The sequence below is a fragment of the Rhodococcus sp. JS3073 genome, from assembly GCF_026810085.1.
GTDB classification, from domain to species: domain Bacteria; phylum Actinomycetota; class Actinomycetes; order Mycobacteriales; family Mycobacteriaceae; genus Rhodococcus_F; species Rhodococcus_F wratislaviensis.
Map to the genome: position 1 here is coordinate 1,092,279 of NZ_CP113952.1, position 57,671 is coordinate 1,149,949.

47 protein-coding genes and 9 pseudogenes (2 of these 56 cut by a window edge) are annotated in these 57,671 nt (G+C 64.2%); 28 read left to right on the plus strand and 28 right to left on the minus strand.

Annotation, left to right across the window (positions count from 1 at the left end; translation table 11 throughout):
* Positions 1-414 carry the 5' portion of a maleate cis-trans isomerase family protein gene (locus OYT95_RS42885; protein ID WP_268793248.1) on the minus strand. The gene continues 291 nt to the left of window position 1, outside the view, so only the first 414 of its 705 coding nucleotides appear in the window; it begins with the start codon at positions 412-414; the stop codon falls past the left edge of the window.
* Positions 415-865: 451 nt separating this feature from the next.
* On the opposite strand from OYT95_RS42885, the gene OYT95_RS42890 reads away from it, so the two are divergent.
* Positions 866-1,432 carry an IclR family transcriptional regulator gene (locus tag OYT95_RS42890; protein ID WP_442972605.1) on the plus strand — a complete coding sequence of 189 codons (567 nt, stop codon included), beginning with the start codon at positions 866-868 and terminating at the stop codon, positions 1,430-1,432.
* Positions 1,433-1,572: 140 nt separating this feature from the next.
* Here OYT95_RS42890 and OYT95_RS42895 read toward each other — a convergent pair whose 3' ends face one another.
* On the minus strand, positions 1,573-2,778 hold the full coding sequence (locus OYT95_RS42895; RefSeq protein ID WP_268792581.1) for an acyl-CoA dehydrogenase family protein: 1,206 nt from the start codon (positions 2,776-2,778) through the stop codon (positions 1,573-1,575).
* Positions 2,779-3,187: 409 nt separating this feature from the next.
* Between OYT95_RS42895 and OYT95_RS42900 the strand changes: the two genes are divergently transcribed.
* From OYT95_RS42900 to OYT95_RS42915, 4 genes are all read left to right on the plus strand, one after another.
* Positions 3,188-4,231, plus strand: a complete 1,044-nt coding sequence (locus OYT95_RS42900; protein WP_268792582.1) for an LLM class flavin-dependent oxidoreductase — start codon at positions 3,188-3,190, stop codon at positions 4,229-4,231.
* Positions 4,228-5,319, plus strand: coding sequence for a flavin reductase (locus OYT95_RS42905; RefSeq protein WP_268792583.1), 1,092 nt, complete (start codon positions 4,228-4,230; stop codon positions 5,317-5,319). Before OYT95_RS42900 ends, OYT95_RS42905 begins: the two co-directional genes overlap by 4 nt.
* Positions 5,320-5,856: 537 nt before the next feature.
* The gene (locus tag OYT95_RS42910) at positions 5,857-7,086 is read left to right on the plus strand and encodes a homogentisate 1,2-dioxygenase (RefSeq protein ID WP_268792584.1); all 1,230 of its coding nucleotides are present in this window, start codon (positions 5,857-5,859) and stop codon (positions 7,084-7,086) included.
* Positions 7,087-8,229, plus strand: a complete 1,143-nt coding sequence (locus OYT95_RS42915; protein WP_268792585.1) for an alpha/beta hydrolase — start codon at positions 7,087-7,089, stop codon at positions 8,227-8,229.
* A 493-nt stretch (positions 8,230-8,722) separates the two neighbouring features.
* Here OYT95_RS42915 and OYT95_RS42920 read toward each other — a convergent pair whose 3' ends face one another.
* From OYT95_RS42920 to styA, 6 genes are all read right to left on the minus strand, one after another.
* Complete coding sequence (locus tag OYT95_RS42920; RefSeq protein WP_109335622.1) at positions 8,723-9,520, minus strand: ABC transporter permease; 798 nt, start codon at positions 9,518-9,520, stop codon at positions 8,723-8,725.
* Positions 9,517-10,461, minus strand: coding sequence for an ABC transporter ATP-binding protein (locus OYT95_RS42925; RefSeq protein WP_268792586.1), 945 nt, complete (start codon positions 10,459-10,461; stop codon positions 9,517-9,519). Before OYT95_RS42925 ends, OYT95_RS42920 begins: the two co-directional genes overlap by 4 nt.
* 87 nt (positions 10,462-10,548) lie before the next feature.
* Positions 10,549-12,039, minus strand: coding sequence for a phenylacetaldehyde dehydrogenase StyD (gene styD / locus OYT95_RS42930; RefSeq protein WP_268792587.1), 1,491 nt, complete (start codon positions 12,037-12,039; stop codon positions 10,549-10,551).
* A 75-nt stretch (positions 12,040-12,114) separates the two neighbouring features.
* Positions 12,115-12,621 carry a styrene-oxide isomerase StyC gene (gene styC / locus OYT95_RS42935; RefSeq protein WP_005562988.1) on the minus strand — a complete coding sequence of 169 codons (507 nt, stop codon included), beginning with the start codon at positions 12,619-12,621 and terminating at the stop codon, positions 12,115-12,117.
* A gap of 35 nt (positions 12,622-12,656) precedes the next feature.
* Entirely contained in the window at positions 12,657-13,193 is a 537-nt protein-coding gene (styB, locus tag OYT95_RS42940) for a styrene monooxygenase NADH-dependent flavin reductase subunit StyB (protein WP_268792588.1), read from the minus strand.
* Positions 13,190-14,473, minus strand: coding sequence for a styrene monooxygenase subunit StyA (gene styA / locus OYT95_RS42945; protein WP_268792589.1), 1,284 nt, complete (start codon positions 14,471-14,473; stop codon positions 13,190-13,192). Before styA ends, styB begins: the two co-directional genes overlap by 4 nt.
* 544 nt (positions 14,474-15,017) lie before the next feature.
* Here styA and OYT95_RS42950 point away from each other — a divergent pair.
* The 6 genes and pseudogenes from OYT95_RS42950 to OYT95_RS42975 form a co-directional block, all read left to right on the plus strand.
* Positions 15,018-15,983 carry an AraC family transcriptional regulator gene (locus tag OYT95_RS42950; protein ID WP_268792590.1) on the plus strand — a complete coding sequence of 322 codons (966 nt, stop codon included), beginning with the start codon at positions 15,018-15,020 and terminating at the stop codon, positions 15,981-15,983.
* 297 nt (positions 15,984-16,280) lie between these two features.
* A complete protein-coding gene (locus OYT95_RS42955; protein ID WP_268792591.1) occupies positions 16,281-17,291 on the plus strand; it encodes a helix-turn-helix domain-containing protein in 1,011 nt (336 codons plus the stop codon).
* 158 nt (positions 17,292-17,449) lie between these two features.
* Positions 17,450-17,998: a styrene-oxide isomerase StyC gene (gene styC / locus OYT95_RS42960; RefSeq protein ID WP_268793250.1), complete on the plus strand. Its 549-nt coding sequence runs from the start codon at positions 17,450-17,452 to the stop codon at positions 17,996-17,998.
* 262 nt (positions 17,999-18,260) lie between these two features.
* Complete coding sequence (locus OYT95_RS42965) at positions 18,261-19,061, plus strand: DUF427 domain-containing protein (RefSeq protein ID WP_268792592.1); 801 nt, start codon at positions 18,261-18,263, stop codon at positions 19,059-19,061.
* Between the two features lie 82 nt (positions 19,062-19,143).
* Positions 19,144-19,710 carry a ferredoxin reductase gene (locus OYT95_RS42970; RefSeq protein ID WP_268792593.1) on the plus strand — a complete coding sequence of 189 codons (567 nt, stop codon included), beginning with the start codon at positions 19,144-19,146 and terminating at the stop codon, positions 19,708-19,710.
* Between the two features lie 38 nt (positions 19,711-19,748).
* Positions 19,749-20,084, plus strand: a pseudogene (locus tag OYT95_RS42975) (alcohol dehydrogenase catalytic domain-containing protein); the annotation flags it as partial.
* Here the strand turns inward: OYT95_RS42975 and OYT95_RS42980 are convergent.
* A protein-coding gene (locus OYT95_RS42980; protein WP_370185358.1) for an IS5 family transposase occupies positions 20,082-20,991 on the minus strand; the annotation gives its coding sequence in 2 pieces (ribosomal slippage) (positions 20,082-20,597 and positions 20,599-20,991; 909 coding nt in all). The pseudogene OYT95_RS42975 and the gene OYT95_RS42980 overlap by 3 nt on opposite strands.
* 47 nt (positions 20,992-21,038) lie before the next feature.
* Here OYT95_RS42980 and OYT95_RS42985 point away from each other — a divergent pair.
* Positions 21,039-21,722, plus strand: a pseudogene (locus tag OYT95_RS42985) (zinc-binding dehydrogenase); the annotation flags it as partial.
* Between the two features lie 299 nt (positions 21,723-22,021).
* Positions 22,022-23,029 (plus strand): AraC family transcriptional regulator, encoded by a 1,008-nt coding sequence (locus OYT95_RS42990; protein WP_268792594.1) that lies wholly within the window; start codon positions 22,022-22,024, stop codon positions 23,027-23,029.
* A 442-nt stretch (positions 23,030-23,471) separates the two neighbouring features.
* Here OYT95_RS42990 and OYT95_RS42995 read toward each other — a convergent pair whose 3' ends face one another.
* On the minus strand, positions 23,472-23,885 hold the full coding sequence (locus tag OYT95_RS42995; protein WP_268792595.1) for a MarR family winged helix-turn-helix transcriptional regulator: 414 nt from the start codon (positions 23,883-23,885) through the stop codon (positions 23,472-23,474).
* 54 nt (positions 23,886-23,939) lie between these two features.
* Between OYT95_RS42995 and OYT95_RS43000 the strand changes: the two genes are divergently transcribed.
* The 9 genes and pseudogenes from OYT95_RS43000 to OYT95_RS43040 all read left to right on the plus strand — a co-directional run.
* Entirely contained in the window at positions 23,940-25,013 is a 1,074-nt protein-coding gene (locus tag OYT95_RS43000) for a substrate-binding domain-containing protein (protein WP_268792596.1), read from the plus strand.
* 383 nt (positions 25,014-25,396) lie between these two features.
* Positions 25,397-26,434, plus strand: a complete 1,038-nt coding sequence (locus OYT95_RS43005; RefSeq protein WP_268792597.1) for an aliphatic amidase — start codon at positions 25,397-25,399, stop codon at positions 26,432-26,434.
* A gap of 209 nt (positions 26,435-26,643) precedes the next feature.
* Positions 26,644-28,188 carry a tubulin-like doman-containing protein gene (locus OYT95_RS43010; RefSeq protein WP_268792598.1) on the plus strand — a complete coding sequence of 515 codons (1,545 nt, stop codon included), beginning with the start codon at positions 26,644-26,646 and terminating at the stop codon, positions 28,186-28,188.
* A gap of 18 nt (positions 28,189-28,206) precedes the next feature.
* Positions 28,207-28,506, plus strand: a complete 300-nt coding sequence (locus OYT95_RS43015; RefSeq protein ID WP_005573662.1) for a hypothetical protein — start codon at positions 28,207-28,209, stop codon at positions 28,504-28,506.
* 11 nt (positions 28,507-28,517) lie between these two features.
* Positions 28,518-30,224 (plus strand): hypothetical protein, encoded by a 1,707-nt coding sequence (locus tag OYT95_RS43020; protein WP_268792599.1) that lies wholly within the window; start codon positions 28,518-28,520, stop codon positions 30,222-30,224.
* A gap of 22 nt (positions 30,225-30,246) precedes the next feature.
* On the plus strand, positions 30,247-30,594 hold the full coding sequence (locus tag OYT95_RS43025) for a helix-turn-helix domain-containing protein (protein ID WP_268792600.1): 348 nt from the start codon (positions 30,247-30,249) through the stop codon (positions 30,592-30,594).
* 423 nt (positions 30,595-31,017) lie between these two features.
* Positions 31,018-32,112 carry a HoxN/HupN/NixA family nickel/cobalt transporter gene (locus tag OYT95_RS43030; protein WP_268792601.1) on the plus strand — a complete coding sequence of 365 codons (1,095 nt, stop codon included), beginning with the start codon at positions 31,018-31,020 and terminating at the stop codon, positions 32,110-32,112.
* Positions 32,113-32,981: 869 nt separating this feature from the next.
* Positions 32,982-34,498: pseudogene (locus OYT95_RS43035) on the plus strand (acetyl-CoA hydrolase/transferase family protein).
* Positions 34,499-34,669: 171 nt separating this feature from the next.
* Positions 34,670-35,642: pseudogene (locus tag OYT95_RS43040) on the plus strand (IS110 family transposase); the annotation flags it as partial.
* Between the two features lie 151 nt (positions 35,643-35,793).
* Here OYT95_RS43040 and OYT95_RS43045 read toward each other — a convergent pair.
* The 12 genes and pseudogenes from OYT95_RS43045 to OYT95_RS43105 form a co-directional block, all read right to left on the minus strand.
* Positions 35,794-36,000: pseudogene (locus OYT95_RS43045) on the minus strand (AMP-binding protein); the annotation flags it as partial.
* A 2-nt stretch (positions 36,001-36,002) separates the two neighbouring features.
* A pseudogene (locus tag OYT95_RS44965) lies at positions 36,003-36,799 on the minus strand (SDR family NAD(P)-dependent oxidoreductase).
* Between the two features lie 10 nt (positions 36,800-36,809).
* Entirely contained in the window at positions 36,810-37,607 is a 798-nt protein-coding gene (locus OYT95_RS43060; RefSeq protein WP_109335585.1) for an SDR family NAD(P)-dependent oxidoreductase, read from the minus strand.
* 36 nt (positions 37,608-37,643) lie between these two features.
* Positions 37,644-38,544 (minus strand): annotated as a pseudogene (locus tag OYT95_RS43065) (alpha/beta hydrolase).
* A gap of 51 nt (positions 38,545-38,595) precedes the next feature.
* A complete protein-coding gene (locus OYT95_RS43070; RefSeq protein WP_328286579.1) occupies positions 38,596-38,904 on the minus strand; it encodes a helix-turn-helix domain-containing protein in 309 nt (102 codons plus the stop codon).
* 29 nt (positions 38,905-38,933) lie between these two features.
* The gene (locus OYT95_RS43075; RefSeq protein WP_268792605.1) at positions 38,934-39,398 is read right to left on the minus strand and encodes a hypothetical protein; all 465 of its coding nucleotides are present in this window, start codon (positions 39,396-39,398) and stop codon (positions 38,934-38,936) included.
* 66 nt (positions 39,399-39,464) lie between these two features.
* Entirely contained in the window at positions 39,465-39,686 is a 222-nt protein-coding gene (locus OYT95_RS43080) for a hypothetical protein (RefSeq protein WP_148228534.1), read from the minus strand.
* A gap of 186 nt (positions 39,687-39,872) precedes the next feature.
* Positions 39,873-41,606: a sigma-54-dependent Fis family transcriptional regulator gene (locus OYT95_RS43085; RefSeq protein ID WP_230990389.1), complete on the minus strand. Its 1,734-nt coding sequence runs from the start codon at positions 41,604-41,606 to the stop codon at positions 39,873-39,875.
* A gap of 177 nt (positions 41,607-41,783) precedes the next feature.
* Positions 41,784-42,713 (minus strand): annotated as a pseudogene (locus OYT95_RS43090) (AMP-binding enzyme); the annotation flags it as partial.
* A gap of 93 nt (positions 42,714-42,806) precedes the next feature.
* Positions 42,807-43,118: an EthD family reductase gene (locus OYT95_RS43095; RefSeq protein WP_005564687.1), complete on the minus strand. Its 312-nt coding sequence runs from the start codon at positions 43,116-43,118 to the stop codon at positions 42,807-42,809.
* Positions 43,119-43,234: 116 nt separating this feature from the next.
* Positions 43,235-44,296 (minus strand): alpha/beta fold hydrolase, encoded by a 1,062-nt coding sequence (locus tag OYT95_RS43100; protein ID WP_268792606.1) that lies wholly within the window; start codon positions 44,294-44,296, stop codon positions 43,235-43,237.
* A 37-nt stretch (positions 44,297-44,333) separates the two neighbouring features.
* Positions 44,334-45,974, minus strand: a complete 1,641-nt coding sequence (locus OYT95_RS43105) for a flavin-containing monooxygenase (protein WP_268792607.1) — start codon at positions 45,972-45,974, stop codon at positions 44,334-44,336.
* 206 nt (positions 45,975-46,180) lie between these two features.
* Between OYT95_RS43105 and OYT95_RS43110 the strand changes: the two are divergent.
* Positions 46,181-47,332 (plus strand): annotated as a pseudogene (locus OYT95_RS43110) (IS30 family transposase); the annotation flags it as partial.
* 98 nt (positions 47,333-47,430) lie between these two features.
* Here OYT95_RS43110 and OYT95_RS43115 read toward each other — a convergent pair.
* Positions 47,431-47,775, minus strand: coding sequence for a pentapeptide repeat-containing protein (locus OYT95_RS43115; RefSeq protein WP_328286580.1), 345 nt, complete (start codon positions 47,773-47,775; stop codon positions 47,431-47,433).
* Positions 47,776-47,790: 15 nt separating this feature from the next.
* Here OYT95_RS43115 and OYT95_RS43120 point away from each other — a divergent pair, with 15 nt between their 5' ends.
* Positions 47,791-47,994 carry a hypothetical protein gene (locus OYT95_RS43120; RefSeq protein ID WP_007297316.1) on the plus strand — a complete coding sequence of 68 codons (204 nt, stop codon included), beginning with the start codon at positions 47,791-47,793 and terminating at the stop codon, positions 47,992-47,994.
* Between the two features lie 782 nt (positions 47,995-48,776).
* Here OYT95_RS43120 and OYT95_RS43125 read toward each other — a convergent pair.
* Genes OYT95_RS43125 through OYT95_RS43145 form a run of 5 tightly spaced genes read right to left on the minus strand, consistent with a single transcriptional unit; the run spans position 48,777 to position 53,966 of the window.
* Entirely contained in the window at positions 48,777-50,156 is a 1,380-nt protein-coding gene (locus tag OYT95_RS43125) for an MFS transporter (protein ID WP_268792610.1), read from the minus strand.
* Between the two features lie 57 nt (positions 50,157-50,213).
* On the minus strand, positions 50,214-51,224 hold the full coding sequence (locus OYT95_RS43130; RefSeq protein ID WP_268792611.1) for a 2Fe-2S iron-sulfur cluster-binding protein: 1,011 nt from the start codon (positions 51,222-51,224) through the stop codon (positions 50,214-50,216).
* A complete protein-coding gene (locus OYT95_RS43135) occupies positions 51,221-52,237 on the minus strand; it encodes a PdxA family dehydrogenase (RefSeq protein WP_109335577.1) in 1,017 nt (338 codons plus the stop codon). The genes OYT95_RS43130 and OYT95_RS43135 overlap by 4 nt, the downstream gene beginning before the upstream one ends.
* Positions 52,234-52,704, minus strand: a complete 471-nt coding sequence (locus tag OYT95_RS43140) for an aromatic-ring-hydroxylating dioxygenase subunit beta (protein ID WP_109335576.1) — start codon at positions 52,702-52,704, stop codon at positions 52,234-52,236. The genes OYT95_RS43135 and OYT95_RS43140 overlap by 4 nt, the downstream gene beginning before the upstream one ends.
* The gene (locus OYT95_RS43145; protein ID WP_268792612.1) at positions 52,701-53,966 is read right to left on the minus strand and encodes an aromatic ring-hydroxylating dioxygenase subunit alpha; all 1,266 of its coding nucleotides are present in this window, start codon (positions 53,964-53,966) and stop codon (positions 52,701-52,703) included. The genes OYT95_RS43140 and OYT95_RS43145 overlap by 4 nt, the downstream gene beginning before the upstream one ends.
* 164 nt (positions 53,967-54,130) lie before the next feature.
* Between OYT95_RS43145 and OYT95_RS43150 the strand changes: the two genes are divergently transcribed.
* The 4 genes from OYT95_RS43150 to OYT95_RS43165 form a co-directional block, all read left to right on the plus strand.
* Positions 54,131-54,865: an IclR family transcriptional regulator domain-containing protein gene (locus OYT95_RS43150; RefSeq protein WP_268793251.1), complete on the plus strand. Its 735-nt coding sequence runs from the start codon at positions 54,131-54,133 to the stop codon at positions 54,863-54,865.
* A 554-nt stretch (positions 54,866-55,419) separates the two neighbouring features.
* Positions 55,420-56,406 (plus strand): ABC transporter substrate-binding protein, encoded by a 987-nt coding sequence (locus OYT95_RS43155; RefSeq protein WP_157180217.1) that lies wholly within the window; start codon positions 55,420-55,422, stop codon positions 56,404-56,406.
* A gap of 14 nt (positions 56,407-56,420) precedes the next feature.
* Complete coding sequence (locus OYT95_RS43160; protein ID WP_016884999.1) at positions 56,421-57,233, plus strand: ABC transporter ATP-binding protein; 813 nt, start codon at positions 56,421-56,423, stop codon at positions 57,231-57,233.
* Positions 57,234-57,337: 104 nt separating this feature from the next.
* A protein-coding gene (locus tag OYT95_RS43165) for an ABC transporter permease (RefSeq protein ID WP_005256008.1) crosses the window boundary here: on the plus strand, positions 57,338-57,671 show its 5' end (the start). The gene runs 368 nt beyond the window's last position; 334 of the gene's 702 nt are visible here — the first part of the coding sequence; its start codon is at positions 57,338-57,340; its stop codon lies beyond the right edge, outside the window.

Genomic DNA, 57,671 nt, shown 5'->3' on the forward strand with positions numbered 1-57,671 from the left:
GCCCTCCTCCTGAAGGTAATCACAAACCATGGCGGTCAGCGGCTTCATGTACGGGGCAAGGATGGCCACTTTGCGCGCCTTCAGGTGACGCAGACCCTCGATCAGCGCGCCGGCTGACGACACCACAGGCAACCAATCGCCAGACTCCGCTGCTGCTGCTGCGCAAGCGAGCCGCTTCTGCGAGTCGTGGTGGTACCCCGGTCCCTGCGCCATGATCGCTACCAGGCAGGCGTACGCCATGATGTCGACCCGCGCGTCGGACAATTCCGCCGCACAACGCAGCGAGTCGTTATCCATAGCTTTGAGCTCTTCCGGCGTGACGTGCTTCATCCGCATGCGCGAGGAGTGCACGGTGAACGTCTCCGGCCGGATCGCCTGGCGGGCGCAGAGCAGCGCCGGGATCTCCGTCTCCATGGTGGTGTTGGAGCTGGGGACGATCAATCCGACGCGGTAGATGGACAACTCTCTTACCCTTCTGCCATAGCGAGTTTGATGCTGTAGATACGGGTGCGCCAAGGTTCGGCGGTCCGGTGCGCGTGCACGTCGGGGGCCACGGTCCGAGCAGTTCTCGTCGTTTGCGGAGTTTGACATCATCCAAATAGATGTGCGACTATCGCCTATCCTGTGCTTTTAACGCCTACTCTGCTGGAGGTGCGCCGCCATGTCAAGACCCCCCGAAACCTCTCAATCAGTCGACCGGGCAATGGAACTGGTCCACTTGCTGGCGCTCCGGGGGCCGCTCCGACTGGCGGATATTGACCGCGCCATGGGAGGCCCGCGACGCGGACTGCAGAGACTGCTCACCTCCCTTGAACATGCCGCAGTGGTCTGGCGAGATCCCGACACGAAGGCCTACGACCTGGGCATGGGACTAGCCGTACTTGGCTCGATCGCGGCGGAGCGCACTGCATTGCCGCGCCTTGCTCCGCCCCATCTGCGAGGAATCGCCGAAGCCACGGGGCGGACTGGAATGCTGTTGCTCCGACGCGATCATGATGTCGTCTGTGCCCATAGCGAGGTTCCGTCCGTCGGTGCGGCGCTTGTCCTCCCGGTCGGCCGTGCCATCCCACTGTGGAGCGGCGCGGCACGGGCGATCCTGGCGTATCTGGATCCCGAGGAGGTCGAGCGGGTGGTACCACGAGAGAAGATGCAAGCCGAACTGACTGACGAACTCGCGACGATTCGCCGCCAAGGTTGGGCGATGGCCCGCGGAGAGGTTCTGTCTGGAGCACTCGCAGTAACTGTTCCCGTGTTCGACGCAGCCGCCAGACCGATCGCATGCGTTGGTGCAATGGGTTACGACGTGCACGATGGTGGCGAGAACTGGCTGCCATCGGTGCGGTCCGCCGCTGAGGCGCTGAGCGATGCACTGGGCCGGCAGACCAACCGCGGGCCCCGGGACGACAGCCCGCCAGCACCAGTTCGGCGGTAAGGCGGAGGATCGCGGTCGCCGGAGCGGATACGCATCGGAACACGGCCACCCCGGCAGCGACGACTGCGTCGAGAAAGGGGCGAGGTCTGCTCACTGCGGAATTCAACAGCGTGCAGCGGGCAGATCTTGCGGGCCCTAGCTCACGCGAACGGTGTCATCTGCTGCTCATCGGCCTCAAGCAGAATGCGTCCGTACATCTCATGCTTCATCCCGACACTGTTGAAGCCATGCCGGGCCGCGGTGTTGAGATCCCGCCAGATGCGCTGCAGCGGGTTCACCTGCGCGAAGGAGCCCGCCCCCTGAGCATCGATCAGCAGATCGGTCGCTTCACGACAGAGTCGAATCACATTGGCGCCCCGCATGATGTTTCGACCGCGGTCCAGTCGCGCCATGAGTTCGCCGGTCCTTGACTGGGCATCGATCTCGTCGCAGGCGGCGCGTGCCTGCAGAGTTGCGGCGTCAATCATCGTCGCAGCCTGGGCGACAGCAAACTGCGTAGAGGGAGCTTTGCTCGAGTCCGTGTAGAAGGAGTAGCTAATTGGCTTCGGCTTGGTGGTCAGACGTTCCACCGTGAGCTCGAGTGCGAGCTGCGCAAGGCCAAGCACCGGCGGTGCCACGCACGTCCAGAAGGTGGCCCCGGGATCACTGAGGAACATGTGCTCCGACTTGTGCGGGGTCGGGTGGTTGTTGCTCAGTGGGCCGGACATCTTCATGATCATGGTGTTGGGCACGAACACGTCTTTCACGACCACGGTGTTACTACCGGTTCCCTGCATGCCGGCCACATACCATGTGTCCTTGATCGTCGTGTCCTTCATCGAAATGAGGGCCACGGCGCTGTCCACGGGATTGCCCGCGTCATCGAGGACAGGGAAACCCGCCAGGACCCAATCGGCATGTCCGCAGCCAGATGTGTAGGGCCATTCCCCGCTGAGCGTCACTCCGTCCTTCCCCCAACGAGCCTCCCAACCGGGAATCGGGTTCAGCGGGCAACAGGTGACGGCATTCGGCGAGTCTCCCCACACGGCGTCCTGGGCATCCTGGTGCATCTGGCCGACAATCCAGTCGGTCATGTTGAGGATGAAGCCATACCACGAGGCGGCCCCGCAACCCTTGGCGAGCTCGGCCACGACGTCGAGGTAGGTACGGTGCCCGGCCTCCAGGCCGCCGTAACGACGGGGCTTGCACAGCTTCAGCATCCCCGCCTCGATCAGCGCATTGAAGGTCTCGTCCGGCAGAGCGCGCGCACCCTCGGCGACGACCGCATTCTTCTCGAGCAGGGGGCGCAATGCCTGCGCCCTTGTGACGAGTTCCTTACGGAGATCCAATATCTCGACCGTGTCCATGCTTCCTACCAATCATGTAGGGACGGCCGCTCGTGTCCGAGCGGGCTCCTGTTCTTATGGCCCCAGCTGGTGCCGGTGCCGCTGACTCAACCGGTCCCGAGAGAGACCCGTCCTTCGAGATAAGTGCGATAATCGCTCATACGAGGCTTACTACCGCACACTCGGTGGAGTCAAAGTAGGTCAGGCGCCAGTGGTGTGTCAAGGATCACCTCGATTTGTTCGGAGCTGGCCGGCCGTCGGGCTCACCGCGAGGTGTTGATGGGCCTTGACAGGGCACTGGGGCGCACCTAGTTTGACATTCAACGTGCGGTGAAAAGCATGTCTGGGGCGATTAACGCACATCCTGTTGTACGACTTTCGCAGGATGGACCGCATTTCGAGGCGCCAAACTTATGAGAGAAGGTCACCAATGGATCACAACGGTTCGTCCAAGCAGTCAATGCTGTACTCGTACTTCTCGGTCAACGATCACTACCCAGGCCGTGATCGAAGTATCGATGCGCTATACCGGGAGGTGCTGGCGCAAGGCGAGTTGGCCGACGAGCTGGGCTACGACACCTTCTTTGTTGCCGAACACCATTTCCATGAGTACGGAGTGGTACCGAACCCGGCGATCATGCTGGCGGCACTCTCGCAGCGGACCAACAACATCCGCCTGGGGACCGCGATCTCAGTTCTCACCTTCCACAACCCCATCACGATCGCCGAGAACTACTCCATCGTGGATGTGCTCTCGGGCGGCCGACTGGTCATGGGCGTGGGTTCGGGATACCTCAAGCACGAGTACGAAGGCTTCGGCATTGATCCGGCCACCAAGCGAGAGCGTTTCGACGAGAACTTCGCACTCGTCCAGCGGGCCATGGCGGGGGAGAGGATCACCTTCGACGGGACCTACAACCACCTGAAGGATGTGGCTCTCAACACCCTGCCTACCCAGCGCCCGACCCCGCCCTTTTACGTTGCGGTTCTTCAACATCAGGCCGCGTACTATGTCGGCCGGCAGGGCCACAACATGATGTGTGTCCCCTACGCCTCCGTCGACAAACTCGAGGACGTCGCACTCATCATCGAGGAGTACCACCGCGGGCTGGCCGAGACGTCGACCGAGGCGACCGGCGACGCCATCGTCACCTTGCACACCCACGTCGCGGACACCGACGAGCAGGCGCGCCAGGTCGCCACCGAGCCATTCGACCTGTATGTCGCGACCAGGCTCTATGCAAAGAGCCAAACGTACGAGGACGTCATGGCTTCGCGTCTCGGGCTGTTCGGATCGGTTGACACAGTGGTCGAACGCCTCCTCGAGCTCTACGACATGGGTGTTCGGCACGTCTCGACGTTGCACAACTTCGGGCTGATGCCCTACGACCAGGCGAATCGATCGATGCGCATGCTGGCCGATGAAGTCATGCCGCGCGTGCACAAGGCTCTCGGAATCGACCCGATCCGATGACCACCACGAACGCCCTCCCCGTCATCGACCCGGGGCACCTGCGCAAGTGCCTCGGATCGTTTGTGACCGGTGTGACGGTGGTGACGACGGTTGATCGCGACGGTCAGCGGCATGGATGCACCGCCAACTCCTTCAGCTCGGTGTCGCTTGACCCGCCCTTGGTCCTGTGGAGCCAGCGGGTGGCGGCAGGTAGCTTTCCGGCCTTCAGCCAAGCCGAGCGTTTCGCGATCAACATCTTGTCTTCTGGGCAAAAGCAGGTTGCCGAGCACTTCGCTCGGCCGGCCGAAGACAAGTTCGCCGGGATCCCGGTACGAACGGGGCTCGGGGGCATCCCCCTAATCGACGACTGCGCCGCCTATGTCGAATGTCAAATGGAAGCCAGCTACCCCGGCGGTGACCATGCGATCTTCCTCGGCAGGGTCGAGCGCATCGAGCACACCCCCGACCGCAAGCCTCTGGCCTTCGGCAACGGGAAGTACCTCGTTACAGACGCCTATGACCTCGGGCCCTTCTCCCCCGACTTGGCCCTGGCCAGCCCGGCACGTCTCGCCGTAGTGCGAGAAGCCACACATCTGGCCGAGGAACTCGCTCGCGACCTCGACCGAACGGTGGGCCTGGCCGTCTGGGGCAACCACGGACCAACCATGATCCGGTGGGAGGAGTCCAGCTGTCCGGTCAGTATCAATCTGCGCACGGGATTGGTCTTGCCACTCCTGAGCTCAGCTACCGGGCTTGTCTTCGCGGCACACCTGCCGCCCGCCTGGACCGCCCAACTCACCGAGCAGGAGCTGCTCACGAGTCGTCGAGACCGTCAATTGACGGCGGCCCGGGAACGGGAAAACCTGGAGCAGACGCTCGCCGAGGTCCGGCAACACGGGATGAGCCGCGTGATCGGCAACGTGGTCCCCAACATCAACGAACGAGGGATCAACGCCTTCAGCGTGCCTGTGTTCGACCGGCAAGGATTCGTCGTGTGTGCACTCACGATCATGGGTCATGCCGACAGAATGCCGTCTGATTGGGACTCGGCCTCGGCGCTGAAGCTGCGCGTCGGCCTTTTGTCCCAACGAATTGGGTCCCAGCGATAGCGGTGCCGTCAAGGACCCAAACAGTTGTCAGTAAAGCCGGATAACAGGGCTAGTGGCCTGCTCTTGAAGTCTTCTGACGGTACGCCTCCTTCAGGGTGCTACTGCTGAGGCCATCACATCCCCCGGATAACGAAGCAGGGCCGAGTACCAGCGCCTCGCCGCAGGCCTAGGAGTCTTCAAATGCCAATGCTCATCCTTCACGCTGTAATTGCGGTCGCCAGTTTGCTTATACCCCGTCGGATACCGGTGTCTATTCAACGAATCATCACGGGTATCGCTGTTGCACAAGCTAATGCAAGATGGATAGCCATGGTCGGGAGTGCACAAGAAGAGTTATCGAATGCGACACCGATCGCTGACGGCGGATTTGCCGAGGCGAACCACGCGACCCAGTAGGCCAACTCTGCGCCGTGCCGCAGCCTCTGGTTCGCCTCCCGCCGATTTCCGTAGAAGCCATTTCGGCGGGCCGAGGAACACCTTCGGCCTCAGCAGCAACCGGCAAACCATTTAGCCCACGCCGCACTAAGGAGTCGATTCATGCCGTATTACCGCTCCGTGGGGGAGATCCCACGCAAGCGTCATACCCAGATGAGGTCAACCCACGGAACCCTCTACACCGAGGAGGGGATGGGGGTCGAGGGCTTCGGCTCCGACTGGTCCCTGCTTTATCACCGCCGGTTACCAACGGCCATCACCGCTGCGGTCGCCGTGGACTGCCCGCCCGAGAGGACCGTGCCCAACCACCCGCTGACGCCGCGCCATCTGAGGACGCATGACCTCGAGGTCGGCGGTGACCCGGTCTCGAGCCGCCACCTGCTTATGGCCAACGCCGATGTCCGACTGTCGGTCGTGGCGGCTAATCACTCCAGCCCCTTGTATCGAAACGCTGTCGGCGACGAGGTCTTCTACATCGAGGAAGGCTCCGCGTCTGTTGAGACAACGTTCGGCTCCCTCGATGTCGGCCGCGGCGACTACGTCGTCATCCCCACCTCGACGACGCACCGATGGGTCCTACGTGAGGACGAACCTTTGCGGGCGCTCGTCATCGAGGCAACCGGTCACGTCGGTCCGGCAGACCGCTACCTCACGCAGCGAGGCCAATTCACAGAGCAGGCGCCGTTCTGCGAACGTGACCTGCGCAGCCCGAGGGAGGTGCTCCTCGTGGAGGGCCGGGACGTCGACGTGCTCGTCAAGAACCGCAACGGACTGACAAAGCTCACCTACCAGTCGCACCCTTTCGACGTTGTGGGCTGGGACGGGTGCTTGTACCCCTACGCGTTCAATGTTGCTGACTTCGAGCCCATTACCGGGCGCCTCCACCAGCCCCCACCTGTCCATCAGACTTTCCAGGGCCCCAACTTTGTCATCTGCAGTTTCGTGCCCCGCAAGCTTGACTACCACCCGCTGTCGATCCCGCTTCCGTACAACCACTCCAACGTTGACAGCGACGAGGTCCTCTTTTACGTCGGCGGCGACTATACAAGTCGCGCGGGATCCGGCATCGGACAGGGCTCGATCTCGCTGCACCCCTCTGGATTCGTCCACGGACCCCAACCCGGCGCGGTCGAGGCATCCCTCGGCAAGGACTCGACCGACGAGCTGGCCATCATGGTCGACACGTTTCGCCCTCTCGAGCTTGGCTCAGCGGCTCTCGATATTGCAGACGATCAATACGCCTGGAGCTGGCTCGCGACCCGCAACGACGGGTCTCCGGTCCCAGCCGCGGCGACAACAGACCCAGTGACCGCCGGTACCGGAGGACAGTAGATGAGCTCGCAAGAACTGCTCGCCGTACCGATGCCCGCCGGCGGGCGGATGGACATCTACTCCGGTGTCGCCCGCCTGTCCGGCAAGCTGTGGGCCAGCTGCCATCGTCCCCCCACCGGTCAGTCCAAGACCGCAGTCATCATCGTGCACCCATCATCGAACTTCCTTGGTCACTACGCACTCGCACCGCTGGCCGAGCGCGGGGTGACAGCTGTCGGGATGAACACGCGCTACCTCGCGAACGACAGCGCTCTCATCGTCGAGAACTGCGTGCTCGACCTGGGGGCGGGTGTCAAATACCTGCGTGAAGCAGGGTTCGAGCGGATCATCCTGATGGGCAACTCCGGCGGTGGCGGACTCGTGTCGCTCTACCAGAGTCAGGCCGAAAATCCCACGATCACCTCCACCCCGGCGGGTGACCCGCCCGACCTCACCGCCGCGGATCTACCACCCGTCGACGGCATCATCTGCGCCATGGCCCACCCCGGGCGGGCAATTGTGTACACGCAGTGGCTGGACCCGGCGATCAAGGACGAGACGCGCCCGTTCGAGCGGGACGCGAGCCTCGACATGTTCGACATCAGGAACGGCCCGCCGTACTCCGAGGAGTTCATGACGCGGTACCGCGCCGCCCAGGTCGAGAGAAACCGCCGGATCACACGCTGGGTGCGTGCTCAGCTCGAGACCGCCAGCAGCCGTACCGGCGGCGCGGTCAACGACCTGCCTTTCGTTGTCCATGGGACCGCCGCCGACCCCAGGTTCGTGGACCTCACCCTGGAGCCTTCAGACCGACCGCCCGGGACTCTCTGGGGCGAGACATATTCCGCCAACTTCATTCCGGCCACGCTCGGACACCTGACAAGTCTGAGGTCCTGGCTCAGCCAGTGGAGCATCGACGACAGCAACGCCAACGGCCCGGAGCACCTGTCCCGCGTCTCGGTTCCTGTCCTGGTGGCCTACGGCACCGCGGACAACACAGCCTTCGAGAGCCATGCCCGTGCCTTGTACGAGGGCGTGGGACATGCCGAGCGGGAGCTGTACCCCATAGCCGGCGCCGACCACTACTTCACCGGCAATCCTGGGATGGTTACGGCTTTCTGCGACAAGGTCGTGGCCTGGCTGGATGAGCACGACCTCAGGTAGCACCTTCTGGATCAGTGCGCATCGCGGACCGGGTCACTCGCCACCACAGGCATCGAGGAAGTCATGACCCAGGCACGTCGACGCCCGTGGCCCAGCCCGCACACGGTGCGGGCCCTGTCAGGGGTATGCGTGCTCGAGGCCGGCGCGTTGATCGCCGGCCCGCGGGTCGTCTCCTCGCCGACTTCGGCGCGGAGGTGATCAAGATCGGGGACCCGAATCGGCCGGACCCGGGTGACGGCGGCGGGCCTGTCAACGACGAGCCAGACTTGGTTCTGGGCCCATATTCCGTGAGTTCCTCCGAATGTGTCAGCTGCGGAAGAGCATTCGATTTCGGGTAGGCCAAATCCTGCGCGCCCGTATATCTCCACGACGGATGGGAGTAGCCCGGAACGGCAGGGCCCGAAGGGTAATCGCCCCCGCCCCTCGGGTTCGCACAAAAGGCGCGGGCATCGAGGCGCTGTAGAGCGGGCAGTCTGACATTTCGGTGGGGCGGTCAGGAGAACTTGAAGGTCTTTCTGGCAAGCCAGATCGCGGCCACTGCCCAGGCCGTCAGCACGGTAAAATTCGCGAGGTGCATCGTGCCCTCGTTGGCGAACCGGAGTGCGCTGGCGAGGGCTCCGGAGGGGGTCAGGTCGACAACCGTCTGCAGGGCGCTGGGCTGACCCTTCGACACGGTCGAGATCCCGCAGAATCCCAGCTGAACGAACCAGAGGACGTTGGCCAGCGCAAGTACGATTTCGGCGGGCAGACTTCCGCCGAGCAAAAGTCCGAGAGCTGCGAATGTTGCTGTCCCCAACGCGATCACTGCAGCGAGCGTAAGTGTCTCGTTGACGCTCGGCCGCCATCCGAGGGCGGCTCCGATCGTGCCGAGGATGATCGACTGCACCGACACGACGATCACCACTGCGGCGCTCTTGCCGGTGAGCATCGCCCACTTGGGGATCGCGTTGGCGCCGAGCCGCTTGAGCGCGCCATAGCGGCGATCGAAGCCCACCGCGATCGCCTGGCCGGTGAAACCGGTGGACATGATCGCGACCGCGAGGATGACCGGGAGGACGGTATCGACCCGCGGCGTCAGAAAATCGCCGATTGGCAACATCGTCAGTCCCACGAGGAAGGTGATCGGGAGCAGCATGGTCAGTAGCAGTTGCTCACCGTTGCGCAGCAGCAGAGTGGTCTCGAGCCGAGTCAATGCCGTCAGCACTGCGGGGACGGTGTTGGTCCGCGGCGCCGGGGTGAACGTGCCGGGCGAGAACTGCGGATGGGTACCGGGAAACGTCATGTTGGTCATCGGTAGCTCAGCTCTCGTCCGGTGAGATCAAGGAAGTATTCTTCCAGGCTTCTCTGCTCGACCTGGAATTCGGTCATGAGGACGTTCATGCGAGCGCACCAACCGGTGACGGTCACGATCAGCTGGGGGCTGAGAAGTCCTTCCACCAGGTACGCCCCGGGAGCCGTTTCGGCGACCCGGTGAGTACCGAGCACCTCCTGCAGTGATCCGAGGTCCAGGCCGGGCACCGCGGTGAAACGCAACTGGTGTTCGGCGCCGCACCGCACCAGATCTTTCGGGGCCCCGGCGGCCACGACACGACCTCGATCGAGAATGACGACCTCGTCGGCGAGGGCTTCGGCCTCGGCCATCAGGTGCGTGGTGAGCACCACGCTTACCCCGTCTCGGCGCAGGCTGTGAATCAGTTCCCACACCACGTGCCTCGCCCGCGGATCGAGCCCGGCGGTCGGTTCGTCGAGGAAGACCAGTTCGGGTCGACCGACGATCGCACAGGCCAGCGACAGGCGCTGCTGCTGGCCACCGGAGAGACGTTTGTAGGGGGTGCGGACCACGTCGGGAAGTCCGAGAGTACGGATCAGCCAGTCGGGGTCGATCGGGTCGGCAGCGCAGGCAGCCACGACCCGCAGCATCTCGCCGGCGCGGGCGCCGGGGTAGCCGCCACCGCCCTGGAGCATGACACCGATGCGGGCGCGGAGCCGCTCACCGTCCATGGTGGGGTCGAGCCCGAGGATCGAGATTTCGCCCCCGTCCGGTTCGAGGAAGCCCTCGCACATTTCGATGGTGGTGGTTTTCCCGGCGCCATTGGGGCCGAGTAGGGCCAGCACTTGAGCCTGTCCGAGTTGGAGGTCGAGGCCATCTACTGCGGTGATGTCACCGAATCGTTTGACCAGTCCTTTCAGCTGCAGGCAGGGCTGGTCTGTGAGTGTCCGCCGAGTGGTCATGGCTTCTCCGGGGTGATGAGAATGGATCGAGAATGGGGCCGCGCCGGGTGGCCCGGGGGATCGTGAGGTCACCCGGCGCAATTCGGGTCAGAGGACGATTGTGATGACCTTTTCCTCGGTGTTGGCGAGGATTCCGGCGTAGCCGAGTTCCCGGCCGATGCCGCTGGTCTTCATGCCGCCCCAGGGCAGGGCGGGGTCGATTGCGGCCCAGCCGTTGACCCAGACGGCGCCGGCGCGCACTGTCCGGGACAGGGTGTGGGCGCGGGAGACGTCCCGGGTCCAGATGCTGGCGGCGAGACCGTATTTGGTGTCATTCGCCAGCCGGATCGCTTCCTCGGGTTCGTCGAACGGGATGACGGTGCCGACCGGGCCGAAGATCTCTTCGCGGGCGATGGTCATGTTGTTGTTTGCGTTCGCGAAGATGGTGGGCCGCACGAAGTAACCGGGGTGATCCGGGCGGGTTCCGCCGGCCGCGACCTTCGCGCCTTCCTTCTTGCCCTGCTCGATGTAACTCAGGACTGTGTCCCGCTGCTTGGCACTGACCAGCGCGCCGAGCGTGGTGGACGGGTCGAACGGGTCGCCGAGGACCTGGGCGTCGGCGGCGGCGCTGAGCGCGTCGACCACGTCGCTGTACAGGGACCGCTGAACGAGGACCCGGGTTCCTGCGGCGCAGACCTCACCCTGGTTGAAGAACAGACCCATCGCGGTGCCTTGCACCGCGGCTTCGACGTCGGCGTCGTCGAGGATGATCTGGGGTGACTTGCCGCCCAGCTCGAGGGTGACGCGCTTGAAGGTGTCCGCGGCCTTCTGTTGGATCAACCGGCCCACGAAGGGGCTGCCGGTGAAGCTGATCTTGTCCACGTCCGGGTGCTCGACGAGGGCGTTGCCGGTCACCGGTCCGTTGCCGGGCACGATGTTGACGGTGCCGGGGGGCAGGCCGGCCTCCTCGAGGAGCTTGCCGAGGTGCAGGATCGACAGCGGGGCTTCTTCCGGCGGCTTGACGACCACGGTGTTTCCGCACGCCAACGCGGGGGCAAGCTTCCACGCCGCGATCATCAGTGGGGTGTTCCACGGGATGATCGCGCCGATCACCCCGACCGGTTCACGGACCGTATACGAGTGGGTGGGCTTGCCGAAGTAGCCGGCCGTCGGTATCACACTGCCGGTGACCTTGTCGGCCCAGCCGGCGAAGTGGCGGAAGGTCGCCGCCGCGTTGGGGACGTCGAGCATCGTCGGCTGACCGACCGGCTTTCCTACATCGAGCGCCTCGAGCGTCGCAAGTATCTCGATGTCCCGTTCGATCAGGTCGGCGATCTTGTTGAGAATCTGCCCACGCGCGGCGCCGGGCAGGGACCCCCAGTCACCGACCAATTGGGCGCGGGCGGCGCGTACGGCCCCGTCGATGTCTTGCGGTGTTCCGGCGGACACCTCGGTAAGGATCTGTTCAGTGGCAGGGTTGAGGTTGGTGAAGGTGCTGCCGTCGGACGCCGGCTGCCAGCGGCCGTTGACGAACAGTTCGGTCGGTGTGCCGGCCGGCAGCGCGGTGGCCAGACCGGGGAGGGCATCTACTGTGGTCATCGCTAGGTCTTTCTGCATAGGTGGTGAGGCGGTGAAGAGGGAGCCGAGCCGTCGGGCTCGGCCCCGAATGTGGTCTCAGGCATTCGCAGATTCGAGTGCGCGGTCCTCGGCGGCGTTCTGCCGCAGTGCCTTCCAGCCGATGATGGCCAGGGCGCCGAGGGCGAGGACACCGAAGATGTACGCCGGGGCGAGGGCAATGATGCCGAAGATGTTTGTCTCGCCGAGCCGGTTGGAGCCGAAGCTCAGTCCGCGGCTGGGAGCGAAGTTGCCGAAGAAGTAGAAGCAGACGTTCGACCATCCGTCGAGAACGACGATGTAGCCGAGCCGTTTCGCGGTCTTGAGCGGGAAGGCGAGCCTGGGTAGGACCACGGCGACCGCGATGACCATCATGCCGTTGAGGGCCGGCCCCATGTGCGCCTTCGCCCACCCTTCCGGCGAGCCCGGGATATTGAAGTGGATGATGTATCCCGGGACGATCTCGAATCCGCCGACGAGATTCATCCACAGGAACAGGCCGAACACCAGGGTGCTGAAGATCATCAGCACACCGTGGCCGTACATCTTCCGTTCGAGGGTTTTCATGATTTCTCCGTGTATCTCGAGGGTGGGATATCGCGTCAGCGATCGCCCAGAACAGGTTGGTGGTAGGTGCTCGCGAAGAACATCAGCGGGGAGCCGTCCTCGGATTCACAGCGCGTGACGCGGGCCAGGAAGAGGGTGTGGTCGTGCACGTCGATTGTGTCGAAGACCTTGCATTCGAACCGCGCCAGGCTTCCGAGCAGCGTGGAAACATAGTCGCCCGCAACAAATTCCGGAATCCAATCCGCATCCCGGCGGCCGCAGAAGTAGCGCGAATGTTGCTGCTGGCTCTCGCTGAGGACGGAGACGCCGTACCAACCGCTCTTGGAGATCAGCTCGTGGGCGTACCCGGGTTTGAGTGAGATCATCACGGTCGGGGGATCGAGACTGATCGAGGTGAAACTGTTGATGGTGGCACCATGGACTCCGCCGGCTCCGTCATCCATCGTCACCACCGCGATCCCGGTGGCGAACAGGGCCACCGACGTGCGGAACTTAATCGAGTCGGCGACCGTGTCGACGGGCGCAGGCGCGGTGGGCGCCGCCTCGGGATGCGCTTGCGCGGTGCGGGTCATGACTGCGCTCCCGCCTCCGCGAAAGGACGCTCGGACTCCTCTGCGGCGCCGGTGCTGTTCTGCTCGACCCAGGCCTTCATGTTCTCCGGGCTCGAGAAGACATCCCACTGGGCCTCGGGGTAGTTGAAGTTGTCGGTGAACTTGTCGGCCAACTTCCGATCCAGGCTGACCGCGCCGAGGAGTTCCACCAGTTCATTGGGAAGAGTCCTCAGGTTGGTCAGCATGTAGTTGGTCCACCTAGTGGCGCCGAGGACACGGTTCGCGCGGCGCGCGTCGACACGCTCACAGAACAGTTCGTCGAACACCTCTTGGCCGGCAATCTCCTCGCCCAGAACATGCGCAGCGTACGAGGCCATGTTGCCGCCCTGGCCCAGCATCGGGTCGACCGTCGCGTGGGCGTCGCCGAGCAGGACGGCGAGTTTGCCGTTGGCGAGCCTGATGTGGCCGTGGCGCACCGTCGGCGTCACCCCGCCCTGGAGGATGTCCAATGGACCGTTGGCCAGATCGAACTCCTCCACGTCGATCCGCTCCACGAGGGTCGGGTAGTGAGTGCGGAGCTTTTCGAGCAGGAGATCGAGGAAGGCGCGCGGGTCATCGTCATAATGGGTCTTGGCGAGGATCTCCAGATCGCCACCGGGGTGATTCTCCATCACCAACGCTGTCGAGTGACCGCAGAAGGTCACCGTGGGGATTTCGATCATCTCTCCGGCACCAGGCGCGATGTAGAAGGTGACGGCGCGGGTTTCCGGTTCGGCGATGCCCTTGAACAGGCCCACACACAGCTGACGCTGCGGCTCGCTGAACGGGGAAGTCTGCTCGTCTCGCGCGAAGAGTTGGCCGAGTCCACCCTTGCCGGTGCCCACGACGACGAGGTCGTATTCGTCCGAGAGGTCGGTGAGGTCCTCGACGCCGACCGGCCGGTACTCGATCTTGCCGCCGCGTTCTTCGAAGTCCTGCATCAACTGCGGCAGGTAGATCCGGTAGTCCACCGCTCGACTGGGCTTGGCGTAATCTCCGTAGAACTCGATCGGCATCGAGGGGACGCCGATGTAGTAGTAGTGACCGAAGTAGCCGTCGTTCGGCCAGTGATTGACGCCGAGGTCATCCTCGTGCGCAACGGTCACCGAGTGATGCGCCACCGTGTTGAGCAGCCGCACATTCGCGTACTCCTCGGGCCTCCGATCCGTGAAAATCGTTGCATCGATCCCCTTCTCGTTCAGGTACAGACCGAGGTGCAGGCCAGCGGTTCCGGCTCCGACGATGGCGATTCGCTTGCTCATGGATGGTCTCCTCATGCAGTCGCGGAGGAACGCGACGGTGGGTATGGACGAGGGGTTCGGTGACCGGCCCGAACGCCTTCGGCGCATCAAGCGGTCTTTCACCCGATGTTCGTGGTCTGTGACCAGCATCACCGAGTATGCGCAGGTCTGATCGGCCATTCATTGACTCGGGCGCACGGATAGTTGGACAAACCCGCACAGCAAACTTGTCTGATTGTGGCGGAGTAACGGGCGCGAGCCGCGGCTACCTCGTCGTTATGGATTTGCAACGTTCTGCCCCTCAAGCTGGGTGCCCACAGGGTCTTTGGTATCGAAGGCGGGATGTGCGGGCGATGCTCGGTGCACTTGCTTTCGCGGGGAGTCACTGCCGAGCTCGTCCTCCGAGTTGATCGAGGAGAGTCGGCATGGTCGGCGCTGTTCTCAGCCCCTGGTTGCGGCGATCGACGCCGCAGGGTGCACGGGTAGCGTGGGGCATGGAGGCGGGAAGATGCATGACCCATCGCGCGCAGCGGGTGACACAACGGGCGAACCCGAGCCTGAATCGATGCGCCGGGTATCGGCGTTCGAGACCTGCCGCCTCGACGAAGCCCAGGCAGCCCTCGGTCAGACGTACTACCCGCACCGACTGGACCAGCTCACCACGGACCCCGACCTCACCATGTCGCTGCGCACGGTCCGGCTCGGTCCACTGACCCTTGGGCGACTGTCGTACGGAGCGGAAGTCAGCCTGGACTTCGGTGAGCTCGAAAACGCCTACCACGTGAGTATTCCGCTGTCGGGCAGCGTCGAGACGCAGACCGGCCGACAGACCAACATCTTCACTCCCGAGCGCGCATGCATCTACCTGCCGCACCAGCCGACCCGGATCACGCGGTGGAGCGCGGACGGCGTCCAATACGGCATCAAGTTCGACCGCGACTACCTCGAAGCCGAGCTGCGCGCCCTCCTCGGCCGTCCCGCCCGTACGCCGGTGACGTTCGACCCGGTACTCGACCTGTCCAGCCGAGAGGGTGCCAGCTGGTTGGCGTTGGTCCGGACCCTTACCGCTGACCTGGACGAGGACCACAGCCTGCTTTACAACCCGCTGATGTCCGGCCAGCTGGTAAACGCGTTGACCACCGGTCTGCTGCTGGCGGCGAAGCACGAGCACCGCGACCTGCTGGTCTCGCCGGCACCGGCGGCCCGGCCTCGCACCATCAAGCTCGCCATCGATGCGATGCACGCCCATCCCGAGGAGGCATGGACCGTCCGCGGGCTGGCGGAATTGGTCGGCGTCAGCGTGCGCACCCTGCAGGACGGATTTGCGCGGTACGTCGGTATCTCGCCGGTGACCTATCTCCGGGACCTCCGGCTCGAGCGCGCCCATCAGGACCTGATTCAGGCGGATGCGCGTCACGATGCGGTCGCCGATGTGGCCTACCGCTGGGGTTTTCGGCACCTCGGTCGATTCGCCGCCGACTACCGCAGGCGGTACGGGCAGTCGCCGTCGCAAACCCTGGCCACGACGTAGTTGACGAAAATCCCTACGCCCCGAAAGTTCCTGCGCTATCTGGACAATCCCTGCGCCATATGGACCGTCGCCACCGTGTGATGCATCTATCGTTGCCAGCGGGGGCCAGACCCATTGGGACGCAGCCCCATCCCGAAGGTGCTGCTGTTGAACGGCTGAACCTTGCTGCTTTTGGCACTGTTCGCCCCGCCGGACGGTGCGCAGTCGCCTGAGCCTCCTGCCTGATGACAATCGACGTCCAGCCGAGCGCGGCGCCCCCACCCGCCGCACGGCTTCCTGTGGAATAAGGACCAGCCTGTGAGTGCCCTCTTTTCGTGCAACGATCTGCCCGCCCACGAACAGTTCGATGCCTGGCGTGAGACGGTCTCCAACGCGTTCGTGCCACTGGACGCGAAGTTCCACACCGCCGGCCCGTTCCATGGTGAACTTCTGACCGAGGCGGTCGGTTCGCTGCAGGTTTCCGAGGTCAGCGGAGGGGCTGTGGAGGTGTGCCGGACACCGGATGCGATCCGGCGCTCGGACCCGGGCTACCTGAAGTTGGGGATGCAGATCCGCGGCTACTGTGTCTTGACCCAGGACGATCGGGAGGCCGCCCTGACCCCGGGGGATTTCAGCATCTACGACACCAGACGGCCGTACCAGGTCTGCTTCGAGAGGGACTTCGCGCAGTTGGTGGTGATGTTCCCCCACGAGTTGATCCATCTGCGGCCGGACGCCCTCGACGAGATGACGGCCAGGAGGGTCTCCGGCCGCCGGGGGATCGGCGGCCTGGTCTCGAAGTTCCTCGTCGGGATGGCCGAACAGTTGCGGGGCGTCGAAGAGCTGACGGCAAACCAACACCTGTCCAATGGGGTGCTCAATCTGCTCGCGGCGGCGCTGTCCGAGCAACTCGGCTGCGAATCGAATGTGCCGCCCGAGACACACCGGGCTGCTCTGATTTTGCAGATCAAGGCCTTCGTCGATGCCCGGCTTTACGACCCGGAGCTCAGTTCACACCTCATCGCCCGCGCCCACAACATCTCGCCGCGCTATCTGCAGAAGATGTTCGAGGGTGAAGGGACCACCGTAACGGAGTGGATCCGCAGGCGACGTCTCGAGAACTGTCGCCGTGATCTCGTCGACCCACGGCTCAGTACGACACCGATCGCGACGATCGCCGCGCAGTGGGGACTTCTCGATTCGTCGTACTTTTCGAAGCTATTCAAAACTACGTACGGGATGTCACCGCGGGAGTTCCGATCGCAGGCGGAACGCCCCGTAATCGATGCCGCTGGTACGCCTGCGCAGAACTACTCGGACGCAGACTGACGGTGCGAGCGCATACTGACAGGTGTCGACCTCGACGTGGCGCCGAGGCGGCGATTCACAGGCCGGTTCGTCGGCGCGCAATTCTTCGGCGAGACAGACCGTGTACCCGTCACACGCCCGGTGGAGGAGAAATGCAAATACAACAACTGCAAAGAACAATGGCCGGCCACGGGGTCCTGATGATCTTCTCAACCCTCATCTCCGGCGTGCTGTTATGGATCAAGCTGCTCGGGGGATGGGAAGTGCGGCCCGGCCGTATCGTCCGATTCGACATTCCCGGGACCGAAGAGGGTTGGGCCCGTGCTCATACCGGCCCGGTTCTCAACGGGGTGATGGTAATTGCGGTCGCCTGGGTCATGCCGTTCACCGGCATGAAAGAGAAGCTGGCCAATCGGCTGGGATGGATCGTCATCCTCGATGGCTGGTCTAACGTGCTCTTCTACTTCTTCGGGAACCTCACGAAGAGCCGCGCCCTGAGTTTCGGATCCAATCGCCACGGCAAGACCAACATCTTCGGCGTCCTCGGCCTCGGCCCCGCGTACTTCTTCGGAGTGCTGGCCGCGATCGCGCTGCCGATCATCGGCTGGAACGCGATCAAGAACGCGAATTCGACCACGACCGAGGGGCCGATATCGGATCCACCCGCGACACGGCTGAGCGGGCGACCTGAAGGCCGAGGAAACCCCGGTGCATTCGCCGGACGCTGATGGTGTGACGTGGACTCCGACCCGTCCGACCCAGCGCCGCTCGGCGCACCGGTGGCGATGGCGGTGAGGTCGACGCCGCCTGACCCCATGACGACAGTCGGTTCGTCGGCGGGCAGTGGCGGCACCTTGTTGACGGCGCTGTATGCCGGTGTTCTTCGACGAGGTGATCCGACCGAAGCTACTTCACGACATCCCTCTGCCCGCCACCTTTCTGGTTGATCAACACGATGACCTCACCGACCCACGAACTTTGGAGAAGTTGATGTCCACAGCTCTGACCCACGCAGCCGACGCCCAGCAGTCCGGCGCGAACGGCCACATCTCGCTCGAACGCAACCACAAACGGATCCGGGTGTTCTTCGCAGGTCAGGCTGTCGCCGACACCACCCGCGCTGTGTACCTGTTCGAGAAGGGGCACCTGCCGATCTACTACATCCCCCGCGACGACGTGCGCACCGACTTCCTCGAGCCCATCGACGCCACCACGCTGTGCCCGTGGAAAGGCAAGGCCAGGTACTGGGATCTCGTCGTCGGCGACCGTCGCGCGGCGCAGTCCGTGTGGGGCTACGACGTCCAGTTGGAGGACTCCCTCGATCTCAGCCCGTATGTCGCGTTCTACTGGCACAAGATGGACACTTGGTACGAGGAGGACCAGCAGGTGTTCGTGCACGCGCGCGACCCCTACGTCCGCGTCGACGTCCTGCCGTCCTCCCGGCACGTGGAGGTCTTCATCGGCGACACCCTCGTCGCCGACACCACCCGTCCGCGGCTGCTATTCGAGACCTCGCTGCCGGTCCGTTACTACATCCCGCGTATCGACGTCCGCTCCGAGTTCTTCACCGGCTCCGACACCAAGACATCCTGCCCGTACAAGGGCACGGCGTCGTATCTGTCATTCACCGGGTCGAAGGATAAGGACTCCGTCGAGGACGCCGCCTGGTACTACCCGTTCACGACGGCGGAGGCTTCGGGTATCGGCGACCATGTGTCGTTCTACCCCGACCGGGCCAGGATCGTCGTCGACGGCGTCTCAGTGGAGGGGGGCTGTACGACCTCTCCTTGAATTTCGTACCTTGACCGGTGTCGCTGCGAGGCAGAAGTGGCAGTGTTGATTGTGTACCCATCGTCGAACTTCCTCGGCAAGTGTGCAATCTGCACCGCAAACTCGCAGTCGGCGATGGCCTGAAGATGCGTGGGCCCGTGACCATTTCAAGGTCGATCCGGCCGCCGGCCGGTACATCTTCGTCGCCGGCGGCATCGGTATCACCCCGATCATCGCGATGGCCGACCACGTCCGCGCGAACGGAAAGGACTACGAGATCCATTACTGCGGGCGCGATGTGGCCACGATGGCACTACTCGAGCGGCTGACCACCGATCACGGCGACCGGCTGCATGTGCACTCGAGTGCCGCGGGCACCCGGCTCGACATCGAGGCACTGCTGAAGAACCCGGCCGACGGCACCCAGATCTACTCGTGCGGCCCTGAGCGTCTGCTCTCCACGCTGGGGGCAGCCGCCGGTCACTGGCCGGACGATTCGCTGCACGTCGAGCATTTCACATCGACTTTTGGCGAAGCTCGATCCGGACAACCTCAATGTCGAGCTCTGCGACTCCGGTCTCACCATCCAAAAACCGAACGGGCCGAGAGCAAGTTGATGATGACCTGCTGCTCCCGCGCCTGCGGGACGTCAATCACCCTCGGACTTTGATCCGATTGCCCAGCATACGATTAGAAGGAGAACACAGGATGAGAAAGATGAAAGCAGTGGAAGTAAGACAGCCTGGAGGGCCTCTGCAACTCGTAGAGCGTGACGTGCCCAAGCCCGGAACGGGACAGGTTCTCATCAAGGTACAGGCTTGCGGGATCTGTCACAGCGACGTTTTCACCAAGGAGGGCTTGTGGCCCGGCCTCCAGTTTCCCCGTGTTCCTGGACATGAAATTGCCGGGATCATCAATGGGGTCGGTTCGGACGTGGACGAGTGGAAACCGGGCCAACGGGTCGGCGTGGGGTGGCACGGAGGACATTGCGGCCGTTGCGAACCCTGCCGCCGCGGCGATTTTGTCCTCTGCCAGAGCGCGCTAGGGCATGTCTCCCAATAACTTGAGCCACTCGACGATGCCGGCGAGCAGGAATCCGGCGCGGTAGGTGAGGGCGAGTTTGTCGTAGCGAGTGGCCACCGCACGCCACTGTTTCGCCTTGTTGAAGGCCCGTTCGACCACGTTGCGCCCCTTGTAGGACTCCGGGTCGAAGTTCGGTGGCCGCCCGCCCGCGCGGCCCTTGTTCACCCGGTTCGCTGCCTGATCGGTCTTCTCGGGGATCACCGCCTTGATGCCTCTGCTTCGCAGCAGTTCCCGGTTTGCCCGTGATGAGTACGCCTTGTCGGCCCGGACCTCGACGGGGCGCGTGCGGTGCGCTCCGCCCGCGAGCCGCGGCACGCAGATGCCCTCCAGCACGTGGGCGAACATCGGACTGTCACCGGCTTGGCCTGGGCCGACCAGCACCGACAGCGGGCGCCCGTGACCGTCGCACGCCAGGTGCGCCTTGCTGGTCAACCCGCCCCTCGACCGGCCGATGCCGTGATCGGCAGGCTCGTCACGCAGGTTCGTGTAATTCGGTAGATCCCCCTGTGTGGCGGGCGGCGTTCGCACCGTGCTGATGGACACGGACCACTGTGGAATCGACCGATACCGCCCAGTCCAGGTTCCCGCCGGCGTCGGCCATCGCGACCAGAGCCGTCAGCACCCGATCCCAGGTTCCGTCTCCGGCGTATCGGCGATGTCGCTTCCACACCGTCTTCCACGGCCCGAAATGCGACGGGAGATCTCGCCAGGGCAACCCGGTCCGCAGTCGATACAGCATCCCCTCGACCACCACACGATTGTTCCGGAACTTCCGCCCCCGGAGCCCATCGGAACTGGGCAACAGCAGCGCGAGCAACTCCCACTGCTTGTCCGTCAACACCTCAAACCGATCAACAACGTCTGCCACACCGAAGAGTCTGCAGCACAACACCACAAATCATTGGGAGACACACCCTAGTGCCGGGCATTAGCTATGACGGAGGCTATGCCGACTACATGGTCGCTCCCGTAGAAGCCTTGGCGTGGCTTCCGGACGACCTCTCTGACGTTGAGGCGGCCCCCCTACTGTGCGCCGGCATCACCACCTTCAACGCGCTTCGCCACAGTGGGGCGCAACCCGGCGACGTGGTCGCCATCCTCGGCGTCGGCGGTCTTGGACATTTGGGTGTGCAATATGCGACCAAGATGGGCTTCGAGACAGTGGCGATCGCCAGGGGGAAAGACAAAGAGGCGTGGGCAAAGAAATTAGGCGCCCGCCACTACATCGACAGCAGCGCACAGAACGTGGCAGAGGCGCTCACCGCCCTCGGCGGGGCGAAGGTCATCCTCGCGACCGTCACGAGCGGTAAGGCAATGAGTGCTACTGTCGGCGGGCTCGGCATCGACGGGAAACTGATTATGGTCGGCATCTCGGAGGAGCCGGTAGAGGTGCCCATCGCCCAGTTCATTATGGGACGACATTCAGTTCAGGGTTGGCCGTCAGGGACCTCGGCGGACTCACAGGATACATTAGCCTTCAGCGCCCTGGCGGGCGTCAGACCGATGATCGAGGAGTTCCCGCTCGAACGCGCGGCTGAAGCCTACGACCGCATGGTGAGCGGAGGAGCACGGTTCAGGGTGGTGTTAACGACCGGCTGAATAGCGCGCCCCGATCTTTCGCGTGGCAGACGAGTCGGCCTGATCGTGTTAGGTAGCCGAGTAATGATGACGAGGCTCGCCCTGGATTCAGCGCTTGCGCTCTTCGCCAATACCCGTAGCTTCCCACCAACGACAGGCACGCAACCCTCACGGCATGGCGAGTGAAGGAGTCAACCACCTGCAACACTGGACCGCGGGTATCACGGCGTGCAAATGTGTCCCCAAACGCACTTTTGCGCGCACTTCCGGCGCAGCCACCCGTCCGAGGTGACGCGTAACCTGGGTCGCGGAGGCTGAAGATGCACGAATCATCGCGCACAGCGGGCGACCCCGAATCGGCGCGCCGGGTGTTGGCGTTCGAAGCCCGTCATCTCGACGAGGCCCGGGCGGCCGTCGGTCGGATGTACTACCCGCACCGGCTGGCCCAGCTCACCACGGACTCCGACCTCGCCATGTCGCTGCGCACGGTCCGGCTCGGTCCGCTGACTCTGGGGCGGCTGTCGTACGGAGCGGAAGTCAGCCTGGACTTCGGTGAGCTCGAAAACGCCTACCACGTGAGTATTCCGTTGTCGGGCCGCGTCGAGACGGAGTCCGGCGGAGAGACAAATGTGTTCACTCCGGAGCGTGCGTGCATCTACCTGCCGCATCGCGCGACCAGGATCACGCGCTGGAGTGCAGACGGCATCCAATACGGCATCAAGTTCGACCGCGACTACCTCGAAGCCGAACTGCGCGCGATCCTGGGACGGCCGCCGCAAACTCCGGTGACGTTCGACCCGGTACTCGATCTGTCCCGTAGGGAGGGGGCAAGCTGGTTGGCTCTGGTCCGGACCCTTACAGCGGACCTGGACGAGGACGCCGGCCTGCTCTACAACCCGCTGATGTCCCGTCCGCTGGTACAGGCGTTGACCACCGGTCTGTTGCTGGCGGCGAATCACGATCACCGCGAACTGCTGGTCGCGCCGACACCGGCCGCCGCCCGCCCGCGCACCATCAAGCTGGCCCTCGATGCGATGCACGCCCACCCCGAGGAGCCGTGGACCGTCAGCGGGCTGGCGGAGCTCGTCGGCGTCAGCGTGCGCACCCTGCAGGACGGATTTGCGCGGTTCGTCGGCGTCTCCCCGGTGACCTATCTTCGGGACCTCCGGCTCGAGCGCGCCCATCAGGACCTGATTGCGGCGGATCCGCGCCACGATGCGGTCGCCGATGTGGCCTACCGCTGGGGTTTTCGGCACGCCGGCCGATTCGCCGCCGACTACCGAAGGCGGTATGGGCAGTCGCCGTCGAAAACCCTGACTACGACGTAGTAACGAAAACCCCCTGCGTTTCTGAAAGTCTCTGCGCTATGTGGACAATCCCTGCGCCGGATGGACAGTCACCGACGTGTGACGCATCTAACCTCGTGCCAACAGGAGCGAGACCCCCCATCGGGGCGTGGCTATGAAAGAAGGTCGTGTAAATGCGTCAAGGCGATATTTCGTCAAATCCCGCCACGGTGGGGGCCTCGGTAGTCGACGACACAATGCCGCGCCCGCACACCAACACCCCTTCCGGCCATGGATTGACGGAAAACGCACTGATCGGCCGGCGCCGGCCCACTGGTCCGGAACCACGTACAGTCCGCATCTCGGACGGCACGCGGTCCGGCGGGGTGTCGTATCCGGCGACATACGTGAAGTCGCACTGAGGCAAGCCGCCGATTCGCCATCGGTGCCCGGCTCTGACCTCGGTCACCGGAGGGAAGGTGAGTCAGAGTCGATGGACAGCAGCATCCGGGAGATGGTTCCCCTCGAGGAATATGCGTTCGTGCTCGTATACGACGGTGGCAAGCCGGCGATGGAGAGCCCGTCCGCGTGCGCTCAGGTAGACGCGAACCTTGCGGCGATCCACCGAGTCGACCTCGCGATACACGGCTGCGGTGGACACCAGACGGTCGACGATGCGGGTCAGCGTCGCACCGTTCGCCCCGGTCCGGACAATCAGGTCCGCCATCGTCAAACCGCGCTCTCGAGCGAGCGACTCGAGCACCAACCAGTGATCGAGGGCAAGCCCGTGGGGTTTGAGTGCCGTGTCGATATCGGCAGCCAGGCGCCGAGACGCGCGGGTCAGCGACGCCGCCAGGGACTCCGGCCGATCCTCGTCCGGGATCTGTCTCTCCGCCATCTCGATCCTCCCCTGTTGCCCGAACTGCATTCATGACAAATACTTTCATTTGAGATGATATACGCACCCGAACGTACCCGGTCGTCGGACTGGACGATCGCGATGGTGGTGCCCCTGCAAGGGCCCGCCGGCCTTTTCGGGCCCTCGTGTGAGGCGATGAGCGAGCTGGTCGCCCGCGACCTGAACGACGCGGGCGGCATTCTGGGCCGCGAGGTCCGGATAGAAGTGGTCGACGGCGGTGGTGATCCCGCACGAGTTGCGGCCGAAGTGGGTGCGCTGGTCGATCAGGGCCGCATCGATGCCGTCACCGGCTGGCACATTTCGTCCGTACGTCACACCCTCGCGCCCCTGCTCGCGGGCCGCGTTCCCTACGTCTATCCGGCATTGTACGAAGGCGGGGAACACCGACCTGGTGTCTACTGCAGCGGTGAAACGCCGCGACTGCAGATCGAACCCGCGTTGCGCTGGATGCGCGAACACATGGGAATGCGGAGGTGGTACGTGGTCGGCGATGACTACGTCTGGCCGCGCCGCTCCGCAGCGGCCGTGCACGCGTTCGCCGACGAAATCGGACTGGACATCGTCGGTCAGTCGTTCGTCAGTCTCGGTGGCCGAAACATCGGGCGCGTCGTCCGACGCATCGCCGAGACCGAGTGCGATGGAGTGTGCATGCTCCTGGTCGGACAAGACGCTGTGGCCTTCAACCGGAGCTTCGCCCGTGCCGGCCTTCAGGACCGGCTGATCAGGTTCACACCCTTGATGGACGAGAACATGATGATCGCGAGCGGACCCGGCGCGTTGGTGGGAATGTTCGCGGCCGCGTCCTACTTTCGGTCGAAGGTGGATACGAACTCGATGGCCCTGCTGGGCAGGTACGTCGACCTCCACGGACCGGACGGCCCACCGATCACCGCCGTATCGGAGTCGTGTTATGAAGGCGGGCAGACCCTGGCGCACCTGATCGGTCGCGCCGGCAGCCCCTCGATCGCCGCCATCGACGCTGCGCTCGACGGGACCGCGTACGAGGGCCCCCGCGGCACCGTCGAGTTCAAAGGCCGCAGGGCGCATCAACCGGTACACCTGGCGGTCGCCGACGGGCTCGATTTCGACGTCCTCACGACCTTGTAGCCTGCACCGCTACCTGGCTGAATGGCTCGCAGCGAACGTCACTACCGGCGGGCCGGTGATAGTCGGCGGTCTCGACGACGACTCACCCATCGGCGGGCCCCACGCATATCCGACGACGACGCCGGTCCCTGCCCGACCGCATCGGGGCAGTGCATCGGGCCCGCTCGCATCGTCGTCACGATCCTGGCGCGGCGGGCCGCGCACTACGAAACAACCCGAAGGGTGCCTATCCATTGACGGACATTCACCTACAGTCTATTTTCATATGAGAATGTTTCGGGCTTCACTCGCACGGACATCCACCTCGCGAATCGTAGCCGGAACATTCCCCATCGTGAGGGACAACGATGTCCGCACTCCCTCGTTGACCAATCAGGAGAATCATGCGACACGGCGACATTTCATCCAACGACGACACCGTCGGTGTAGCAGTCATCAACTACAAGATGCCGCGGCTTCACAGCCGGGCCGAGGTGCTGGAGAACGCCTCCAAGATCGGCGAGATGGTCCGGGGCATCAAGTCTGGTTTGCCGGGCCTGGACCTGTTGATCTTTCCGGAATACTCCACGCACGGAATCATGTACGACCAGCAGGAGATGTTCGACACCGCGACAACGGTTCCCGGTCCCGAGACCGCGATCTTCTCCGCCGCGTGCCGCGACGCGGGCACCTGGGGTGTCTTCAGTATCACCGGCGAGCAACACCAGGATCATCCGAACAAACCCCCGTACAACACCCTCGTATTGATCAACGACCGCGGGGAAATCGTGCAGAAGTACCGAAAGATCCTGCCGTGGACTCCCATCGAGGGGTGGTACCCGGGCGGGGAAACGTACGTCGCCGACGGCCCGAAAGGCCTCAAAGTCTCGTTGATCGTGTGCGACGACGGCAACTACCCGGAAATCTGGCGGGACTGCGCCATGAAGGGCGCCGAGCTGATCGTGCGCAGTCAGGGCTACATGTACCCCGCCGCGGAGCAGACGGTCCTGATGGCCAAAGCTATGGCTTGGGCCAACAATTCGTACGTCGCCGTCGCAAACGCCGCCGGTTTCGACGGTGTCTACACCTACTTCGGTCATTCCGCGATCATCGGGTTCGATGGCCGCACCTTGGGGGAGACGGGCGCGGAAGAGTACGGGATTCAGTATGCGCAGCTGTCGATTCCGGAAATCCGGAACGCGCGCAGGCACGACCAATCTCAGAACCACCTGTTCAAGCTTCTGCACCGTGGGTACACCGGCGTTCACGCTGCCGGCGACGGCGACAAGGGCGTCGCCGACTGCCCGTTCGATTTCTACAAGCTGTGGGTCAACAATGCCCAGAAGGCGCAGGAATCGGTCGAAGCCTTCACCCGGGACACGATCGGCGTCGCCGAATGCCCGGTCGGCGACCTGCCCACCGACAACGTCTCGGAAGCCTGAGCGCGGCCGAGAAGGCCAACCGGAGAAGCCCCTGTCCCGCCAGACGTTTCGGTCGACCTCGACCGGAGCCGGATTGGGTGCCACCGGGCCCTGCCCAGGGCTTCCGAATGAACAGCCGCTGCACCCCGCAACACATACCGGCCTGACCTGACTTCCGCCGTCACCGCCCGCACAAGTTCACTTTCACTTTCGAGCAAAGGAAAAGATAGATGCCCGACCACGGACATGACCACGGCCACAACCACGACGCGTGTGACAGCGAATCGCTGGGGCTGACCACCGATCTCTCTCGCATCGAGGCGCTGGTGACTCAGGGCGTGCACCGGATCGGGGACCACGAGGGCCCGTTCTCCCTGCACGTGCTCGGTCTGGGGAAGACCGGCGCCAACGTCATCGAGGAGATGATCGGCGCCCACGCAGACGTCGCCGCCGACACCGAGACGCCCTTCCATGCACTTGCCGTCGACATCGGGGACGCGGAACTCGTAGGAGTCAGGCACGCAGCCGAGGACGCCCCAGCCGAGCGGGTGCACGTGCAGACCGTCAGCCTTCCGGCACCGGACAACAGCACCCTGTTCGCGGGGCTTCGGCGGTACCGGGAATTCCTCAAGACGGAATACCCCCGCTACTACTGGAACCCGAACTACGAACCGTGGTTGCCCAACGATCTCGAAGTACCTTCCGCGGGGGCACACTTCCCGCGCGCCCTCGCCAAGGGAATCTATGGCATCGAGTACTACCAGGGCGGCCAGGTGACCTCCGCACTCGATTCCTTCGCCGAATCGGTCCTGAACAGCACACAGACACCCCTGGTGTGCATCGTCTTCAGTCTCGCCGGCGGAACCGGTAGCGGCATTGTCGTCGAGCTGGCCCGGCATCTGTCGACGATTCGGCTGGGACGGCGGGCGTTGGTCCTGGGCATCGGTGTCCTGCCCTCGGACGGAGACCCGGCGGAGCTGCAGGACGGCCGCATGTTCACCACCATCAACGAGCTGGACTGCATGATCGACTCGGAAAAGAACAAGGGCGTCATGGCCGTGTGGGGCGACCTCTACAAGAACCCCTTCACCGCAGGGTTCTTCGCCGTGCCGCAGAACGCTGTCTACGAGCGCACAGGCGACGTCAAGCAGACTCACACGGAAATCGACTGCGACCTAGCCGATTTCGTCCTACGTGATGGCGGAACTCATCTCTACGAATCCATCAAGGCCCTGAACTGGCTGAACGTTCCGGCCAACGCCTGGCATCCGGCCACGCGCGGAGAACAAAGCGATCGGTGGATCAACCTGCTGAGCGTGGGAGCCGGTCCGGGTCAGGACATCGTCAGCGCCCGCGAACTAGCCGCCAGTGCCGTCCCCGACTTCGCCGAAGTCCGCGTCTTCGGAAAGGACGCGGACGACCAGGACGGCGACACCGCCGCCGGCGCACTCGCCGCGGTGCTCACCACGGCCGTGCGGCCCGGGAGCCTCGTCTTCCCGTCCAATGAAACACCCACCGTCAGCGCCTTCATCCCCCGCCTGAGCAAACTCGACATGGAATTCTTCGTCGCCAGCCGCGAAGTGTACGACTCCCTGGACTGGGAAGAAAAACTGATGCGCCATGCGTGGCTGCTCGATCTGGGAGTGCTGTTGTGCGAGCCGTCCACCCGCTTCGAAGGCGTCGGCGGGGAATGCCTCCTCGGCTGTGCGTGCTGGGTGGTCGTACCGCACGCGGCCATCCGCGGGGAACTGGAACTGACCGAGACCGCGCACTGAATCGCAGGGAAGATCACCATGACACTCGATTGGGACAATGTGCTCGAAAAGTACCGGGACGGAGCCGAGATCGACTCCCTCCCCGGCGCTGCCACACTGTCGGTGAGCGGCGCCGACGAGGAGAAAATCTATGTCAAACACCGCCTGTGGAAGGACTCACTGAGCCGCACCAATCTCGAGCGTGCGATCGAGATGGTTTCCGCGGGAACGATGACCCGAACCGCGGCCGACTTCATCGATCAGTACCGGACCATCATCGCCGACGAGCGGCCCACCACCGCGGCCACAGTGCTCAAAGACCTCGGCTACCTGGACTAAAGGACGACAAAATGGCACAACTTTCGATGTACCACAGCGCCACCGGAAAGCAATCCCCGCACTGCATCCACATCGTCGGCCTCGGCAAAGCGGGTGCGCAACTTATCGACTCCTTCCTCCGGACCGGCGAAGTCGAGGACCTCCTGGCCGACCCGCGCGCCCGGTTCACCGCGCTGGCGGTCGACATCGGCGAAGCGGACATGCGGCAGCTGCGGCAGTACGCGGACTCGTTCTACGCACGACTCGCCGAACGCGGAATCCCCGCCGACCGGGCCCAGATCAAGACGGTCGCCCTCACCGTGCCCACCCCGCAGGAGCTGGCGGACAGCCTGCAGCGTTTCCCCACCTTCCTCGGCTCCGAATACCCCCGGTTCGGTGCGGCACCCGATCACTTCGCGCCCTGGATCGAGACGGGAACGCCTTTCCCCACCGCCGAGAAACGCTACGCCGCGCAGCTCGAGCAACCCGCCGAGAACGAGCACTTCCCGCGGGCCCTGGCCAAAGCGATCTACGGGCGCGCCTACTACGACGGGGACCGGGCCCTCTACCGTGAACTCGCGGAGTTCGCCAGGAGCATCGACGACACCAAGCTCCCCTCGATGGTGCTCATGGCCTTCGGCATCGGCGGCGGCACCGGCAGCGGCATGGTGGTCGACCTGGCCCGGCACCTGACCAACGGGCAGCTCGGCCGCCGGGTCCCGGTGATCGGTGTCGGTGTACTGCCCTGCACCGGCGATCCGGAGTACCAGCGGGGCGCGTCGGTGTACACCACGCTCAACGACATCGACTGCATGCTGGACGAGGCGAAGAACGAGCAGATCGTGTCCATCTGGGGAGACATGTACAAGAACCCCTTCACCGGCGGGTTTCTCGCCCTGCCTCAACAGCAATCGTGGGAACGCCTGCACCGCTACACCACCATCAAGCCCGGGGTGCGTCCCGAGGTTCGCCACCGGCAAGCCGTGCACGTCACCAACAAGTTCGTTGACGACTCGTTCGCCCGCTACGTCGTCCACGACTACGGCCGTGAACTCTTCCGGATCCTGCGGCCCGCCGGATTCACCGGCGCCCCACACGAGCGGATCAGCTACGGCGACCGGAACTGGACGATCTTCGACGTCGCGAAGCTGACGCACCCGGGAGTGCAAGTCCTGCCCGGCGAGCCGATCGGTAAGTGGCGCAACGCTATCAACGACTGGATCGGGTACATCCCGCAATGGTGCGGGCTGCGGCCGGGATTCAAGACCGAGTACATCGAAGCCCATACCTTCGCCGCTCGCGCCAAATGGAATGCCACCCTGCAGAAAAAGCTCGAAGACACGCTCTCCGAGTTCCTCCTGCCCGGAGACAGCGGAACGCTCCGAACGACAGAGGGCGAGTTCTTCGACGAACTGACCCTCTACACGAACGTCATCATCACCGGGGCGGCCAAGGCCGATCTCACCGCCTTCACCGAAGCCCGTGACGCCTACGACGCGCTCTCCCCGAGCGAGCGTCTCAAAACCCACGCATGGCTGCTCGAGCTCGGCGTCATGCTGTCCGAACCATCAGAACAGTTCGAAGGCCTGTGCGGCAAGCCCCTTGCCGGGGCCACCGGATGGAAACTGGACATCCCCTACGCCGCGCTGCGCGGCGATGTCACAAGGTTCCCCACCGCGGTGCAGCTCACCACCGCAGCCATGGAAGCACCGGTCCAAACGGTAGTCCCCACACCGTAAACAAAGCATCCCCCACACCCGCGTGGTCAGCGCACCCGCCCGGCCGCAGTGCGCTACGGCCCGCGGCAATGCCCCCGGAGTTCCCGGCAAGTCCCGGATCCACACGCCTACACGGCTATTGACTAGGAGGAAATGCCATGGCCACACTCTCGGCAGGACAAGCATCGGCTTCGATGCAACCGCCGCCGCCACGATTCGTGAACACCGACTCGAGGCCTGCCGCCAGGCGATGGTGGCCCCACGTAACGCCCCCCGATCCCTAACCGACATCGCAACCCAGTTCGTGTTCGTCGAACTGTCGGTCTTCAGCAGGGCATTCACAGCGACCCACGGCACCAGTCCGAGCCGGTACCACGAACAACACCGATGATCGAGGCGTGAAAGTCGATCCGCGGAGCGACGGCACGGGAGTAGTGACATCGGCGCTCCTGATGGGCGCTGCACATTCACCCCATCCATTCAAGCATCGCGGACCACGACTCGTGGTACCGGATCGGCGGCCGGACAGGTCGCTGATCGCCCGCGAAGCGGACGATGGCGCTGAAAGCACAAGCGACTGTCACTGAGGGGCAAGTGCTATGTATCGGCGGCTCCTATCCTTCGAAGACGCCCGAAGATCGAAATGATTCAGCGTCTGCCTGAATCACCAGCGGACTGCACAGTAGTCCGTAGTGCCACAACATATCCGATCCGACGGAGCGATTCAGGCTGAGCGGCACCCAGGACCAGACGCCGACAGCCGTATCCACCCCAAGCGGCCAGCGAACTCTCGCTGTAGACACAAAGGACAACCATGGCGTCCGTAGCCCACTCATTCACCACCCGATGGACCACCGCCGAGCGATCACGCCTCGCCGCGATCGTGGGGGCCATCGCCGTCCTGCACGTCCTCGGGTGGAGTCTCTACCTATGGCAGAGCGAAAACCTCGCGGCCGCCAGTGGCTTCGCGGGAGCAGGGACCCTCGCCTACATCCTCGGCATGCGTCACGCCTTCGACGCCGATCACATCGCCGCCATCGACGACACCACACGGCTGATGCTCGTGCGCGGACGACGGCCCGTCGGTGTCGGATTCTTCTTCGCGATGGGCCACAGCGCCGTCGTGCTGGTCCTCGCCGTTCTCGTCGCCTTCGCCGGCGACAACCTCAGCGACACCAGCCTGGACGGGATACGCAGCGTCGGCGGCACAATATCGATCCTGGTCGCGATCGGCTTCATCGCCCTCGTTGCCGCGCTCAACGCCGTCGTGTTGACCGGGCTGACCCGCCTGTGGCGCCAATATCGCGTCGGCATTCTTCGCGCCGAACAGATCGACCTGCAACTGCTGAACCGAGGTCTGGTCAACCGCGTTCTCGGCTCCCGCGCCCGCAACCTGATCAAGTCTTCCTGGCACATGGCGCCACTCGGCTTCCTCTTCGGGCTCGGTCTCGAGACCGCCAGCGAAGTCACCCTGCTGGCGCTGTCGGCGACGACCGCGGTCAACGGCGGCATGTCGTTCGCCGCTGTCCTGACCTTGCCGCTGCTGTTCGCGGCCGGCATGTCGATGATGGACACAGCCGACAGTCTGCTCATGACCCGGGCGTATTCGTGGGCCTACCGTAGCCCTGGCCGCCGCCTATACTACAACCTGGCCACCACCGCGATGACCGTCGTCATCGGACTGTTCGTGGCATCGGTCTACCTCGCCGGAGCACTCACCGACCACTTCGGAGTAACCACCGGCTGGATCGGCTGGTATGGCGCCCTCGCCGATCACTTCGAACTGTTCGGATACGTCATCGTCGGTCTCTTTGTTGCATCCTGGCTGGGCGCGGTGCTGCTCTGGAAACTGCACTACCACAAAGCCGAAGCCGAGCGCGCTCCCGATCCAACCATGTCAGCCTTCTGACCAGGAGAGCACCGGACCACCACCGAGGGTGCCGCTGACCGCACGATGACCACCCATCGGACCAACCAATCGCGCGGAGGGAGATTCGACCGCAACGCAACATGTCGAGGACAACGAGATCCCCGGCCTCGCGATCGTGTGCTCCCCGTTCGGAAGAACCGCCCGCGCCGAGACATTTTGCCGCACAGTCGGGGTGAGCCTCGTCGAGTATCGTGACCTGCTTCGGAATGCGATCGTCCATCAACTGCAGACGCGGTTCGCAAGAATCCCCCATCTCACCGGCGGAGCTGTTCTCCCTCGGTACTGACCGCTCTCACATGGCTGTTCTCGCGGGATCGAGAGTTCCTGTACACGCATCCGGACATCCTGGGCCCAGGTCATCGGGGTGCCGGGGGCGCGCGACGTACCCTCGCGTCGTCGCCGCCCGATCCCTCGCCCACGGCGCCCAACCCGATTCCCGGGGTCCGGCGCCGGATGTTCCGAGATGGCCTGGCGGAGGGCACAGGATCGCTGATCGGCGTGATGTGTCCGGCACCGTCCGGTGCTGCCATCGCCATAGCGGTGACGGACCGCTGTCGGGAGGCCAGGAATCGAGACCCGTCGGCGTCATGTGCGCCCGGCTCTCACCCGGGAAGCTCGGGGGAGTGAGCAGGATCACTCTTCGAGGCGCATTCGGGCGCGACTCGACGGGCGACCTCACGGGGCCGACGAGCGGCGGCCCGGCCGCGACGAACGGTCGAGGACGGCGGGCAGTGGCGAACACCGAATGTGATCCGGTGAACATCACGACCTTTCGGGGTGTTCACGTCACGTCGCGCACTCCTACACTGGCCGCCGTGAGCCTCCAGATCAGTGATCACGCGTCCCCGGTGCAGTCGAGCCGGATTCGACACTCGGCGTTTCAGCAGAAGGTGACGTCGGCGGAGGAAGCGGTGAAGGCCATCGGTCCGGGGGACACCGTCGCTGTCAGCGGTTTCGCCAGTGCCGGGACACCCAAGGCGGTCATCCCGGCCTTGGCTGACCGGATTCACGCCGCCCGCGCGGCCGGCGCGAATTTCACCATCGACCTGCTGACCGGGGCGTCGGTGTCGACGGAGACCGAGAGGATGCTCACCGAGATCGACGGAATCGCCCTGCGGATGCCCTACCAGGCGGAATCCACGGCACGGCAGAAGATCAACCAGGGGCGCATGGATTACGTCGACATCCACCTCTCGCACGTGGCCCAGCAGGTGTGGGAGGGCTACTACGTCGCGGTGAACGTCGCGGTCGTCGAGGTCTCCGGCATCACCGAGACCGGTGAGCTGATCCCCTCCGCGTCGGTCGGAAACAACAAGACCTGGCTCGACGTCGCGGAGAAAGTCATTCTCGAGGTCAACTCGTGGGTCCCGGACGCCATGGATGGTATCCACGACATCTACTACGGCACCGCGCTGCCCCCGCACCGCCGGCCGATCGAACTCACCGGCGTCGAGGACCGCATCGGGCAACCGCACTACCGGGTGGACCCGGCCAAGGTTGTTGCGGTGGTGGAGACGAACGCCCCCGACAGTGCGAGCGCGCTGACCGCTCCGGATGCGGTCAGTGAGGCGATCGCGGCGCACGTGCTGGACTTCTTCGACCACGAGGTGAAGTGTGGCCGACTCCCGGAGAACACCCTGCTGCCACTGCAGGCGGGCATCGGAAACGTGGCCAATGCCGTGCTCGGGGGACTCGAGCGCGGCCCGTATCGGGGTTTGACCTGCTATTCCGAGGTCATCCAGGACGGGATGCTGCACTTGATCAAGCACGGCACCGTCCGGTTCGCGTCGGCGACCGCGCTGGCACTCTCGGAGGCCGGGATCGAGGAGTTGACCTCCAACATCGACTTCTACCGGCAGCACATCCGGCTCCGTCCGCAGGAAATCAGCAACCACCCCGAGGTGGTCGCCGATTGGGAATCATCGCGATGAACGGGATGCTGGAGGCCGACATCTACGGGAACGTCAATTCGACCCACGTGATGGGCACCAAAATCATGAACGGCATCGGCGGATCCGGGGACTTCGCGCGCAACGGGTACCTGTCGATGTTCCTCAGCCCGTCCACGGCGAAGAACGGAGCGATCTCGTCGATCGTCCCGATGACCCCGCACGTCGACCACACCGAGCACGACACCCAAGTGCTGGTGACCGAGCAGGGCCTCGCCGACCTGCGGGGGTTGTCGCCGCGTCGACGGGCACGGGTGATCATCGAGCGCTGCGCGCATCCGGAATTCCGGCCGCTGCTCACCGACTACATCGAGCGGGCGACGGCCACTGCGGGAGCCGGCCAGACGCCGCACCTGCTTGGGGAGGCGTTCTCGTTCCACCAGCGGTACCTGGAGTCCGGCTCGATGCGAGTCTAGGACGGTCACCTTCCCGCTCTCCCGTCGGGCGGTGGACCTTCCGGGGACTCGTCCGGGAGGGTCGGCGACGCGATCTGGGACCTGGTGGGCCCGATGGTCGAGGAGATTCGGATAGCGTACTGACGCAGGGTATGTGGACGCCCTGGGTTGTCGATCGGCCCGTCCACCTAGCGACATTCGGTGGCCCGCAAGAAGTCGGACAAAATCGACGCGCTGACGCTGGCTAACATACTGCGGACCGACGCACATGCTCATCGGCGGCTACCGGGCGATAGCGACCTCGCGCGGGCGATCGCGGTGCTCGCCCGCGCTGCTCAGGATGCAATCTGGCGGCGCACCAGGGCCACTCAAGAACTACGAGCCTTATTGCGTGAGTACTACCCGGGCTTTCTCGACGCCTTCGGGGACGGTGTGCACACCAACCTCGCCACCGTGGAAGCTAGAGCGATTCTGTCGGTGGCGCCGACGCCCGAGCAGGGCGCGAGGTTGACCAAGAGCCGTATCCTTGCGGTGTTGCGTCGGGCGGGGCGGCAGCGGCGCCTCGATGACGCCGCGGCTCGAATCCAGGACGCGCTGCGCCGCCGGCAACTGCGCCAGCCACCCTTGGTGGAGCAGGCGATGGGGCGCCAGGCTCGCGCCCTCGTCGCGACGCTGGACGCCGAGTGCAAGAACGCGCAGGAACTCAATGAGGCTGCGTCCGAATCATTTCGGCAGCCCCCTGGCCATGCGGTCATCACAAGCTTTCCGGGACTTGCCGACGTCACCGGTGCCCGGGTGCTGGCCGAGATCGGCGACGACCGCGACCGCTTTGCCGACGCACGTGGGCTGAAGGCATTTGCTGGGTCGGCACCGGTCACGCGCGCATCGGGGCGCAGTATCGCAGTCACTCACCGCTACGTGAAATACAACCGGCTCGCCGCGGTCGGGGTTGTCTGGGCATTCGTCGCCGCCGGCCGAGGAAGGTGCAGCCCGCGCGTACTACCTTGCCCGGCGCGAACATGGTGATCGCCACGCGGCTGCACTCCGGCATCTGTTCAACCGTACGCTCGGTCAGCTCGATCAGTGCCTGCAAACCGATCAGAAGTACGACGCGATCAAAGCATTTCCCTGTCACGGAACAACGCCAGAGCCTGCCGCCGCTTGACCCGATAACAAGATCGGAGGTCTATCAGCGGTCCGTCGACGCCACCACACCCGGCGACACCACCCCCCGGATCATGCGTGAGACAGGGGCAAGGAGTCATACCGGGTCTGGCGACCGTAGCCCTTCTGTGAAGGACCGTAAATAAGGTAACGGGCTTGTCGAGCACGAGGTAGCCGGAGCCGCCGGCGCCGAGTTCGTTGGCGTCGTCGTCGACGATCTTCGCGGAGATGCCGGGCAGGGGTGCCATCGCCGATCCGGGCTTGGTGGCGGTGATCCCGGGAAGCGGGGAGATCATGATCGCGCCGGTCTCGGTCTGCCACCAGGTGTCGACGATCGGGCCCGTGTTCCCGCCGATCACTGTCAGACCGAGTAGCGGCAGAGGGTTTCGCCGCCGTCGATCTTGATCAGGTCACCGTGGATGTAGCTGGACTCGTCCGAGGCGAGGAAGACGGCCAGGTTGGCGACGTCTTCGATCTCTCCCCACCGCTTCAGCGGGATGGAATCGGTGAAGGAGGTGTCGAAGTCCGTGTCGTCGAACAACTCCCGGGTCAGTGCCGTCTTGGCGTAGGTCGGGCAGATGCCGTTGACACGGATCTGGTCCTTTCCGTACTCGATGGCCAGGCACCGGGTCAGGTTCGCCTGGGCGCCCTTGGAGATGTTGTACACCGACTGATTCGGGTGGCCCTGCAGCCCGGCGGTGGAGACGATGTTGACGATGTTGCCGCCGTCGCCCTGGGTCAGGAACTGCTTGATTGCTTCCTGGGCGCCGAAGAACGTGCCTTGGCGTTGACGTCGAAGCACACGTCGAGGTCAGCCTCGCTGAACTCGTGCAGCCGCTTGCCGGCGCGGAAGATCCCGGCGTTGTTGATGAAGACGTCGAGGCGGCCGAACTCGGCAACGGTCTGCTTGACGAGTGCAGCCACTTCAGTGGACTTGGTGACGTCGGCCTGGACGAAGATCGCTTCGCCGCCGGACTTTTGGATCGACTCCGCGGTGGTCGGTGCCGCGTCGTCCTCGAAGCCTCCGGTGGTCGGCTGCTCGTGGATGTCGCTGATGACCAGCTTGGCGCCTTCGGTGGCGCAGGCCTTGGCGATGCCGCGGCCGAGACCGGAACTCGATCCGGTGACAACGATGACCTTGTTCTGTAGGCGGTTCATGGTTCTCCAATCAGGGGGCGGTGTAGCCGCCGTCGATGGTCAGCAGGGATCCGGTGGCCCAGCGGGCGTCACCGGAGGCGAGGAACACGGTGGCCTGCGCGACGTCCTCGGCGGTGCCGAGTTCGGGCCACGGCGACTTCGCGTGCAGCGCCTTGTTCAGTTCCGGGTCGTCGAGGAACGGGCGCACCATGGCGGTGGCCAGAAAGCCGGGGCACACGGCGTTGACGTTGATCCGCTCGGCGGCGAAATCGACGGCCAGCTGGCGGGTCAGATTGACCACCGCACCCTTGGCGGCGCAGTAGCCGGATTCGGCGGCCAGGCCGACCAGACCACCGATCGAGGCGATGTTGACCACCCATCCGCGGGAGCCGTCCACCGGATCCTGGGTGAGCATCTGAGCGATGGCGAACTTGCTGCCGAGCCAGACGCTCTTGGAGTTGATCCGCATGGTGCGGTCGTAGTCTTCTTCGGTCTCGTCGACGATGGTGTGCAGCCCGGTGAAGATGCCGGCGTTGTTGACCATCACATCGAGACGGCCGAAGCTGTTGACCGCGGTCGTGACCAGGTTGTCCATCGACGCATAATTCCCGGCGTCGGCGTCGATATACTGCGATTTGCCCTGGGCGACGATCAGTTCGTCGGTGGGGACGTTGGCGTTCTCCTCGTAGCCGCCCTCGCGGGCCTCACGGCGGACGTCCGAACACACCACGGTCGCGCCCTCGGCGGCCAGCGCCAAAGCGATCGCGCGGCCGTTGCCGGAGCTGGATCCGGTGACGACGGCGATCTTGTTCTGCAGACGGTTTCCCATCACTGCACTCCTCGAATGTTGTGGGTCAGAGCCGGATCAGTGGGCCAGGTGCTGGACGAACCAGTCCCGGGCCAGGGAGCTCGACTGCTCGAATCCTTTGGTGTAGATGTCGAAGTGCCCGCCGGGCAGGATCTCGATCCGCTAGGGCTCGCGGGCCTTCTCGAAGGCGGCGATCGCCAGATCGGTCGGGGTGAGCACGTCGTTGACAGCCGGCAACAGCAGCAGCGGGGTCGGGCTGATGTAGGCGATGTAGTCGGCGGGCACGTATTCGCCGAGCATCTCGACGCTGCGCAGGGTCACCTCGTTGCGCCAGGACGGCGCAATCGTCTCGTGGCCCTCGGTGAACCACTGGTAGGAGTCCGGAGTCGGCAGCGCGGAGGGAGCGTGCGGGTCCGCGTCGACTACCGGCACCATCGCCGGCGCCTCACCGTTGAATCGGGCCAGGCGGTCGGCGTCGAACTGCTCACGGAAACCCTCGATGAAGTCCGGGCGCACCAAACGACGCAGGTTCTGGTAGCCGTCGACCAGGGCCCCCTGGCTCACCACGGCCTTGACGCGGCGGTCGAGCGCGGACACGACGAGCATGTGGCCGCCGGAATAGCTGCTGCCCCACAACCGATGTTGTTGGAGTCGACCTCGGCCAAGGTGGTGGCGAAGGTGATGGCGTGCCGGTAGTCGCGAATCTGCTGCCACGGATCGATCTCCTGGCGGGGATCGATCCGTGGCTTGCACCGAAGTTGCGGTTGTCGAAGACGAGCGCGTTGAGTCCCGCCGCGGCGAACACCTCGGCGTACCGGTCCAGGTACATCTCCTTGACCGCGGAATATCCGTGTGCCATCACGATCGTCGGGCGTGCACCGACGGAATCGTCTGCGGTGTAGAACCATCCGCGGAGCGTGGTGCCTTCTGCGCTGAACTCGATATCACGGCGCGTCATCGTTGATCTCCTTCAGTGGGTGGAATCCCAGCCCAGAAGCAGTACTGCAGCTCACCGTTGGGCTGGTGGGACTCCAGTCTCAATCAGTCCGTCAGTGAGACCGTGAACACGCGGGACATCTTGTTGCATCGTTGCGCCACCTTTGGCGAGGTACGCCTCCCGGAACTCCTTTGGGGTGGTGCCGTAGGTCGACTTGAAGGTGCGGGTGAAGTGGGGGCCGTCCGAGAAACCCCATTTGGTGGCGATGGCACCGATCGGCTTGCCCGGTCCATGAGCTCGCCGCGAGCGCGTGCGAGGCGGCGGATGCGGATGGTGTCGCTGACGGTCTGGCCGGTGGCGGTTGACGGTGCGCACGGACACTCCGTGAGCGGCGGCGATCGCACCGGGATTCAGGTGCTCGTCGAGCAGATTCTGTTCGATGAACCGGTCGATGGCGTCGCGCAGAGCCGGGCCGCTGCCCGGGGAGGGGTGTCGACGGTGTCTGGACGGACGGCGCCGATCAGCAGTTCGAGAGTGGCGTTGCGGGCCGCGGCGACGGCGGACTGGCTCAACCGGGGCAGGCTGCTGGCGAGGGTGTCGAGGTAGCTGGTGAGCAGCTGGCTTGCCGGCGAGTCTCCGCGCAGCGTGACCCCGGGATGCGCCCACGCCTTGCCGCCTACCTCATCGAGCGCGGCCCGGGGAATGATCAAACTCCGTTTGGACAATTTTTCCCACACGAATCGGGCGGCCTTGGTGCTGTCCCAGGCCACGGCATCGCCTGGTCCGACATTGACGGTGATGTCATCCTGGGTGACGGTTTCCCGGCCGGCCCGGTTGATCAGAACGACGAAGAACTCCCCGTCGGTGTCTGCCACCTGACGGCGCTGCCGAGTGCCCGAGCAGGGATCGCATTCACAATCGACGAGCGCCAGATCATCGATTCACCAGCGCCGAACGTAGGCGTCGAACGGCCGCGAGGTGTCGTCGGGAACGGTCACCGACCACGGCAGGTGGGTCGTGGACAGCATCTGCTCCCACCGCTGCACCCTCTCGCCTGCGGCTTCGTCGTCCGCCAGTTCGGGAGCCGGTATTCGTCGTCTCGTGCTGTCATCGTCTTCTCCATTCCGCGGGGCGCATTGCCCACCCGGGATCAGGTGATCCACGGTACTGCCCTGCCGTCGCGGTCTGCGATCTGCTGAGCGCTGCTGTCACACTCTCTGCCCGGCGGTGCGGCGAAACTAGAACCAGCGGGACAGGTTTATGAAGATTCACGACACCCTCGGTCGTGATCGTCGACTTCCGGCGTCGAGACACCGGATGTCTGGACCGATGAGCCTGCGCCGAGGAGGTCACAGGTGAATGCCGAAGGTGTCGATCTTTCGATAGAGCGACGACCGGGCGATCCCCAGTGATTTCGCGGCTGCCACGCGGTTGCCGCCGCATTCGCGGAGCGCCACCACGATGGCATCGCGTTCGGCGCTCTCCATCGCCGTCATCGTTCGCCGAGGCGCCGAACTGAGTGCGGGTGGCAGGTCGACTGCGGTGATCACCCCCGCCGGCTTGGCGCGCAGAGCGTGCTTGAGCGTGTCCACGAGTTCGGTGATGTTGCCCGGCCAGTGGTATTTCTTCAGCACCCGTAACACGTCGTCGGGGATGTCGGCGTCGCGGTGAGGTGCGAGCTGCCCCAAGCACATTCGAATGATTGCCGGTACGTCGCCGGGATGGTGTCGCAACGCGGGGACATCGATTGTCGTGGTGAAGTTGCGAGCAAGGGCGGAGTGCAGGAGCCGATCTCCGTCGGTGGACGAGGTGGCAACGATCCACCGTGCCGGATAGCTGCGCTGATCGGCGGACACCACATCGGAGACGGCCTGGTCCAGGCGTGCGTCGAGCAGGTCGATATCGCGGAGAACGACGGTGGTGGCGGCGGAATCCAGCGCGCTTCTCAGGCGTTCCTCGACGGATTCCGTGGGGTTACAGTCCACGACGGCAATCGGTGCTTGGGGGTTCTTGTACAGATGTGCCCCGCGCGCAAGGGTGAGCCTGCCGCTTCCACCTTCTCCCCGCAGGATCGTGTTGGCGTCGGTGGATGCCAGGGAGATCAGCTCCCTGCTGCACCGGGTCCATTGCGGTGAGGATCCGGTCGATCCGGGCAGCGCAGGAAGGCTGCGGTGGTGCGTGGTCGAGGACCTGGGGTGCGGAGGCCGTTCGACTTCGAGGATCACTCCCGCGACCTCGGCACCGTCCTCGATGATGTTGCGCTTGACCGTGATGGTGCCGCCCGAGGGGAGGTGAAGGGCGAGCTGGGTGATCCGCGAGGGGCCGAGCAGCGAATGTGCTTCCTCGCGGAGGAACGCCTCGTCGATCGGATCGAGCAGGCGAGAACCGATGGTGTTCGACATGAAGACGCCGCAGCTCAGTGAGTACACCGCGACCTGTCGACGTCGACAGGCTGCGAGGAACTCTCCCAGCACGAGCTGTTGTTTCGCCGATCCTGTCGAACGCAGTGCCGACTCGACGTCCCGTGCAGCCCCGAGCGCGAGTTGACGCATCAGCGGGTTCGCCTCTCGGGCGAGACCGCTGATATCGATCAATCCTTCGACACGTCCGAGGATCGGGTTGTGGATGGGCGCGCCGGCGCAGGTGAAATCGTGGATTGCCTCGTGAAAGTGCTCGCGGCCGTCGACGTAGACGGCCATGCCGGTCTCGAGGGCGGTGCCGACGCCATTGGTGCCGATGAGTTCCTCGGAGTAGTTGAACCCTGGCGCGAAATAGACGCTGTCGAGCTTGGCGGCAAGGACAGGATCATTGTCGCGCCGCAACATGACTTGGGCATGCTCGTCGGTCAGCGCGACGCTGAGTGACATTCCGGACAGGTCGTCGTGCAGGCGATCGAGGATCGGTGAGGCGCATTGCACCAGCCGGCGACGCAGGTCGAGGTCTTCGACGAACTGGAGACGAGGAGGGCTCGAACCGTCCGGCACCACGCCCGCCTGACGAGATCGCTGCCACGACTGGGCGATGAAGCTGGAGACCTCGTCCGTTGCGGACAGGGATGAAGCGGGGCGACGATCGGTAGTCACTCGCCGCCGCCTAGGGTCGCTGTCCATCAAATCTCCGTCCTGGTGTCTCCGACGCACCCCACTACTGTGTCGCAGGTCACTTTCCCTGAGTGTCCCAGAATAGGACATCGGAAACCTGCGTCGACCCGCGACCGACCGTCCGGGCGGATGCCGGCACTGCGGATTCGCAGCGCCGAGCTATTCGCCGCGGAGCGCCGGTCTCAGCGCGTCGAGCACCGCAGGGTCCTCGATGGTGGAGGGGACCGGCTCGTCGTGGCCGTCGGCGATGGCCCGCATCGACTTGCGGAGGATCTTGCCCGACCGCGTTTTCGGCAGTGCCTCCACGATGGTCACCTGCCGGAAGGCTGCCACGGCGCCGATGTCTCGACGCATCGCGGCGATCAACTCGCCCTGCAGCGTGTCGTGATCGATGTCGATTCCATCTTTGAGCACCACGAACCCGCGCGGCAGTTGACCCTTCAACCGGTCGGCCACGCCGATCACCGCGCACTCGGCCACCGCCGGGTGCGCCGCCAGCACCGCCTTCATCAACCCAGGGGAGAGCCGGTGCCCAGCGACGTTGATCACGTCGTCGGTACGTCCCATCACGAACAGGTAGCCGTCCTCATCGAGGTATCCGCCGTCACCGGTGAGGTAGTAGCCAGGGAACCGCGTCAGGTAGGACGCGACATACCGTTCGTCGGCGCCCCACAGGGTGGGCAAGGTGCCCGGCGGCATCGGCAGCTTCAGGCAGACCGCGCCTTCCTGACCGGGCCCCATCTCGCTGCCGTCCTCGTCCAGAATCCGCACGTCGTACCCGGGCACCGGCACCGACGGCGAACCGGCCTTGATCGGCATCGGTTCCAACCCGCGCAGGTTCGCCGCGATCGGCCATCCGGTCTCGGTCTGCCACCAGTGGTCGACCACCGGTACACCCAACTTGGCCTGCGCCCACCGGTAGGTCTCCGGGTCCAGCCGCTCACCGGCCAGGAACAACGACCGGAACTTCGACAGATCGTAGTGCGCCACCTCGGCCGCCTCGGGATCCACCTTTCTGACCGCGCGCAGCGCGGTAGGGGCGGTGAACAGGGCTTTCGCTCCGTATTCGGAAATGACCCGCCAGAGAGCGGACATTGCGTGTGACGGGTGGTTGGCGGAGCCACCGAACGGCGCATCCCGGACCGCGGGGCGTTCACGGTCCGGGATGTGCGCGGCCTCAGGTCAGGCGGAGGGGATGAAGTCGTCGGTGACGAACAGGGTGGCTCCGCCGGTGGCGAAGTTTCCGATGTCGGCGGCGGCGGCCTGCCCTTCGGGTGAGGCGAGTCCGTCGTCGAGTGCCTGCCGGGAGTCGAAGCTCAAGACGGCAACGAGGTGGTAGGGCGCCTGCGACTGGTCGAGGGCGCTGACCTTGCCGGCGTGCCAGGTGCGAACACCGGGGATCTTGTCGGCCAGTGGGCGATGGGTGGTGCTGTAGTACTGGTCGAAGGACGCGGGTTCGTCCGGGTGGCCGTAACAGACGATCAGATGATGCATCGATTTTCTCCGAAAGGGTTGTCAGACAGCAGGATTATTGGACTCGGGCGACCGGGTGGTTCGCGGCGGATGAGCTGGCTGTGTCGATCAAGCTCGACGCCGCGCCCGGCCCGGCTTCAGACCTCGATGTCGAGGAGGTCCCCGAGGTGCCGGTCGATCTGGGGCATGTAGGTCGGTGAAACACCGAACAGACCCAAGTGACCAAGGGTGTCCTCGACGACCCGCAGTTCGCTGTTCTTGATCAATTCTTGCTCCGGGACACAGTCCCGGACCGGGAACAGTTGATCCTCGTCGATGGGCATGACGAAGGTCTTGGCGGTGATGCGGCCGAGTGCTGCCGCCAGGTCACCGCCGGTATGGCGGGCGACGTCACCGCGCTGCCACGCCCACGACTGCGTGAGGAGCGCGTTGGGGTCCATCGCAGTGAAGTAGGGCTCGAGGAATCCGCTCAGGAACGCCTCCTTGGAGTCGAACTCCATCGCCCGCCACACCTCATGCTTCCAGAACTCGGTGGAGAATCCGACGATGGCCCAGATGTGGGCCTGCCGGATGAGCCCGTCGACGACCTGTTCGTTGGAGGTGTATTCCCCGCCGTTCCAGCCCGGACTCGACTGGATCGCTTCGCGCATCGCCTCGGCGATGAGGAAGTCGCCCGGCGTGTTCTGTGCTGTGCCCGCAATCGGCGCGGCGCGCAGCACCTTGTCGGGGAAGCGCACCGCCCACTCGTAGGTCTGCTGGGCGCCCATCGACCCGCCGGTCACCAGGGCGAGGCGTTCGATGCCGAAGTGCTCACGCAGCAGTCGCTCCTGCGCGACCACGTTGTCGCCGATGCGGACGTGCGGGAACTTCGACATCGCAATACCGGCGTTGGCGCCGGCGGCATTATGTGGGGAGACCGACAGCCCGCTGCCGATCTGGTCGATGCAGACGATGAAGTATTCCTCCGGGTTGAGCGCGTGGTCGGGGCCGATGTAGACATCCCGCCAGATCTGGTGTGTACCCGAATACCACGTCGGGATGAGGATCGCGTTGTCCTTGGCCTCGTTCAATACGCCGAAGGTTGCCACCGCCAGCTGGCAGTCGGGGATGGAACCGCCTTCCTCCAAGTCGAGCTGTCCGATGCCGATCAGTTCGTAATCGCCATGAAATTCGTTTGTGTAGTACGGGTTCTCGATCATTGTCGTCCTCCTTTGGGCCGATGAAGTGGATGTCGGATCAGCTCAGTTGAAAACCCTTGTACCCGGCGGCCGCTGCGGCGAGGGTCTTCTCCCGATAGGTGCCGACTCCGCCGATGTAGGACAACACTCGCCGAGGCTTGCCGGGGACGTTGGCGCCGTTGTACCAAGAGTCGGTTTTCGAGACCAGCGTGGCGTTCGCGGTCTCGTCGTGATGGGCGACCCACTCGTCTTCACCGGCAAGCGTCGGCTCGATGACGGTGTGGTCGTGCGCCCGCATGTACCGGATGCATTCGGCGATCCACTCGGTCTGTTGCTGCAGGCAGGTGGTCATATTGCACAGTGCCGCGGAAGGCGCCAGAGGGGCACCGGTCGTGAGCATGTTGGGGTAGCCGTGCACCATCAAGCCCATGGTCGTGCGGATGTCGCGATTCCAGTCGTCCTTCAGTGCCCGGCCGCCGCGCCCGCGGATGTCGATCCGCGTCAAAGATCCGGTGCCGGCGTCGAAGCCCGTGGCCATGACGATGACGTCGACCTCGTGCAGCGTTCCGTCGGCCAGGACCAAGCCCTGGGGCACGATCCGGGTGATCGGGTTGTCGCGGACTCCGATGGCCTCGACGTTCGGCCGGTGATAGGTCTCGAGGTAGTTCGTTTCCAACGGCACACGATGTGTTCCGAAGCCGTAGTCGGTGGGGATGAGCAGGTCGCACAGGTGGGGATCCTGAAGCCGTGCGCGCATCTTGCGTCGAACGAACTCCGAGATCTCTTCGCTGATCTCCTCGTCGTAGAACATCTCACCGAACGAGGCGAGCCACAGCTTCAACGAGCCGTTCTCGTAGATCTCCTCGAGTGCATCGTTGCGCTGCTCCGGTGTCAGATCCGCCCACACGTGCTCGAAGTCGTACTCGAAGCCGCTGAACGTATTCGGCAATGTTTCTTTCAGCTCAGCGAACCGGCTCTTGTACGCCGCCACGTCCGACTCGTCGAAGGTGGGGTTCTTCATCGGGAGGGCGTACTGAGGTGTGCGGATGAAGACCTTCAGATGTTCGACCTTGTCGGCCACGGTCTGGATCACCTGGATGCCGGTGGCACCGACGCCGATGACGGCGACACGTTTGCCGTCGAGATCGGCGCCCTCTTTCGGCCAGCGGGAGGTGTGGAAGATCGGCCCGCTGAATTCTTCCTGGCCCTCGAACACGTACGACATCGGAGCCGAGAGCATTCCGCTGCAGGTGACCAGGAACCGGGTGGTGATCGTCTCGCCGCGATCGGTCCGCACGATCCACTTGTCGGCCCGCTCGTCGTAGTGCGCACTGGTGATCATGGTGGACAGTTGGATGTCGCGGCGAAGGTCGAGGGTGTCTGCGACGTAATGCATCCAGCGCTCGATCTCCGGTTGGCCGGGGAAACGCTGGCTCCAACTCCAGTTCTTGTACAGCTCTTCCGAGAACAGGTACTGGTAGATGTACGCCTCGGAATCGAAGCGCGCACCGGGATAGCGGTTCCAGTACCACGTGCCGCCGACGTCGCCGGCGGTGTCGTAGGCCCGCACTCGCAGACCCTGTTCGCGGAGCTGGTGCAGCTGGTACAGACCGGCAACCCCCGCGCCGATGATCAGCGCATCCAGTTCGAGCGATTCCGTTGCCGAAGTTTCCGTGGGCGCAGAAGCCGTAGTCGACATCTCATACCTTTCTGTGGTTCAGGTCACTGAGAAGTCATTTTTGTGACAACCGCCACCGCCAGCTGTCCCAGCTTCGGACAGTTCGGTAGGCCCGTGTTCGGAAGCTACTGCCTATGCCGGTGAACGCCCCTTTCCGGGACGGTGCCGGTAGGCGTTCCTTGGGTTCGTGCGGTGATCGCAACACCACTGATCAAAGGGTGTTGCACATGGCGAAATATTCTCATCGGATGGTTCCGGAGATCTTTCAGACGTTCTGGGCGGGGATGGCTGCGGGTGAGTTCATCACGGACGCGGCCGAGGCGGCCGGCACGCATCGCAAACAGGGTGCTCGGTGGCTTGCGGCATGCGGTGGGGTGCGTCCCCGGCGTGGCCGCAACCTCAAGGGCCGATGTTTGACGTTCGCGGAACGGGAAGAGATCGCCATCGGCATCGCCGCAGGTCACACGCTTCGTGACATCGCGAAAACCCTGAACCGGAGTCCCTCGACGATCTCACGCGAGATCGCCCGCAACCGTGAGCCGTCCGGGCGGTACCGAGCCAGATCGGCTCACGCAGCCGCCTACCATCGGGCCTCGCGGCCCAAACCGTCCAAGCTCGCCACCAATCCGTCGCTACGTGAGACGGTGGAGAAATCCCTGACCGAGCGCCATTCACCCGAGCAGATCGCGGGCCGCCTCCGACTCGATTTCCCCGACGATCCACAGATGCGGGTGAGCACCGAGACCATCTACCAATCGCTCTACCAACCCTCCCGCGGCGGACTCGAACACACCCTCACCCGATCGCTGCGGACCGGACGTGGGCTGCGCCGACCCAGTCGGAAGGCCGGCCAGCGCAAGAACCGGATCCCCGACATGGCCAACATCGCGGACCGCCCCAAAGACGTGAAAAACCGTGCAATACCGGGTCATTGGGAGGGTGACCTCATTGTCGGCAAACGGAATCTGAGCGCGATCGGCACACTCGTCGAACGTTCGACCGGCACCGTCATGCTCGTTCATCTGCCCGACGGATACAAGCCCGAGCAGACCGCGCCCGCGTTGACCGAACAGCTCGAGACGCTGCCCACGAGCCTGCGCCGGACCTTGACGTGGGACCAGGGATCGGAGATGCGGGACTGGAAGAGCGTCAGCGCGGCCACCGGGATCGACATCTACTTCTGTGATCCACACGCACCCTGGCAGCTCGGGTCCAACGAGAATACGAACGGCATTCTCCGTCAGTATTTCCCCAAAGGTTCGGACCTGAGTGTGCACTCGAAAGCGGACCTGGAGTGGGTCTCGCGGCAACTCAATGAGCGTCCCCGGAAACGGTTAGAATTTCGCACACCCATCGAAGAGATGGAACGACTGCTGTTGTCGATGACCGCCAGAATCCGCCGTTCCGCTACCGGGAACCGATCGCCCCAACGTTCGGTCGGTGCTACGCGGCTCGGTGGAGGAGTGAAACCGGCTGGCTATACCGTTTCGTCGGTGTAAAACACGTCAGTCAGGTCCGCGTGGGTCAAAGTTGCCTTGAGCAGGTCCGCGCCGGACAGGTCTGCAGATGGCAGGTCTGCAGATGACAAGTCGAATCGGTAACCCGCCCAGCGATTTTGGTCTCCCCGAGGGCGCTTCCGGATCGCACTCAATATTGCAATGCGCGCTTTTTGCTCTTGTGGATCTGGCTTCGGTGGTTGCGCGGGAGTCAACCAGAGCCGGGGCAGTCCCATTGGCAGTTCAGAAGGCGATGCTCGATGATACCTACGGATGGTCCAATGCTCGTGGCAACGAGGTGGTCCCATCACCCTGGCAAGCGACATACGAGGGGGAGGCGAATGTACCGGTGGTTCCCGGACGCGTCGCTGACGGTAGTGCAGGCGCTGCTCAAGACCCGCTCGGGCAAGATCCTGCGCAAGACGATGCGGCAGATCGCCGACCACGAGGAATACCGTGCCCTCCACCATCGAGGACGTCGCCGTCCTCGACGCGCTGAAGCGACCGTCACGTGCGCGCCGGCGACGGGGATCGGGCGGCGCTGACGTCCCACCACCTTGCCCGCCGCCTTGGCCACATCGATCGCAGCAACCCGATCGATCACCAACTCGTGATCATCGTCGGGAATCTCTTCCAGTTCCGGCTCCACTTTGTTTGTCCTCCAGTCGCGTCGGAGCTCTCCACGGGCGGCCTGGGGGCCTCGGTCGAGGGAATCCGAAATTCTGACCGGCGTGCTCGAAGCAACAGTGCGTGACCCTTCCAAGGTCGGGCCCCGGCGCCAGGCTTATTTACGGGCTTACACTCCCAAGAAAACGTCGGCGTCGGCAGGCGACCCGACCCCATTTTCAGGCCTGCGAGGCGTCCTTGGAACGGAACTGGGTGCTCATTTGACTTGACGAATTGCGGATTCCATGGAGTTCGTCCGCCGACTCCACGTTTTTCAAAAGGTTGACGTCTTGTACTTTTCCGATGACCCACCAGAACTCGGGCCGTCGAGGGCCTGGAACAGCGCCGGGTGCCGTCCAGACCGGGCGGCCGAACAGTTTGCAGATCTTCGCCCTTGGGGTGTGGCGGTGAACGCGAAATCCGAGGTTCGACGCCGAGGCCGGGTCTTTGTGTTTCGGCCCAGAATGACCTCGGTATCCACGATACCGCCGTCCCACGGTTCGGCGAGCTCGGTCTCGGACTGGACGGCCGCGAGATCACGAAGGGGGTGACATCGCCCAGGCGGGGTGGCAGCGCGTTGCCCGTGCACCGCGGTCGTGGTAGCCGACCCAGCTGGAGATCGCAGGCCTTGAGATCACCCGGCCGGTGTTGCCTATCCACACTACTTGCGGGCGAGCGAATGACTTTCTGCCGACTTGCGATCGGGGTGATTGTCGCTTCGGACCCAGCGGCCGAGGAGGAAGACCGCAGCTCCGGCGACGAGCATGGGGACTGACATTGCGTAGAAGACTGCACTGGCGGACCAGCCCATGCCGAGTGCCGCTCCGACCGCGATCGGCCCGACGATGCCGCCGAGGCGGCCAACACCCAACGCCCATCCAACCCCGGTGGACCGCATCGGTGTCGGATAGAACACCGCGGACAGCGCGATGAGGCTCTTCTGTCCACCGCTGATGCAGACCCCCGCAAAAAAATTGGCCGTCAATAGGACCCACAACGGCGCCGTAAAGGCGACACCGGTCAGCGCAACGAATGCGAATCCGACGACATAAACGGTTCCGAGGGTGACGTACGCGCCGAGTCGGTCCATACAGGGCCCGGTGACGAATGCAGCGGCGATGCCGCCGACCGTGGTGAGGGTGGTGGCGGTGACCACCGTACCCATGTCGTAGTCCAGGCTCGTCATGATCGACGGTAGCCAGCTCTGCAGCGCGTAGAACTCGCCGAGGTTGATGACGAAGACCAGCCACAGCAGCAGGGTTCCCAAGACCCGGTCACGGGTGAACAGGCTCCTCAGTGCAGTGCGTTGTCCGTCGGTCCGCTTCTCGGCCTCGTAGGTGATGTCGGGGCCGACGGCGAGGGCGGGCTCCATTTTGCGGAAGATCGCCTGGATTCTGTTGGGCTCCGCGCCTCTGTTGATCATTGAGGTGAGTGAGTCCGGCAGGTAGCGCAGCAACGCCGGGAGCAGGAGCAGCGGTGCTACTGCGCCGACGACGAGTACCGACCGCCAGCCGAGGATCGGGATCAGCCAACCGGACACCAGCCCTGCCGCGACGAATCCGAGGGAGAAGCCGCAATAGATCACCAGGACGAAGGTTGCTCGAAGACGCTTGGGGCTGAATTCGCCCGTCAGTGCGATGGCACTCGGCGCGGCGGCACCGAGCCCCATTCCGGTGATGAAGCGCAACGCCATCAGTTCGGTGACGTTCTGTGACCAGGCCGCCGCCAACGTGCCGAGCGCGAAGATGACCGTGCTCGTGAGGATCATCCGGCGGTGGCCGTAGCGCTCGGACAGCGGCGAGAGCGCCAGATAGCCGACCATGAGACCGGCGAGAGCGGCGGAGAAGATGGGCCCGAGCACCTGTTTCGACAGGCCCCACTCCTCGGCGATGTGGGGCGCCATGTAGCTGATGCTCTGGGTGTCGAAGCCGTCGATGAACATGACCACCCCACACAGGGCGATCACGATGTACTGGTATCGACTCACTGGCCGCGAATCGATGAAATCCGGCAGTGTCACGCGCGATGGTGCTAAGGACATGATTGCCTCACAATATCTGATGCCCGGTTGCCCGGATGATGTGGTCGTGGTAGCGGATCACGCGGTGACAACGGGCTCGCCCGACGGTACGAAGGCGTCGCAATAGAAATTGTCTGGCGCCAAACCGGCCTCGTGGACAAAATCCTCGCGTGCCGCCGAGGTCATTGCGGGGCTTCCGCATGCATAGACCTCGTGGTCGCTGAGGTTTGCGTAGTCCTCGAGCACCGCTCGATGAACGAGCCCGGTGCGTCCGGTCCAGTCCTCCGCGGGATGTGACAGGACGGGAGTGAATGAGACACGACCCGGATCCGAGGCCCACTTCGCGGGCAACTCGGGTAGGTAGATGTCGCCCTGTTCTCGTGCGCCCCAGTAGAGGTGCACGGACCGTTCTCCACCACGTTTGAGGTGGTCCTCGATGATCGATTTGACCGGGGCGAAGCCGGTGCCGCTGGCGACGAAGATGACCGGCCTGTCCGAGTCGGGGTTCAGTGAGAACTCGCCGTAGGGCAGCTCGATCCTCAGTCTGGTTCCCCTTTCGAGCCCGCCGAGCACCTCATCGGAGAAGCGTCCACCCTGCACCCGACGAATGTGCAGCTGCACTCCGTCGTTCTCGTGCGGCGGATTCGCCATCGAATAGCTCCGGCTGTCACCGTCGTCGAGAAAGACTTTCAGGTACTGCCCGGCAGCGAACTTCGCACGCACCCCGGTGGGGAGACGCAGCTGCACCACCGTGACATCGGGCGCCGGACGGGTGATCCGATGGACCTTTGCGGTCAGGGTCTTGCGTATAACCCTGTCCTGCTTGGTGATCCGCTTGGGCGTGATCGAGGTGTCGGTGCTCGGCCGGGCCTGGCAGAACAGCACTCCACTCTGAGGGCCTTGCGACATCCCCCAGCCGCGCACATCGAGGCGGCCGGCATCGAGTGCGCCTTCACAACTCGAGCACACGCCTTTGCGGCACGAGTACGGGATCGCGTATCCGGAACGTTCCGCCGCGTCGAGCACGCTCTCATCGGGCTCGCACGGAAAGCTGATGTCCGTTCCGGTGACAGTTACTGTGTAGGTCATGAGGTAGCTCCAAAGGTGCCGGGTGCCGACATGTGGGTTTCGGCGGCGCCGACGAGTCGCAGCGCCCCGACTACCGCATCCGGGTCGGCTACTCCCTTGCCGGCAATGTCGAACCCCGCGCCGTGGCCGACACTGGAGAACCGCACTCCGGCGCCGATCGTCATCGCGGCTGCGCTGCGCCCGGCGAGGAGTTTGACGGGAATATGGCCCTGATCGTGGTACATGGCGACGAACGCGTCGAAGCCGGGGTCTGCCAGCATGAGGTCGGCCCCGACCGGTCCCGAGGCGTCGATCCCTGCGGCGCGCAGCCGCTCCACCGCTGGCGCTGTCACCCGCAGGTCCTCGTCGCCGAACAAACCGCCCTCGCCGGCGTGTGGATTGATGCCGAAGACGCCGATGCGCGGGGACGGGATGCCCTGCGCCTGTAGCGTCTCCACCGCGGCATGTGCCGCCCCGTGCACCAGCTCGGGCGTGAGGCGCCGAAGCGCATCCCGCAGCGATTCGTGCAACGTTGCGTGCACGATGCGCAAACCGGCACCGATCAACATCAAGAACACCTGATCGGGCCGCGCGCCGACGAGTTCGGCCAGCAAGCTCGGATATCCGTCGAAGGAGATGCCGGCGGCGTTGACCGCGGTTTCCGAGTGTGGGCATGCGACGATGCCGCAGGCTCCGCCGCCCTGCAGGCAGCGCACGGCCCGTTCCAGGTACGCCACCGTCGCCTTCCCAGCCTCTGCTGTCACCCGGCCCGGTGCGAAGGCCCCGGCGGGCAGCGAGTGCACCGGAAGCAGGTCGACGACATCGGCCATGGGCGTGGCCAAGCCGTCGGCTGTCTCGCGGACCGTCATGCCTGCCCGGCGGGCGAGTGGCTCGACGACGAATCGATCGCCCACCAGGACCGGATTGAATGCGGGATGCTCCTGCGCTGCCATGACGGCCTTCACCGCGAGCTCGGGGCCGATTCCATTCGGATCGCCGATCGTGAGCAGGACCCGTGGGGGGGACCCACTCATAGTGGGAGCGCCAACAGGGTGTCGATGTTGGTGCTGTCGCACACCACGACTCGTTCGGCAATCTTCAACTGATCGTCCACGTCGACATAGCGGTCGACATACCGCCCGCTGGCGAAGATGTCGGATTGGCCGTCGCGCATCACCCGCACCACCAGGAAGCTGGTCTCGGCATGGATACCGTCACCGTTCTCTTCCAGGACCGAGGGCTGGCCCAGGATGTGACGGTAGGTGTGTTGCTCGTAGATGTTGGCTTCACGCAGCGCCGATACGCGGTCGACCAGCATCCGGCGAGTGTTGGCCCACACCAGTCCGGCGGGCAGGCCTTCGCTGTAGTTCTGTGCGGTGGTGATCCGGTACATGCAGTTTTCGACGAAGAAGTCCGGCCACTGCTCGAGCGGCCCCTCGTCGATGCAGCGGGAGTAGTCGGCCTGCACGCGGCCGATTCGGTGGAAGTCGTTCACGCTCATGCCTCTTCCTGTCGGTTCATGGCGGCCCGGTAGGCCTTCCAGAAGCCGCGGACCGATGCTTCGGTGACACGGCTTTCGCTGGATTCGGCTAGACTGCCTCCCATTTCGAGCACGGCGGACTGGCTTGCCGCACCTGCGATTCCGCGTTGCACGAAGCCTCCGACACAGCCGTCCTCCATCGAGATGTAGCCTGCGGGGCCCACGAGGTTGGCCTGCTTGAGTCGTACTTCCCGCTGCTCGGGCGTGTCTTCTTCGAAGCCGAGGTACGTCCAGTTCAGCCGTGTTCGTTCGACCCCGGTCGGCAGGATCTGGCGCACAGCCACGGAGTTCTGGATCTGCTGCAGCACGAAGCCCGGGAAGACGGAGAGGATCTGCAGCGTCGTATCGTCACCGACCTCGCTGAACCCCTCGAGCAACGTTGGATCGGCCAGTTTGTAGGCGCTTTCGGACCGGATGTTCTGATCCGAGTACGCGACGTCCTTCTCGGCGTCTCGGTCGATCGCTGAGTAACTGACGTGGTGGCCGCCGCTCTCGTCGACGATGATCCCACCGCGTTGTGACAGTCGGTTGAGCTCGAAGGTCGTGAAGAACAGGTGCAGGATGCTGGCGTGGTAGGAGTCCTTGACGTTCTCTACGTACAGCTTCCAGTTATTGGGAAGGATCTGTGTGAAGCGTCCGATGATCTCGGGGGTGCGTCCACCGAGGACACGGGCGATCCGACTCGTGATCTCTTCGCCGAGATAGTCCTCGATGTCGGGCACGTCATCGGAGAAACTCCCGAAGACCAGGCCGTGAAGTACGGCGATGCGCATCTTGCGCGGTCCGTGGTCCTCCATGCAGAACGAATCAGGCATTCCGCCTTTGCCTTTGACTCCGTCCTGGAATGCTACTCCGGTCAGATCGCCCTGCAGGTTGTAGCTCCACGCGTGGTAGACGCACGTAAAGTCCTTCGTGTTTCCGCGGTCGTCCAGCGCCAGCAGGGCGCCGCGATGGGCGCACCGGTTCTCGAAGCCGTAGAGCTCACCGTCTCGGTCGCGCGCCACGATCACCGGTGTCTCGCCGACGAAGGTGGAGCAGTAGTCTCCCGGGCCGGCTACCTCGGCTCCCAGGCACAGGTAGCTCCAGTACGGGCCGTGGAACAACTTGGTCTGCTCGGCCGCGTAGACGTCTTCGCCCTGGAACACCCGATACGGCACCCGGGTGAGGTCGTCGGTCCAATCCGCCGGGGTCTCGCGGACCGTGTCGACAACGCTGCTTTCCATAATTTCTCCTCAGTCTGGACAACCAGTCGGGACATCAGAGAACTCGCTCGGCGGGACTTGACAAGCCCCGCGGCTGTTCGTATAACGAACATATGAGCAATTCTCGAACAATTAAGCCGGACGATGAGGGAAGTGTCAAGGGTGCTGCCCGCGCTCCCGAGGGAATGGCCGGACTGGCGAAGGGCCTGGCGGTCATCGAGGCCTTCGGCATCTGCCACCCGCAACTGACCGTCACCGACGCCGCTCAGCGGACGAACACCTCCCGCGCCGCGGCGCGCCGCTGCCTGCTCACTCTCGTCGAGCTCGGTTACCTGACCCACGACAACGGAAACTTCCGACCGACACCCAGGATGCTTCGGCTGGGCGGGGCCTATCTGGACACCGCGCCACTGCCGCAACTTGCCCAGCCGCAGTTGGTCGAGGCCCGCGATGCGCTGGGCGAGTCGGTGTCGCTCGCGGTTCTCGAAGACGGGTGGTCCCTGTTCGTCGCCCGCGCCGAGGCCGCACGGATCGTCGCGACCGGAGTCCGGGTCGGCGCCAAACTGCCCGCCCACAGCTCCGCGACCGGTCGAGTACTGCTGGCCGGACTGCCCGATACGCAACTCGACGACTACCTCCGAGAATGCCACCCGCAGCCGCGCACACCCAAGACGCTGACCGATGTCGATGCCATCAGCGAGCGAATCTTGACGGCGAGGGAGAGCGGCGTGGCCTGCACCGACGAAGAAATCGAACTCGGCATGCTGTCGATAGCCGTACCGGTGCGGACTGCCCGGGGCGAAACCGTGGCGGCAATGAGTGTCAGTGCGTCCACAGCCAGAACCACCCTGCACGACATCCGTGAGGCAGCCGTGCCCGTACTGAACAAGTACGCAGCAAGACTCGGCCGGCTTCTGTGAGATCCCACCCCGACGGCAACTCACACCCCCGCGTTACGGAGAAGGGTGCGACGCTCCCAGCGTGTCTGTGTCGACGCATGCGGGGCTCCCCTGCGGGAGGTGACTTCGGTTGTGCTGGAGTCATTGTCTGTCGTGGCTGATCAGGTCATGAGGGCGGAGAAACCGACGCGGGCAACAGCGACGCGGCCATGAGCGCGCACAGGAGGGCCGAGCCTTTCAGGACCTATGCGGGTACGGAGGCGATACGACGGAGCCGAGTGCGATGATCGACGGCGATCGGAACCGGGAGACCGAGCAGCGCCGGGACCCCACGTGCTTCGGATGTTCGCGGGACTTGCCGATCGGGTGGGAACGGGGCTGTGTCGCAGGGGCGGACTTCCGCGCAATCATCGTGAAAGCGCGAGGTTCTGCGCACCCACGGTGCAGTGGGGCATTTGGAGACACCCGCAACACTGTCTCTCTGCAGACCAGAGTTAGCTTCTGTACAACAGTCGCGTGATGTGCTTCACTTTCGGGGCCAGGTGTGACGGGACTACAGAAAGAATCGGGTCGATATGCGCAGTAGTTCGCTGAGTCGGCGAGATTTCATGAGAGTGACGGCGGCTCTGGGGGGTCTCCTTGCTGTGGGAGCCGGCGCAGGGTGCGCTACCCAGTCCCGAGGTAGGGACGGCGTCTACCGAGGTGACGTCGCCATCACCGGGTTGGCGAGCCTGATCCATTCGGCCCCGTTTCTGATCGCAGCGTCCGAGGGCTACTACGAAGAAGAGATGCTGGCGCTGGAGAACGTTCAGTTCCCGGGTGGGCTGGACACCGTGCGTGGAATCGGCTCCGGGATCGGATTCGGCACTTCGGCGACGATTCCGGTGTTCATCGCCGCGGAGCGCGGACTCGATGTCAAGGCGTTCGGGAACGTCTACACCGCGGCATCTGTGGACTTCATCGCCCCCGCTGACTCCCCGATCAACACGATCGAAGATGTTCGGGGCCGCACCATCGGTGTGAGCAGCCCGGGATCGAACTCGACCGACTTCGCCGAGAAGACGCTTCGATTGGCGGGTTTGACACCCGGCGTCGACGTCGAGCTGCTCAGCGTCGGATCCGCGAGCGATTCGTGGACCGTCGCCTCCCAGGGCGTTGTCGATGTCGCCTGGACTGCGTCCCCGCTGTCCGAGCGCATCATCGCCGAAACCGGCGCGAAGGTGATCTGGCGATCCCGGGACTACGTCCAGGACTGGTCGGACACCTGCCTATGTGCCACCACCCCGTTCATCGAAAAGAATCGGGACGTCTTGGCGGGGTGGATGCGTGCCGTGGGTCGCGGTATCGAGATGATCGATACGGATCTCGAGCGGGCGGCCGAAATCTATGGCCGCGCAATCAAGTACAAGCCCGAGATCGCCCTGGCGGCGTTGGAGAATTCGCGAGGCTTCTTCAGTCTCGACTTCGCGCGCCCGCAACTCGAAGCGGTCGTGGCCTCGGGCGTCGAGGCCGGACGACTCGGCGGCAAGGTCGATATTGACTCAGTTGTAGTCGAACTATAAGGCGGGAAGAGAACATGACCACTACACAAGTCGAATCGAAGAACGTCTCTTTCGACGGTATCGGTATGACTTTCGATTCCGACACCGGGCGGACCGAGGCCGTGCGTAACGTCACGGCATCGATCGCGGAGGGCCAGTTCGTATCGGTCATCGGTCCGAGTGGATGCGGAAAGAGCACCTTGCTGGACATGGCCTGTGGCTTACTTGTTCCCTCGCATGGACGGGTGACCATCGATGGGGAGATTGTCACAGGGCCCCGTAAGGACACCGCCATGGTGTTTCAGGAAGATTCGACGCTGCACTGGCGGAGTGTTCTCGACAATGTGGCTTTCGGGTTGGAGATCAAGCACGTCGACAAGGACGAGCGCCTGGAAAAAGCGCGTGCGATGATCGAGTTGGTCGGCTTGAAGGGTTTCGAGAAGCACCGGCCCGGGCAGCTTTCCGGAGGTATGCGTCAACGCGTGGCGATTGCCCGTGCACTCGCCACGGATCCTCGAATTCTGTTGATGGACGAACCGTTCGGCGCTCTGGATCAGCAGACGCGACAGTTCATCGGGCGCGAGCTCTTGAAGATCTGGGAGCAGACCCACAATCGGGTGCTCTTCGTTACCCACGACATCCAAGAGGCGATCTATCTGTCGGATCAGATCTGGGTGATGTCGGCACGTCCATCGGTGGTCCGAGAGGTGATCGACGTCGGGCTCCCTCGTCCACGCCCGAGCGGCACACACGCCATGGCCAGATTCAAGGAACTCGAGGATCACCTGTGGTCGATCATCAAGGAAGAGGCCGCTAAGACACTGGGGCACGGGACGGATGCCGCATGACTGTGACCTCGCCGCAGGCGGCCCTCCACGAAACGCCAAGGTCGGGATTCCGACGAGCGAAACATCGGGCACGCGTCGTACGTTGGACTTTGCTGGTTGCTCTTGTGTTGTTGCTCGAGGCGGCAACGCGAACCGGCTGGATCGACCGCAATCAGATGGTCGCGCCGTCCGAGATACTCGCCCACGTCGCGGCAATCATCCCGAGCACCCACTTCGTCACCGATCTGACGCGGACGAGCGTGACCATACTGGCGGCGTTCGCACTGGGCGTGCTCGGCGGGGTGCCCCTGGGGGTATTGCTCTGGAGGGTCCGGGTCATCGGCCGAGTCCTCGAACCATTCATCGTCACCGGGTACGCGATGCCGACATTGCTGTTCTACCCGATTCTGGTCGCGGTGCTCGGACTCAACGCGGGACCAATCATCGTCATCGCGAGCA

What these genes read in the sequence shown, in the direction of transcription:
- OYT95_RS43060 (WP_109335585.1), bottom strand. Translation starts at nt 37,607, where the DNA reads ATGGGAAACCGTCTGCAGAACAAGATCGCCGTCGTCACCGGATCCAGC.
- OYT95_RS43155 (WP_157180217.1), top strand. Translation starts at nt 55,420, where the DNA reads ATGCGCAGTAGTTCGCTGAGTCGGCGAGATTTCATGAGAGTGACGGCG.
- OYT95_RS43145 (WP_268792612.1), bottom strand. Translation starts at nt 53,966, where the DNA reads ATGGAAAGCAGCGTTGTCGACACGGTCCGCGAGACCCCGGCGGATTGG.
- OYT95_RS42905 (WP_268792583.1), top strand. Translation starts at nt 4,228, where the DNA reads ATGACCACCACGAACGCCCTCCCCGTCATCGACCCGGGGCACCTGCGC.
- OYT95_RS43005 (WP_268792597.1), top strand. Translation starts at nt 25,397, where the DNA reads ATGCGACACGGCGACATTTCATCCAACGACGACACCGTCGGTGTAGCA.
- OYT95_RS43120 (WP_007297316.1), top strand. Translation starts at nt 47,791, where the DNA reads ATGTACCGGTGGTTCCCGGACGCGTCGCTGACGGTAGTGCAGGCGCTG.
- OYT95_RS43010 (WP_268792598.1), top strand. Translation starts at nt 26,644, where the DNA reads ATGCCCGACCACGGACATGACCACGGCCACAACCACGACGCGTGTGAC.
- OYT95_RS43030 (WP_268792601.1), top strand. Translation starts at nt 31,018, where the DNA reads ATGGCGTCCGTAGCCCACTCATTCACCACCCGATGGACCACCGCCGAG.
- styB (WP_268792588.1), bottom strand. Translation starts at nt 13,193, where the DNA reads ATGACCCGCACCGCGCAAGCGCATCCCGAGGCGGCGCCCACCGCGCCT.
- OYT95_RS42950 (WP_268792590.1), top strand. Translation starts at nt 15,018, where the DNA reads ATGCGCCGGGTATCGGCGTTCGAGACCTGCCGCCTCGACGAAGCCCAG.
- OYT95_RS43020 (WP_268792599.1), top strand. Translation starts at nt 28,518, where the DNA reads ATGGCACAACTTTCGATGTACCACAGCGCCACCGGAAAGCAATCCCCG.
- OYT95_RS42910 (WP_268792584.1), top strand. Translation starts at nt 5,857, where the DNA reads ATGCCGTATTACCGCTCCGTGGGGGAGATCCCACGCAAGCGTCATACC.
- OYT95_RS43150 (WP_268793251.1), top strand. Translation starts at nt 54,131, where the DNA reads ATGGCCGGACTGGCGAAGGGCCTGGCGGTCATCGAGGCCTTCGGCATC.
- OYT95_RS42965 (WP_268792592.1), top strand. Translation starts at nt 18,261, where the DNA reads ATGTCCACAGCTCTGACCCACGCAGCCGACGCCCAGCAGTCCGGCGCG.
- OYT95_RS43160 (WP_016884999.1), top strand. Translation starts at nt 56,421, where the DNA reads ATGACCACTACACAAGTCGAATCGAAGAACGTCTCTTTCGACGGTATC.
- OYT95_RS42895 (WP_268792581.1), bottom strand. Translation starts at nt 2,778, where the DNA reads ATGGACACGGTCGAGATATTGGATCTCCGTAAGGAACTCGTCACAAGG.
- OYT95_RS43000 (WP_268792596.1), top strand. Translation starts at nt 23,940, where the DNA reads ATGATATACGCACCCGAACGTACCCGGTCGTCGGACTGGACGATCGCG.
- OYT95_RS43115 (WP_328286580.1), bottom strand. Translation starts at nt 47,775, where the DNA reads ATGTCGCTTGCCAGGGTGATGGGACCACCTCGTTGCCACGAGCATTGG.
- OYT95_RS42920 (WP_109335622.1), bottom strand. Translation starts at nt 9,520, where the DNA reads ATGACCAACATGACGTTTCCCGGTACCCATCCGCAGTTCTCGCCCGGC.
- OYT95_RS43100 (WP_268792606.1), bottom strand. Translation starts at nt 44,296, where the DNA reads ATGATCGAGAACCCGTACTACACAAACGAATTTCATGGCGATTACGAA.
- OYT95_RS42890 (WP_442972605.1), top strand. Translation starts at nt 866, where the DNA reads ATGGGACTAGCCGTACTTGGCTCGATCGCGGCGGAGCGCACTGCATTG.
- OYT95_RS43095 (WP_005564687.1), bottom strand. Translation starts at nt 43,118, where the DNA reads ATGCATCATCTGATCGTCTGTTACGGCCACCCGGACGAACCCGCGTCC.
- OYT95_RS42995 (WP_268792595.1), bottom strand. Translation starts at nt 23,885, where the DNA reads ATGGCGGAGAGACAGATCCCGGACGAGGATCGGCCGGAGTCCCTGGCG.
- styA (WP_268792589.1), bottom strand. Translation starts at nt 14,473, where the DNA reads ATGAGCAAGCGAATCGCCATCGTCGGAGCCGGAACCGCTGGCCTGCAC.
- OYT95_RS43015 (WP_005573662.1), top strand. Translation starts at nt 28,207, where the DNA reads ATGACACTCGATTGGGACAATGTGCTCGAAAAGTACCGGGACGGAGCC.
- styD (WP_268792587.1), bottom strand. Translation starts at nt 12,039, where the DNA reads ATGACCACAGTAGATGCCCTCCCCGGTCTGGCCACCGCGCTGCCGGCC.
- OYT95_RS42900 (WP_268792582.1), top strand. Translation starts at nt 3,188, where the DNA reads ATGGATCACAACGGTTCGTCCAAGCAGTCAATGCTGTACTCGTACTTC.
- OYT95_RS42990 (WP_268792594.1), top strand. Translation starts at nt 22,022, where the DNA reads ATGCACGAATCATCGCGCACAGCGGGCGACCCCGAATCGGCGCGCCGG.
- OYT95_RS43130 (WP_268792611.1), bottom strand. Translation starts at nt 51,224, where the DNA reads ATGACCTACACAGTAACTGTCACCGGAACGGACATCAGCTTTCCGTGC.
- OYT95_RS43125 (WP_268792610.1), bottom strand. Translation starts at nt 50,156, where the DNA reads ATGTCCTTAGCACCATCGCGCGTGACACTGCCGGATTTCATCGATTCG.
- OYT95_RS43105 (WP_268792607.1), bottom strand. Translation starts at nt 45,974, where the DNA reads ATGTCGACTACGGCTTCTGCGCCCACGGAAACTTCGGCAACGGAATCG.
- OYT95_RS42925 (WP_268792586.1), bottom strand. Translation starts at nt 10,461, where the DNA reads ATGACCACTCGGCGGACACTCACAGACCAGCCCTGCCTGCAGCTGAAA.
- OYT95_RS42915 (WP_268792585.1), top strand. Translation starts at nt 7,087, where the DNA reads ATGAGCTCGCAAGAACTGCTCGCCGTACCGATGCCCGCCGGCGGGCGG.
- styC (WP_005562988.1), bottom strand. Translation starts at nt 12,621, where the DNA reads ATGAAAACCCTCGAACGGAAGATGTACGGCCACGGTGTGCTGATGATC.
- styC (WP_268793250.1), top strand. Translation starts at nt 17,450, where the DNA reads ATGGCCGGCCACGGGGTCCTGATGATCTTCTCAACCCTCATCTCCGGC.
- OYT95_RS43135 (WP_109335577.1), bottom strand. Translation starts at nt 52,237, where the DNA reads ATGAGTGGGTCCCCCCCACGGGTCCTGCTCACGATCGGCGATCCGAAT.
- OYT95_RS43140 (WP_109335576.1), bottom strand. Translation starts at nt 52,704, where the DNA reads ATGAGCGTGAACGACTTCCACCGAATCGGCCGCGTGCAGGCCGACTAC.